The following is a 57,671-nucleotide window of genomic DNA, read 5'->3' as shown; positions in this document are numbered from 1 at the left end:
AAAATCAATTAATCGCACCGATCAGCTCGGCGGCAGAGCGGATCGGCCATGAACTGTGGATTGCCAATGAGCCGGGCATGCGTCAAGAGATGAACCGCCTCTTTGGGCTGATGGACGATAATGGGGTCATGCAGGATGAACGCATATCGCTGCTGCGCGATGCGGCCTCCTTGATCCGCAACCGGCTGCAGCCGCAATTCCCGCACGAAGCGTGGGAATTTCCTTACGAGAGCCAAAGCTATGAACAAGCCTTGGGCTCTTTTGCGGGTTGGCTGGAGGGCCTGCTGAATGAAATCAGGGATAAGCGAAATTGGGGCAAGCGCGGCGTGATCCATCAAGCGATTGAATATATTAAGGCGAACTTTTCGGATTCCGAGCTCCATTTGGAGAAGGTGCTTGCCCCGCTCGGCATTTCCTCCACGCACTTCTATCATATGCTCATGGAAGAGACGGGCATGTCTTATATTGCCTACCTTACGCATATCCGGATGGAGCATGCCAAGGCGCTTTTGGAGCATAGCGATTTGAAAACATACGAGGTTGGCCAGCGCTGCGGCTACCCGGATTATCCTCATTTTACGAAGCGGTTCAAAAGGCAGATTGGCTTGTCGCCGTCGGAGTATCGAAAAAACATGCAGCATTTATGAGAGTTATGAAACCGCTAACATCGATAATGAAAACGACATACACGCGACGAAAATGCCATTTTATTCGAATTCCCGGTTGACTACAATGAATGGGCAAGCACAACTTTTACAAGGGGGATTCATCTTATGAAACGGCAAGCGGCTACACTGATGGCCATTCTGTTAAGCACCGCGCTGACTCTGTCAGCATGCAGCGGCAAGAACACAAACAACGTCGGCAGCACTCCGCAAGCAGGAGAAGGAACGCCAGGGAATACAGCTGCGGCTGGTACGGTAAACGAGTTCGGCTGGGAGCTTCCGGCTAAAACAACGAAGATTCACTTCTATCAGGCTGATCAGGGCAATCCCGACAAAATAAACAAAAAACAAGCAGCCTTTCATACCTATCTGCTGGAGAAGTTTAACGTGGATATCACGAGAAGCTCTTTGGACGTAGATCCGAAGGAAAAGCTGAATTTGATGCTCGTATCCGGCGATTACCCGGAGGTCATCGCCGCCATGGACGATTCCGCGATTTCGCAGTGGAAGGCTCAAGGCAAAATTATGGATTTGGCTCCGCTCGTGGATCAATACGGACCCAATATCAAAAAAGAGCTCGGCGCTCGTTACGAGTCCTACCTTGATGAAGACGGCAAGCTGTGGGGCATTCCACGCGGTTGGGGCTATCTGCCGATTCCGGACTTTACGGCCCATATCCGCTGGGATTGGTACCAGGAGCTCGGCGCTCCCGCCATCGAAACGCCTGAGGATTACTACAACGTGCTTAAGCAGATGGTGGCGAAGCATCCGACTAACGCGAACGGCGAGAAAACGTACGCGCTTTCATGGAATTCCGATGTGAACATCAACAATGCGCTTGGCTTCTGGGGACTGAAGGATGGCTACAAAGAGGATGCCGATAACAATTTGACCCACTGGCTGAATACGGACGAAGGCAAGCAAGCGGTCCTTTATTACAACCGATTTTTCCTTGACGGCATGATGGACCCGGATGCGTTCGTCAACAAGTTCGACGATTGGAGAATTAAATTTTCAAGTGAAAGAATTGCAGGGCATATCGGTCCTTGGTGGCAATCATGGAATGCCGGACATGAAGTATGGCTCAAAACGGATGCTGATTATAAAGAGGACAAGCGTTACGTACAGATTGCTTTTAAAGCGCCGGGTGCGGAGAAGGCTTACCTGTCGCCGAAGGACACGCATGGCTGGAACTACACGGTATTGACGGATAAAGCGCAGTCGCCGGAAGAAATCATTAAATTCCTTGATTTTATGATGACGCCAATGGGCACGCGCTTGCTTGGCTGGGGTATTCCCAATATCGAGGATTCATACTGGAACTATGAAGAGGGCGGCAAATGGTCGTTTAGCGAAACGACGAAGCAGTCGCTTCTTGACGGCAAGCTGGACTTCGAGAAAACGGAAGCCGCCAACGGCAGCAATTCGTTCTGGCTGGCTTATCCTCAGGGTCTGCTCAGCGATGACCAGAAGAGCACGGCTTGGTATGACCAGAACTTCATTCAGGATGACAAATGGAAAAAGCTTATGCATGAAAATGTTGGCGACTCGATCTACGACAGCACAGAGCGCCGCGTGAGCTTTATGAATGACAATCCGCTTACGATTAAAAACCAGCAAATCGAAGAGTTGATCAAAACCGGCTTTGCGAAGGCAGTCATGTCCAAGTCCGAGGCGGAAGCGGTCAAGAACTTCGACGAGCTGCGGGAAAAAGCGGTTAAGATCGGCCTTGCCGATATCGAGAAATACCGCACGGAGCAATATAAAAAGAACATGGCTTTGCTGAAATAAACCGAAGAGCTGGAGGGAAGCCGAATCATGAACTACCTTAGACGCTTTTCCAGAGAGAGACAAATTTGGCTGCTTAGCTTGCCGATTATCCTGTGGGTGCTGCTATTTGCTTATTTTCCCATGTACGGCTTAATCATTGCCTTTCAAAATTATATTCCCGGCCAGACGCTGTTTGGCAATTGGGTCGGCTTCGACAATTTTATCCGCTTCTTTCAAGAGCCTGATTTCTGGATGATTATGCGCAATACGATCGTTATTAGCTTACTGAACCTTTGTATCGGTTTCCCGGCGCCGATCATTCTGGCCTTGCTATTAAATGAGGTAAAGAACCGCGCGTTTAAGAAAACGATACAATCGTTGTCCTACATTCCTTATTTCATCTCTTGGGTTGTGGTAGCCAGCATTCTGTTTACGCTGCTTGGCAGCGACGGCATCATAAACGACCTGCTGCAGCGACTTGGCTTCATTCAGGAGCCAATCCTGTTTCTCGGTGAAGGAAAATATTTTTGGGCTATTATTACCTCGGGCAACCTATGGAAGGAAATCGGCTTTAGCTCCATCATCTATTTATCCGCAATAGCGGGAATCGACCGCGAGCAATATGAAGCGGGAAGAGTCGATGGGCTGGGACGCTTCGGGCTCATATGGCATATTACCCTGCCAGGGATACGGGCGACGATCGTCCTTCTGTTCATCCTGGCGCTCGGCGGCATCCTGAATGCAGGCTTCGAGCAGCAATTGCTTCTGGGTAGCCCAACGACCCGAGATTATCATGAGGTTATTGATACGTATGTCTACCGTTTCGGCGTGCAGCTTGGCAATTACTCCTACGGTACGGCAGTCGGCTTAATGAAAAGCTTAATCGGGCTTACGCTGGTGGTGCTCGCGAACCGGCTGTCGAAACGATTGATGCAAACCTCGATATTCTAGAAAGGAGCCTACAGGATGAACACACGATCCAAACCGGTATCTGAACGCGTTTTTGATGTCTTGAATATTACGGTCTTGCTATTATTTGGCGCAATGGTCGCCTATCCCTTTCTGAATTTGCTGGCCCTTTCCCTAAACGATGGGGCAGATGCCGCACGGGGCGGAATTTATATTTTCCCAAGGAAATTTTCGCTGGATGCCTATGTCCTGCTATCGCAAAACCATAAGCTGCTTGAAGGCTTCGGCTGGTCGGTGCTGCGCGTGATTGTGGGTACCTCCACCGCTTTGTTCGTGACGGGACTGCTTGCTTATATCGTAAGCATCCGGCATTTCTCCGGGCGCAAGTTTATGCGCATCCTGTTCCTCGTTACCATGTATTTTAACGGAGGGCTCATCCCGGTTTACCTGCTGATGGTTAAGCTTGGGCTGACAGACTCCTTTAACGTGTACTGGATTCCTACGCTGATCAGCGCCTATTTCATGCTGCTTATGGCCTCTTATATTTCGGAGCTGCCGGAAGCGCTGTTCGAATCCGCGAGACTGGATGGGGCAACGGAAATTACGATCTATATTAGGCTCGTAATTCCGATGTCGCTCCCCGTGTTCGCCGCCGTATTCATTTATGCCGCGGTGGGGCATTGGAATTCATGGTTCGATGTCATTCTGTATAATTCCAGCGGGCATTTCGATACCCTGCAGGTATACTTGCGGCGTCTGCTTCTGGAGGTTGAAGCTTCCCAGCAAATTATGGACCAGCAATTGATCTACCAGAAATTCAACAGCTTATCTCCGCTGACGCTGCGCGCAGCAACGACGATTTTGGTAACGGTGCCGATTCTGCTTGTCTATCCGTTCCTGCAAAAATACTTTATTGGTGGCCTGACGATCGGCTCTGTGAAAGGATAAACGGTGATGAATATGGCTTCAAGCAAGATAACGTTCCGCTCAAATGATGAGGCGCTGAACGAAGGATTTGAATGGGCGAAGGGACAGGCGCTGGCTTACGCACATGACGGCAGCGATCCCGTTGGCCTTTGGTATGAAGGGGCTTTGCCCGGGAGAGAAGCGTTCTGCATGCGGGATATTTCCCATCAAAGCATGGGCGCTTCCGTGCTGGGCCTGCAGGCACACACACGCAATATGATGCAGCGCTTTGCCGAGAATATCAGCAAGGGCAAAGATTACTGCACCTACTGGGAGATCACGGGCGATAACGAGCCAGCGCCGGTGGATTACGAGAATGACGATGACTTCTGGTACAATCTCCCTGCCAACTTTGACGTGATTGAGGCTTGCTACCGGCAATATTTGTGGACGGGTGACCGCTCCTATCTGGAAGATCCGGTTTTGCAAAACTTCTATCGCTTGTCGGTGACGGAGTACGTGAAGACATGGGATAAAGACGGCGACGGCATTCCGGAGTACTACGCTTCCTATGGACGAAGAGGGCTTGCGAGCTACAACGAGGCTGGGGATTATCCGAAGATCGGGGCCGATTTGATCGCGGTTATGATCGCAGGCTATCAAGCCTATGCCGAACTGGAAAAAAAGCTGGGTAACAACGAGCTTTATGCTGAATACTCGGCCAAGTCGGCACATCTCCGCCAGCAACTTGAACAGCAATGGTGGGATAAAGAAGGCGGCTGCTTCTTCGTTGCCCTGGGACATGATGGCGGCTTCTTCGCGGCAGAGTCCGGCGAGGGGCAATTTCTGCCTCTCTATTACGAAGCGATTGCGGATAAAGAGAAGCGGGAAGGCGCGCTTCGCAAGATGCATAAGCAAGGCGTCTCCAATGTGGAGGGCATGTCCTATTTGCCGGAGACGTATTATCGGTGCGGCGAAGACGGCGAGGGCTTGCGAAGCCTGAAGGCGTTGATGGACCCAGCGCTCGATCGTCGAGAATACCCCGAAGTGTCCTATTCTGCGGTAGGTGCGGTCGTTTCCGAGCTTATGGGCATTTCAGCGGATGGAGGCACAACAGTAGCAACGGTGTCGCGCTTGACCGAGGAGCTGGCTTGGGCGGAAATCTCGCAGGTTCCCGTGCTTGGAAGAATGGTTAGCGTGAAGCATACCGGCACAACGTCTAGCGCATTCACCAGCCTCTCTGGCGAAGCGCTTGTATGGCGGGCGGTGTTCCATAAGACGGCTGAAGCTCCGATTGAGTTGCGTCATAATGGTGAAATAATCGAAAGCGCAAGCGCCTATGATAAGCTTGGCCGTCCGTATGTGTATGCGGAGATTGCGGTTGCGCCTGGAGAGACGCATACCGTCTCGATCTCATAGGGAGCAGTGAATTTAGAGAAATGAGCCTTATGGAATACGGAGGAAGCATGCAGTGCGGCCGATAATCGGCGGCTGTATGCTTTTTTTGCTGATATAAATTTCTTAGGCTAGAGCTACCTCATAAGCAAGCCGCTAGCAGCGGAGAAATTCGAACTTTTCTCGCTCAGCGCGATGCGGCATGAAGGCCTTCACACATCGTTCACAGCTCAATAGCTCTAACGAGTCATGCGCAAAGCAACCTCCATTGATACAATTTGGACAGTTAATCCAAATCGATGGAGGTTGTTTTATCATGTTGTTGAAAAAGAAATTAGTGGGCGCTGCTCTTGCGGCCGTATTAACGTTTGGCGCGGCAGTCCCGGTATTTGCCCATGACGGATGGTCACAGACGAGTGCGCCGATCGTAGCGCCAAATCAAGTATCCTATGTGGAGATGATGTACGGAAACCACTCAAACGAGCATAAAAGCTATCGGATCGACGGGCAATGGGGGAGCACTTCTAAAGTGTTCGTAACGACGCCATCCGGTGTGAAGTCGGATATAACGGGCACTCGCTTCTATGCGGGAGAGCCGGCAACGGCGGAAACGCCAGCCCTTAACAACTATTTTGTAGCATCCTTCAAATCAAGCATTCCAGGCGCTTATATTATTTCGACGGAATCGGATAGCGTGTTCAAAGGTGCGGAAGCTGCAAGCCGCACGCTTCGCAGTGCGAAATCGTTCGTAGCGGTCAGCGACATTCCGGTTATTGAGCGCGTAAGCGCGCTTAAAGGCTTTGCTAAGCAAGTTAGCCCTGACCGTGCAGAGCTCGTGCCTGGATTTAACCCAGCGGCAGTGACGCCGGACGAAGCGGTGTCGATCCAGCTGCTATTGAAAGGCAAACCGCTTGCGGACACGGCTGTCGACGTCATTCGCCGCAGCAATTCGGAAGCGACGGAGCTGAAAACCGATGCGAAAGGCATCGTTACCTTTAAAACGGGGGCTGCCGATTATTACTTGGTTCGTGCCAAGCCCAGCACGACGGAAGCAAAGGAAGGCGAATACAGCACAACGAATTACGAAGCGACTCTGACCTTCACCGTTCAGAATAAATCGATTAAGCTGCCGGGTACGGCATCATCGGTTAAACCGCTCGTCTACGTCAACGGAAGCGTTGCGGCAGCGAGCAGCCTTGCCATTGATCAAGGAACGACAAAGGTAGATGCGGATTTTATCAAGAAAAATGTAGACGCAGCATATCAAGGCAAAGGATTGGTATCCCTCCGCTCGGCAGCTGAAGCGGCAGGCGCTGCCGTTGAATATTTCCCTGCGGTAGGCGGAAATCAAGCTGCGGTTGCGATTTACACGAAATAAGGCTGAACGATGAAACAGGCATTGAAATGCATAATGGTTCTTATGGTGATGTGGGCATGCTTGCCGAGCTTAGTCTCGGCGCATGCCTACATTGCGCAATCGACCCCCTATTCGGATGCGGAGCTGACCGCGGCACCGCCGGCAATCCGACTTACTTTCACGGAAAAGATTGATACGAAGCTCAGCTATGTAACGCTGAAACGAATTGACAACGGTGCCGAGACTGCCGGCGTGTTAAGCGGCGATGCGGACATAACGCTTATTTATACCATTCCTAAGCTGACTGACGGCATTTATGAAGTGAGCTGGCAGGTGCTTTCGCTTGATTCCCACATTACGGACGGCTCTTTCCAATTCGCAGTCGGCACCAAGCTGGAGCATGCGAAGCCTGATGATACGGCCTCGCTGGACGGCGGCGGTAAAGGAAGCACGGATACGGGATCAGGCGATAGTCCGGCAGCAACAGTTAAGCCAGCTTCCACAGTTAAACCGAAGCCTACGGCAAAACCGAAGCCTACGGCAAAACCGAGCAGCACGCCTAAGCCGACAGCTGCAACGCCGCCTTCGGCAGCTGTGCAGGAAACGGATGCCACGACTGCCGTTCCTGTCGATTCGGAATCGGCCGCAAGCAGTCCGGCAGCAACTGAATTGCCAGCTGAGTTAGACGATGGGGATGAAGGGAGCGGGAGTGCGGGGGATGGAAGTGCCAGCACTCCTCCGGAAGATGAGGCGACTGAAGCTAAAGCTGGCGCGGAAAACCCGCCTTTGCAGGAAGCCGCGAGCGGCACCAGTGAGCACGGCGGCAGCAGCCATGCGGAAGCAGGCGAGCATGAGCATAAAGGCGGGCATGGCAGCATGGTCGCGCTGCGTGTGCTTGATATTTTGACAAGCGTGCTTTTGCTTGGCATTTTGTTTTTCCGATATGCAATGTGGCGAGAGGATGAGGCAAAGCCGCCTTTTGGTTTCTCCCTTCACGCCGAGCGGATCATTATTGCTGCGGCAGTTTTTGTCTGGGTCATTACAGGGTTAACGCGGTTATCCATGTTATCCGAGCAATTCGGCGGTGTTTCCCTCTATACGATTGCCAGCGGTTCCATGATCGGCAAAGTTGCGATACTCAGGCCAGCGCTGGCTCTTCTCCTGCTGCTGCTTGCTTTTGCCCCAAGCAAAGAACGAATATGGGCGAATCCCGTTAAGTTTGTTGCGGCGACTGCCCTAATTGCGAGCTTTCCATTAACGGGTCATGCTTACGCCTCATTAGTTGGTGCTTCGACTGCAATCGTGGCGCATGTCTTCCATATGGCGGCTGCGGCGATTTGGTTCGGCGGGCTTGCGGGTTTGTTCGCTTTGACCTTTGAGAAGAGGGCGGGGGAGCGTTTGAACGAAGCGGCTGTGCGTTTCTCCTCGTGGGCGCTGCCAAGCATGCTTCTCGTGCTGTTAAGCGGAATTTGGCTGGCTTCGGCGAGGCTGTCTGCATGGGGGGAGCTGTTCAGCACCGCATATGGCAAGCTGATCGTCGCGAAAACCTGTTTAATGCTGCTTGTGCTTGTTATCGCAGCGCTTCATATGTTTGTATTCATGCCGCGAATCTCTAAGCCGGAAGCAAGGAGGGGACTGCTAATCGGCATCCGGGCGGAGGTGCTGCTTGCGGTTGCATTGTTTGTCGCAGCCGGCTGGCTATCGTCAACCTCGCCGCCTGCGGAGAGTGCTTCGGCGCCGAGTGAGCCGATTTATTGGCATGTGATGGGTGATAAAGCGCATATGAGCATGCGTATTACAGACAATGAGCAGTCGAAAGAACAATCGGCGAGGCTTGATGTTTGGCTTCCCGAAGGCCAGGATGCGCCCGTGTCGGCCAAAGCAGTCGTCTCCGTTGACGGTATTAGCGGTCAACTGCCGATCCCGCTCAAGCTGCAGCCGCAAGTAGAGGAGCTGTTCGAATATCCCGGTTTTACCAAATACACGTACCGGGCAGCTGGGGCATTTATCGAAGCGAACCAGAATAGCTTAATCAAGATAGACATCGAGGATGGAGAAGGCAATAAATTTCATTACGAACGGTCATTCGGAGATGTGCATCAGCATCCTTAAAGGAGCGTTGGCGTAAGGCTTGACTTCATAAGAAGCATCTGCTAATGTCACCTTCAGGGAAAAGGCGGGTGTTAGCATGATCATCGGCATCGGACATGATTTATCTGAAATCGAGCGAATGGCTAAAGTGCTGAAGGGGAGCGCAGGCAAACGGTTTCTGGAACGCGTGCTCTCAGCGGGCGAACGCGATCTTGCAGCTGAATATTCCGGCGAGCGGCTTCATCAATTTACAGCGGGCCGTTTTGCAGCTAAAGAAGCTGTCGTGAAAGCATTTGGCTGCGGGATCGGGAAAGTAATAGGCTTTACGGATATTTCGATATTGCGTGGAAGCTGCGGCAAACCGGAATGCTTTCTTTCTGCTGGGGCGTGGGAACGCCTTGGCTTGGAGCAGGATGCCATGCGAATTCATGTGACGATTACGCATGAGCGGAAGCTGGCATCTGCTTTTGCGGTGGTAGAGAGGATAAGGGAGTAACCTTTTGCCTATACTTGGAATGTAATATACCAAGTCGGCTTGTCGAGAGGGGATCACCTGGCATGAAGGAGCAGCGTCATCAGAAGACGAAACGCCGTTTCAAGACGGGGCAATGGGTCGAGTACGAAGGCCTTTATACGGATGATTGGGGCGGTGACCTGGTACTGATGCAGGGCGATTTGTTTCCCTTGCATCCGCAGATGGGTGAAACGCACTGGACCTATGCGGGCCAGTCAGCCCTTCATTTCATGAATTCTCCCAAAATAAACGGTCACCACATCGGCTATTAGACGATAGCTATTAAAAAGGATACCGGAAGCGGCGCAGCTGCTTCGGTATCCTTATTTTTATTTCTTGCCTGCGAGCCATTCGGATAGACCTGCTATTTCTTCGGCACTCAAGCGTTCCTTAAAGGCTGGCATCGAGCCTTCGCCTTCTTCGATTTGCTGAGCAATATCCGCAGCGCTCATCCGGACTCCAACCTTGCGAAGATCGGTTGCAGGTCCAACTCTGCCTTGAAGTCCGGTGCCATGACAGCTTACGCAGTTGGCTTTGTACACGGAGACGACCTCGCCAGGTCCGTCAAGCGCATTTTTGTCGTCATCTGCTGATTTTTCACTGCTACCGCAGCCTGCTAAGGCGAGTACGAGCATAAAGGGAACAAAATAAGCAAAGGAGGCTTTCGAAATGTGGTGAATCATAAATAATATCATTCCTCTCAAAATTTCATAAATATGGAATTTATGGACTAATCAAGGTGGATTCACAAGACGTCCATATGAATTTGCAACATTAATTCGTATAATAGAGAAGCTAGTTAATAGTAACAATCACGTTTCCTTTATTATATCGCAATTTAAGTTACAGGAGAATTCATGAAACCGACAATAGATAGTATTTTACAAAACCAGCTGCATAAGCTCCAAGCCGAGGTTCTTATTAGCGCATATACAGACAGCATGCCAGGCTGGAACGAGCAGAGGTCAGAGCCGGACTTTTTTCGTTTCTGTTATTGCGAGAAAGGAAAAGCCTGGCTTGATATAGGAGAAGAAAAATATATCATTCAGCCGGGAACTCTTTATTTTTTGCCCGCAGGTACGCTACAATCATTTGGTACGGATGGCGCAGAACCGTTTGGCCGCTATTGGTGCCACTTCCGTCTGGAGCTCGGCGACGTGCAGGTTATCAATTCCTTGCAGCTGCCTCGGTTCATATATGTGGAGGAGAGGCATAAGATTAAGGCGTTGTTTACGAAGCTGGTAGAATGCCAGCAGATGCGCTCGATGACGAGGGAACTTCGGTTGAAGGCAATCTTGCTTGAGCTGCTAGCCATCTATCTGGATCAAAGCCATGCTCAGCGTGAAACGCTGCATGATTCCGGGGTCGAGATCAAGTGGAACGAGGTTCTTGCTTATATCGAAGCTAATTTGCATATGAATATTCAAGTAGAGGAGCTGGCGAAGTTCGCTTTCCTGCATCCGAATTATTTTATAACTTCTTTCAAAAGCATTATGGGCTGCTCGCCGATTCAATATGTCACTAATCGGCGTATTGCGCTTGCGAAGCAGCTGCTGATGGAAACAGATCTTCCAGTGGCGACGGTCGCTAAGCAGGTAGGCATGCAAAACCATTATTTATCGAGGCTGTTCAAAAGATATACAGGCATTACGCCGGTCCAATACAGACGAATCGGCAAGCATAACGGCAGTATTCGATTGAAGTCTGCCAATGCGACAATCGAGGAGGAAAACAGCTAGTGGAACAGAACGATATAAAAACGTTTTTTAGCACGGAGCTGCTTGGGTGGTACCGGCTTATTAAGCGTGATTTGCCATGGCGCATGAACAGGGATCCTTACCGGGTATGGGTATCGGAAATCATGCTGCAGCAGACGCGTGTAGATACCGTTATTCCCTACTATAATCAGTTTATGAGCAGATTTCCAACGGTAACCGCGCTTGCGGAGGCACCCGAGACCGAGGTGCTTAAGAGCTGGGAAGGGCTCGGCTATTATTCAAGGGCAAGGAATTTGCAAGCCGGCGCCAGAGAAGTGAAGGAACGCTACGGCGGAATCGTGCCTGACGATAAAGCTTCCGTTGCCGGCCTGAAAGGCGTAGGTCCTTATACGAGCGGGGCAATCATGAGTATTGCGTTCAATCGACCGGAGCCTGCAGTGGACGGCAATGTCATGCGGGTGCTCTCGCGTTATTTCTGCCTGGAGGACGATATTGCGAAGCCATCCACGCGTGTCGGCATTGAGAAGCTGGCCGTCTCTCTTATTCCCGAAGGGGCGGCGGGAGACTTTAACCAAGCGCTGATGGAGCTAGGCGCACTTGTATGCACGCCAAAGTCGCCAAGCTGCTTGCCTTGTCCTGTCATGGAGCATTGCGCGGCAAGGCTCTCCGGCAGGGAGACGGAATTGCCGATCAAGACGAAAGCGAAGCCGCCTCGTGCGGAATTCAGGACGGCAGCGATTGTGATGGGAAGCGGGGAGCAGGAGGGCAAGATACTCGTACGCCAGCGTCCGGAGACGGGGCTGCTTGCCCAGATGTGGGAGCTGCCTCATCTGCTGCTGCCGCCGGATAAAGCGAAGCTGCTGGCTGATACGGCGCCGAAGGAGCAAGGGGAGCTCGCTGAGATGATCAGCAGAATGCTTGAATCGGATACGAGCATGTTAATACGTCCGCGAAGCTGGTTCACGGATGCCGATCATATTTTCAGCCATATTCATTGGAAGATGCGGTTTTATTTGGCTGATTTAGGCGAGGAAGCAGGGGCGCTTGAAGCTGCCGCTGCGTCGGCAGGCAAGGGGAATGCCCTTGTTGCGGCTGAATCTACAGCTGAATATGCGGCTGATGCGCGCGCGGGACAAGCTGAAGCGTCGAGCATTTATCGCTGGATTGGCAAAGAAGATATGGAAACTTTGCCTTTCCCGAATTTATTTTTGCGGATTTTGAAGCAATTTTGGGCATAAAGGAATATAAGAGGCGGAGGAGAAGCTGATGGGCCAAATGCTTGAGCTGCTGCTGCAGCACAAGATCGTTGCGATACTAAGGGGAATTGAGGACCGACATGCGGATGCGGCCGGACAGGCTTTGATCGACGGCGGCATTCATATGATGGAAATTACGATGAATACGGAAGGCGCGGCGGTGATGATCGATCGTTGGCGTGCCAAATTCGGGACGAAGGCTGCGATTGGAGCGGGCACAGTAACAGACGTGGCGCTGGCTGAGCAGGCGGTTGCGGCAGGCGCGCAGTTTCTTATCTCTCCTAATTTGGACGAAGAAGTAATTGCATACGGCATTGAACGCGGCATCTCCGTTTGGCCGGGCGTCATGACGCCGACAGAGATTGTCAAGGCTTGGAAGGCGGGTGCCGAGGCTGTGAAGATATTCCCTATGGGGACGCTTGGCATCAGCTATTTGCAAGAAATACGCGGTCCGCTGAACACGATCCCGATGATGGCCACAGGCGGGGTAGATCTCCATAATATTGCTGATTATTTCAAAGCAGGAGCCAATGCCGTCGGAATGGGCGGCAAGCTCGTTAATTTGGAATGGATTCGCGAAGGGAAATTCGAGCAGGTCACAGAAAGAGCGCGGCAATTCGTAGAGGCCGTGCGTGAATTGTAGCGTAAAGGAGGCAGCCTTGTGGACGTTGTCTTAATCGTGATAATCGTATTTATACTGGTCATCGCCCTCATGTCCGTACTGGTCTGGCAAATGGGGGCTAAGAGCCAGACGCCGCGTAAGCTTGCGAATGGAGATTCTCCTGAGGTTGGGACGCGGTGGGAGAAGCACTCGTTCATGAGTCACGGCTCTAGGCTGGAAGGCTGGCTGCTGCAGCCGGCTAACGATGCATTGCTTGTAGCTGGACTTGCCCCGCTCGTCGTGATTGCCCATGGCTGGGGCTCTAACCGAACGCGGGTACTCCGCTATACAAGGCCGATCTATGAAGCGGGCTATTCGGTGTTTATGTATGACGCGCGAAGCCACGGAGACAGCGAGTCAATTGCGGCTCCATCAGCGCTTATGTTTCGCGATGACGTGCTGGCTGCCGTGGAAGCGGCAAGGCGCTTGCCCGGTATCGATACGAGGCGGATTGCGGTTATCGGCCATTCGCTTGGCGGCTTCGGAGCGCTTCTTGCGCTAGATCGGGGCTTGCGGGTAAGCTGCGTTATTACCGACTCTATGCCTGTTCGCTTCGAGACGATGATGAAGTCGGAGCTGCGGCGCAAAAAAATACCAATATTTCCGTTAGCCTATCTGATCCCGAGGATATGGCTTATTCGCGCAAAAATATCACTTTCGCAGTTCAAGGAAGCAGACATACCGAATGTTCTTTTGCGCCGAGCGGGAAAGGCCGGAGCTGGACGTACTCCTGTTTTGATGGTTCATGCGGAAGGCGATGATTTCATCAGCTCAGAGGATTTGAAGCATTTAAAGGATGAGCTGCCGGGAGGAATCGTAAGCATCTTGTTTGTAGCGGGTAACGGACATAGCCAATCGGAGCAGGATCCTGCTTTTTGGGAGAGTGTGCTGCCTTTCCTGCAAGAGTCAGTCATCAATGAGAACAAAAAGGAAGCCCGCGGCACGAGGCTGCAGGCTTCAAGAGAGAATATATAATAAAGGGGGGTCATGAATTCATTATATAAGCATAAGATGAAACCAAGCTGAGAGAAACATTACAGTTTCATTACATAGCTGTTAAGCCTAGTTGCTTAAAAAAAGCTTGCGATGCTATGCTTCAGGTATAGGAGCAATTGCCTCGCAATCCGTTTAGGAGGTTCGAATGCAGAGAGTAGGATCCAAACTAGTAGTGGTTGTTGTCATAATCGCTGCCGCATTCTGGCTAGATCTTAAGCTGGATTTGTTTCCCGCAGCGGCCGAGTCGGAAGAGGTGGCGACGATGGACGAGACGAACAAGCTGGAAGTGCTGGAGCTTGAGATCGCAAAACATTTTCAGGCACGATCAGAACGATTCTCGGTTACATATACGGGGGACAAGCAAGAGCTGTCTGATCAGATGACGGATGTCATACGTTTAGCGCTCAAACATGATGACTACTCCGCCTATATTCTTGAATCCTATATCTATACGATTCGAAGCTGGGGAAATAAATCGACAATCGCTCTCGAAGCAAGGTACCGCGAGACGCTCGAGCAGACCGCTGTCGTCGATCGAGAAGTAGCAAAGGCGCTGCAAACCATTATTGAGCCCGGCATGAATGACCATGAGAAAATAAAAGCTATCCATGATTGGATTGTGAGCCATGTGGAGTATGACCAATCGTTGTCCCATTACACAGCCTATCAAGCGGTTACAATAGGCGAAGCCGTATGCCAGGGCTATTCGCTGCTAGGCTATAAGATGCTTAAAGCGGCCGGGCTGACGGCGCTAATCGCTGAGGGCACGGTGAATACGGGAGAGCATGCGTGGAATATGGTGATGCTTGACAATGTATGGTACCATCTGGACTTTACATGGGATGACCCGGTTGGCATTAAAGCAGCGGACAAAGACGCTCTAACAAAAACGGCTAATCCTGAACAGTCCACAATTAGATACAATTATTATTTGCGGACAGACGAAGAGCTGAGGGCTGATCACCAATGGACGAAGCCGTACCCGTCCGCATCGGCATCATATGCAGATACGATAAGTGAGCTGGAGCAGCAAGGCCATTCCAGTGAACGCAGCCGCTTCGCTAAGCTGAAGCTGGCACTTGGCCTTCACTGGCTGGATCCTGAGTATACGGTATCTAGCGAGGATCAGCTTGCGCAGGTCATTCGAACGGCATTGGATACGAAGTCAGCCAGCGTGGCATTCCGTTATGAGCAAGGGGACCAATTTCCGGCGGCGCTAAAGGCAGCGTTCGAGCTAATCAACATAGCCGTAGGCTATCGTGCAAGTTATGAGCCCTATGCGGGAGACAAGTCGCTGCTGGTTCGCTTGCAGCTGGAATACAGCAAATAATGGCATCAGCGCAAAAACCTTCAACACCACTATAAAAGTGGGGCTGGAGGTTTTTTGAATTTCTATATGATGTGGAAAGTAAGAGGGAGCATTATCTGCTTATAACGTCTTCTAGGTCAGCCCAGTGGTTAGTTTGCAAGAGTATCTTATAAATTTAATCTACGTTCGTGCCAATGAACGCAGCGGAGCCGTACCAGATCGCGATATCCTTTTGCACGTTCAATGTTGAAGATGCCTCACGCATGTTCATGCGACTAGTGATAAGATCAGCAATCAGCTCCATGAGCCGTTCCGTAAAAACGGGAATACGCTTGGAAGCGAGCAGAACCTTATAAAAATTCGAGTTTTCCGCGATATGCTCAAGCAATTTGACGATGATTTGCATGCTAAATCCGGTTTGGTTATGAGCGTCCTTCAAGATGGCCTGCATTTCGTTAATCATGTCTTCAGCCAGGCTGTCAATCATATCTGGAATATCTCGATAATGAAGATAGAAGGTAACGCGATTAATCGTCGCTCGCTCCGCGATGCGATTCACGGTTATTTTCTCAAGCTCAAGCTCGTGAAGCAATTCAATAAATGCGTCTCTTATTAATTGGCGTGTACGAAGTACGCGCGAGTCTGTTCGTTGTGATTTTGTTGACAAGAGCAAGCACGTCCTTTCTATTCCAATGCGCTATGCGACAGATTCTGCGTAATTTGTAGATTATGTAATAGATAGACGACAAAGAAGTTGAAATCGTCAACTAATAAACATTTTTATAAAAGCTGTAGCTTGTGAACAATAGGATATGTGATTATAATTCTATTTACATCTAGTTCACTATACCACACACTGTAAATTAGTTGTAATTTGAATGCGAAAGGAATACGTAAAATGAGTAAAACGGCAACATTTGATAGTAGTACGATTAAGAAAGGCCCGCTTTTGTTTGTCATGATTTTGGGAGCATTCATTGCTATTCTGAATCAAACGATTATGAGCGTTGCTTTACCGGAGCTCATGGTTGAATTTGATATTTCAGCATCTACTGGTCAATGGCTGACCACCGGCTATATGCTGGTCAATGGCGTTCTGATTCCGATAACAGCGTTCCTCATGCAGCGATTTACGACACGTGAGCTGTTTCAAACATCCATGATTATTTTCCTCATTGGCAGCATTGTTTCAGCCTTTGCACCCGGGTTTGAAGTTTTGTTGACTGGCCGCTTGATTCAAGCAGCGGGGGCCGGGATTCTAATGCCGCTTCTCATGAATGTTATTCTGACTATCTATCCGCCTGAAAAGCGTGGAGCTGCTATGGGAATGGTGGGGCTGTCCATCATTTTTGCTCCTGCTGTTGGTCCTGCAATAGCTGGCTATATTTTGGAGCATTATTCATGGCGAGCTCTTTTCTATGGCATCATTCCTTTTGCCGTTCTTGTTATTGTGGTTGCTTTCGTATATTTAAAAAATGTTTCCGAACGTACCTATCCCAAAATCGATGCGTGGGGCGCTGTACTCTCAACAATCGGATTTGGTTTCCTTCTTTACGGATTCAGTAGTGCTGGCGCCAAGGGTTGGTCGAGCACGGAAGTTGTCCTGTCTATTGTAGTAGGCGTAGTGGCATTAATCCTGTTCACATGGCGACAACTGGTTATTAAAAGTCCGCTTCTTGATCTTAGGGCTTTCAAACACAACATGTTTACACTGACAACGTTAATCAACATTGCAGTTACGATGGTCATGTATGCTGATATGATGCTGCTTCCCTTGTATTTGCAAAACGCTCGTGGATACACGGCGTTGGAGTCCGGAATACTCATGCTCCCAGGCGCACTGTTAATGGGCTTGATGATGCCCGTGGCTGGGAAGCTGTTCGATAAGTTCGGAGCGAAATGGCTGTCTATTATCGGTATGGCCATTACAATTGTAACGACACTGGGATTCATTAATCTAACAGATTCTACGAGTTACACGTACCTAGTCCTCATGTCAACAGGAAGACGCTTAGGGATGGCGCTTTTCTTAATGCCAATCACAACGGCGGGCCTCAATCAATTGCCTTCAAGACTGAATGCGCATGGTACCGCTATTTCCAATACGATCAAGCAAGTGGCAGGCGGCGTAGGGACGGCATTGCTAGTCACGGTTATGACGACCAGAACCGAATCTCATCTCGTTGATCAAATGACGGCAAACGGAGTAGCGACAGCTTCTAAGGAACTTATAAAAGAGGCGTCAATTCAAGGAATCAACGATTCGTATTTAGTTATCGTCGGTATCGGAGTTGTTGGCCTGCTGCTTTCCTTCTTCATTAAGCGAGTAGGACAGGCAGAAGAAGAAACGGGAACAAAGGAAGTTCTTGTGAAACCGAAACCCGTTAGTGCAACTTAGGAAATATACGGGCAAGGTTATGCAGGAACACTTTTCATAAAATGGTTGAGCGCTCAAAAATGCATATTGAAGCATGAATGAAAGGCTGGAGAAGGATCTCCAGCCTTTTTTCTTCCCATTACATGCAATTCCAGCGATGCTATGTTTTTGAGTCGGTTATCCTGTTCATTCATAACAAGCAAGAGTCGCTTGCATTTCATTGATGTTGCTTGATTAGGTCGAATAGGATTCCATGGGACAGCCCGTCGTAAATATGTTTTCTTTTCATGCATAGGAGAACGGGTGTGCAAGCTGTGACATTCACAGCTTGCACACCCGTTTGATGTTCTATTCAAAAATGGGGGTTGATAGTTTTGCTTGGTTTGTTATTCGGCATTGTTTCTCGCTGCCGTCATTTGCTGCCAAACGGAGCCGGCAGCCTCCTCGCCGCGCTCGATCCGCTCAAGCGCCATTTGGGCTTGGAGCTGAATTTCGAATTCACTGTCCTTTGCTGCCTCGCGGAGCGCCTCGACAGCCGATTCGTCTCCAGCCTCGTACAGGAACCTCGCAGCCCGCCAGCGGACGAGCTTGTTTTTATCGCGCAGCGATTCAATCATCGGCAGCGTTGCTGCGGGATCGCCAATGTCCGATAGCGTATCGCCGGCGGTTCGCCTTACGGAAGTAGACGAGTCTCGGAGCGCAATGAACAGGTACGGGAGTGCTTCCGGAGCACGCAAATCGCCAAGATAAATGACGGCGAGCCTTCTGATCGATGTGTTCTCGTCCTTGATCGCTTCTGCGAGCAGAGGCAAGCCTTCGATTGCGGATATATATCTGTCCAGCGCGGCATAGCGTACCTGCCAGTCGGGAGATGCGAACTGAGCAGTGGCTTCCTCTAGCGTAAGCGGTGCGGGTCTAACGACAGCTGGCGCGGCGCCGTCCTCAATCCCTGATTGGCCTTGCTCGATCGCGGCTTGTACGAGCGTCTCTAGCCGCTCAGCCGAATAAGAGGCTTCAAGCTCTCGGACGATCTCTGCAGCGATCTCGTCAGGTTCGCCGTAGCGTACGCCGAATTCCTCCAGCTTGCGCTCCCGAATCATGCCTGAGCCGGCAGCGCGGCTTACGGCTTCGCCGAACTGGGCAGGCAAAGCAGAGCGTGCTTCCGTGTCGCCCATTCGTACGCGTACCTGCATCGGGATGCCCCGGTACATTTGGACGAGAACCTGTGCTTCGCCGTAGCTTGTAGCAGGTCCCTTAACGCCTGCCTGCTCTCCATCAGCGGCATCCTTCTGGAGCAGCTGGCCAGCCGCCGCAAGTATGGCCGCCCAATCCGCTCCCGGCTTGCGGTCCAGCGCGATAAAGTCAGCGGTACGGAATAAGCTGCGTACGCCATTGATTTGAAGCAGTTGCTGCAGCAGGCCCGGTGCTTCGCCTGCCTCGCTCGCCTTATACGTAAATCTGCGGCCGCGCGGAAGCGTCTCGTCCACGTTCAGCTTCATGGAATTCGGACTTGGCGTGGGCTCTATGGAAATCAATTTCATAAGGAAACCTCCTGAAAGGGTGATGGATTGGTCAATCGTTTCCAGCAATCGAGTAACATTTGCTGCGTCGAAAGCGTAGTCTTATGTGTAAAACCTATATAACCAAGTGTAACTGATTTTAGAAATGGATGCGAACGTTGAACGCATTCGGGTCGGAATTTTTATGCGGCAGGAGGCTTTACGTATAAATAACATATTTGCATTGTAAGCTGTCGCCTTGGTATCTTATAAAAACAAAACAATTTGCGGGGAGGGATGAACGGTTGAGGTTAAAACGATTTGCAAACATAGATCCGATTGAACAGCACACATCGTTGAAGCAATTCAAAAGATGGCGTCAAGAGCGCATTCGCAGGCTGAGAATGAAGGATTATTCATTCACCGTTCCGAATGTCGAGCCTGACATCGCATATTTGGAAGATAACCGAAAATGGCCTTCCCTCACTTGGGTGGGGCATTCGACCTTTTTCATACAGCTAGGCGGTTTGAATATTATGACGGACCCGGTCTGGTCCACCCAGATGGCTTTTCAAAAAAGGCTCTCGCCGCCGGGTATTCCAATCGACGATGTTCCGCCTGTCGATGTTGTCCTTATTTCGCATTCCCATTACGATCATTTGAATATCAATTCGCTCAGAAGGCTGATTGGAGGCAGGCAGCTGCTGGTTCCGGCAGGTCTAGGGGCTAAACTACGTAAAAAAGGTTTTATCCGCGTCCATGAGCTGCACTGGTGGGAATCCGTTATGATTAGCGGCGTCAAATTCACCTTTGTGCCATCCCAGCATTCCACGCGGCGCAGTCCCTGGGATACGAACAGCTCGCACTGGGGAGGCTTTGTCATTGAGCGTCCTGCGTCGCGCAGCGGCAAGCTTGCAAGCAGGCCTGCAGGCAGCGACGCTTCGATTGTGAAGGTCTCCTCGGCAAATGCTGAGGCCCGCGCTGAGACGGCCAGCGCAGCCCAGGAGGCTGATCGCTTGCACCCGTTCTTCAGCGGAGTGGCAGAGCAGGAGAGGCCTCAAGTGGCGGATTTCCCGACGATTTATTTCGCGGGAGACAGCGGCTACTTCCAAGGCTTCAAGGAAATTGGCAAAAGGTTTCCGATTGACGTAGCCTTGCTGCCGATCGGCGCCTATGAGCCTGAATGGTTTATGGCACCGCAGCATATTACGCCTGAGCAGGCGCTCCAAGCTTTCGATGATTTGTCTGCCAAATGGTTCGTGCCGATGCATTTCGGCGCGTTCAAGCTAGCCGATGATACGCCGCGCGAAGCGTTGGACCGGCTGGAAGCCGAACGCAGGAGCCGAAGCATCCCGGATGAGCGCATCGTTATTTTGCCGCTTGGCGAGACATGGCGATTGTCTGGGAAATAACAAACGCGAACAAATGCACGCCAAATTCGCGCAATGACGGCGGTAGAGAGACGGGTTATACTGTTCTAGAGCATAGATTGGCAATTGATGGCGAGAAAAGGTATGCTTGCATGCCCGAGGCAGAGCTTACGAAGCAAGGTTGCAAGCAAACCTAAGCTAATGCTTACGATGTGAGGTTTGCTAGCAAACCTATGCTAAAGCTTATAAAGTGAGGTTTGCAAGCAAACCTAAGCTAATGCTTACGATGTGAGGTTTGCAAGCAAACCTAAGCTAATGCTTACGATGTGAGGTTTGCAAGCAAACCTAAGCTAATGCTTACGATGTGAGGTTTGCAAGCAAACCTATAAGGAGGAGCAACAAATGAGTCAAGCAAACATACGCCTTGGCATTATCGGGGCAGGCGCGATCGGCAGCGTTCACATGCAGACTTTCAAAATGGTAGAAGGCATCGATGTCGTGGCAGTAACGGACGTTTACCTTCCCCTCGCCGAGCAAAGGGCTTCTGAGCACGGAATCGAGACTGTGCATGCTAGTCCGCAAGCGCTGCTTGAGGACCCGTCGATTGATGCCGTCGTCATTGGCGTGCCGAACAACTACCATGCTGCGCTTGCGATTGAAGCGCTTAAGCACGGCAAGCATGTTCTATTGGAGAAGCCGATGGCAATCAATTCGGATGCTGCGCGCGAGATCGTTGAAGAAGTGGAGAAATCAGGAAAAATTCTCATGATGTCGCATCAAATGCGCTGGAGCGGTCTAAGCCGGGCACTTAAGCAGCATATCGACAATGGAGATGTTGGACAAGTATACAACGCGAAAGCGGGCTGGTTCCGTAAAAAAGGCATTCCGGGCTGGGGATCATGGTTTACGCGCAAGGATCAGTCCGGAGGCGGGCCGCTTATCGATATTGGCGTTCATATGCTGGATTTATCCCTGTATCTAATGGGTAATCCGAAGCCTGTATCCGTGTACGGATCAACCTATGCAGAGTTCGGACCTAAGCGCGAGGGCATTGGCAACTGGGGAACGCCGAATTGGGACGGATACTATGATGTTGAGGATCTTGCTTCCGCACTGATCAAGCTCGATAACGGCGCAACCCTGTCATTGGAAGTCAGTTGGGCTGCACATGCGGCATTTCTTTCGGAGGAGCCTTTCATTCACCTTATGGGAACGCAAGGCGGCGTCGCGATCGTAGGTAAATACGGCAAGTACGTAACGCATGCTGAAACGGGCGTTGCCGAAAGCGATATTGAACCTCTGGACGGCGAAGAGGATCGGATTCTGATGAGCCGCCACTTCGTAGAATGTATCCGGGAGGGCAAACAGCCGATTACATCCGCTCTTTCCGGTTATACCAATAACCGTATTCTAGACGCGATTTACGAATCATCCCGTACGGGCAACGAAGTCAAGCTGAACTGGGACTAAACCAGCGACATTGCGCCTTAAGACGATGATTGCTATGCGTTAGCCCTCGTAGAAGCTTGCTGTCCGCAGAAAGCTTCTACGAGGGCTTTTTACGCATGCAGCCTCTTAGAAATAACATTTAACAACAAGCGAACCCTGTGAAAAGGCCGTGACAAAGGCAAAAGAGGGTTCGGTTTCCGAGCATACTGTGGTATAATGGTTCGATATAAACTGATTTTGTAGTGAAGGACGGGATTAAACGAATGATTAGTACAAGTGGCATAACGCTCCGTTACGGGAAGCGGGCGCTTTTTGAAGATGTAAGCATTAAGTTTACGCCAGGCAACTGTTACGGCTTGATTGGCGCGAATGGCGCCGGCAAATCGACTTTTCTCAAAATATTATCCGGTGAAGTAGAGCAATCGCACGGAGAAGTGCATATAACGCCGGGCGAACGGCTTGCCGTTCTGAAGCAGAACCATTACGAGTACGATGAGTCAGTCGTTCTTGAGACGGTTATGATGGGGCATAAGCGTTTGTATGAAGTCATGAAGGAGAAGGACGCGCTGTATGCGAAAGCGGACTTCACGGATGAGGACGGCATGCGCGCAGGCGAGCTGGAAGCTGATTTTGCAGACATGAACGGTTGGGAAGCTGAATCGGAAGCGGCTGAGATGCTGAATGGCCTTGGCATCACACCTGATCTGCATGACAAGAAAATGGCAGAGCTTAGCGGTAACGAGAAGGTACGCGTATTGCTTGCTCAAGCTTTGTTCGGCGCACCGAACATTCTATTGCTCGATGAGCCTACCAACCACTTGGACATCGAGTCCATTCGCTGGCTTGAGGATTTCCTTGCCGACTATGAAGGCACTGTTGTCGTTGTCAGCCATGACAGGCATTTCCTGAATACGGTATGTACGCACATTGCGGACATTGACTTCGGCAAAATCCAAATGTACGTCGGCAACTACGACTTCTGGTACGAGTCGAGCCAGCTTGCTTTGCAGCTGATGCGCGGCGAGAACAAGAAGAAGGAAGACAAAATCAAAGAGCTTCAAGCGTTTATTCAGCGCTTTAGCGCGAACAAATCGAAAGCGAAGCAGGCAACTTCAAGACAGAAGCTGCTTGAGAAGATCTCGCTTGACGATATTCGTCCGTCGAATCGCAAATATCCGTTCATCCTCTTCAAAGGCGAGCGCGAGGCAGGCAAGCAACTGCTGCTTGTAGACGGTTTGACCAAAACGATTGACGGCGAGAAAGTAATCGACAATCTTACTATTGCACTTAACAAAGGTGATAAGGTAGCATTTGTTGGACCGAACAGCTTGCCTAAAACGCTGCTTTTCCAACTGCTTGTTGGCGAAGTAGAAGCGGATGCAGGCAGCTACTCATGGGGCGTAACGACTTCACAGGCTTATTTCCCTAAAGACAACTCCCCTTATTTCGACGGCGTTGATCTAAACTTGGTGGAATGGCTTCGCCAGTATTCAAAGGATCCGGATGAGACGTTCATTCGCGGCTTCCTTGGACGTATGCTGTTCTCCGGCGACGATGCGATGAAGAAAGCTAGCGTGTTGTCCGGGGGCGAGAAGGTTCGCTGCATGCTGTCTAAGATGATGCTTGAGGGCGCTAACGTGTTTATTCTCGATGAGCCAACCAATCACTTGGATCTCGAATCGATCACAGCGCTTAATAATGGCTTGACGGATACAGATTGCACGATTCTCTTCACCTCGCATGACCATCAGTTCGTACAAACGATCGCTAACCGAATCGTTGAAATTACGCCAAATGGCGTAATCGATCGGATGATGACCTATGACGAGTATCTGGAGAGCGCGGAAGTAAAAGCGCTTCGCGAACGCATGTACGCGGTATAAGCTGCTATAGTTAAGAGAGCTTGCCTGTGAGGTTCACCTCACGGGCGAGCTCTCTTTTTTGAAATATAGGAAAGTATATGATTTCGCCATCCTTTCTCTATATTTCTCGGTATGAAACGCGCTGCGCCGCCAAAGGACGGCGACAGCCGTTTCACCTTGGTTCAGAAAACATAGATAATAGCGATAGTTGGTCTAGTGTTGCCATGAGCTATGGCGAAGTTTGCGGCGTGATGCAGAACTTTCTATTATCCGCTTGGGAGGATGGTATCGACATGACTTGGTCTTCAAGTGAGGTCATCCAAGATCATCATTTTGGAAGCGGCGGGCAATAGGAGTGAAGGTCCATCAATCGTTGAATGAAGAAGAGAGCGGCTTCCGTATGAAGCGCGCTCTCTTTTGTTAAGCGGACAAGCCCATGTAAATTTTTGTTGCAAAGCGGGATTTTTGGGACTATACTATCGTTGAAAAGGTTTTCAGAAAAGGTTTTCAGAAAAGGTTTTCAGAAAGCCCTTCCATGAATGTGTGCGGATAGATTGAGAATGTGTTTGTTTACTCCAAACCATCCTAATGAGCAAGAAGGACGTGCAACTATGAAATCGACCATACGAGATGTAGCGAAGTATGCCAATGTATCGATTAGTACGGTATCGAGAGTCATGAATGCACCTGATACTGTGGTCGAAGAAAAGCGTGTGAAAGTATTGGAAGCGATCGAGGTGCTGCAGTATCAGCCAAACGGGTTCGCTCGCGGCCTAATATACAAAAAGTCCGATACGCTAGGTGTGATGATACCGGATATCGAGAACCCCTATTATGCAGGACTCATTCGGGGAATGCAGGACGCTGCTGTCATGCTCAACCATAGCTTGATGATATGCAATACAGACCGAGATAAGAAGCGGACAATCGCATACGTTCAGACGTTTTTTGAGAAGCAGGTTGACGGCATCATATTCACTAGCGACTCGCTGCACGAGGAGTACTACGAGGAAATGCAGCGTTATCGTCTGCCTTTCGTGCTGGCTTCCACGAATGCGCCTGAATATGACATCCCCTCCGTTGATATTGACGATGAGCAGGGTGCATATGAAGCGGTAAAGCATTTAATCGAATTGGGACATCGCCGCATTGGCATGATCAGCTTCCCGCTCGGGCATACGATCTCCGGTGAACCGCGTTATGCCGGATACAAGAAAGCGCTGCTAGAGTTTGGAATTGTCCATAATACGGATGAAATTGAGTTTGCTGAGCATCGATTCGAGCATGCATACGAGGCGTCTGAACGGCTTTTCGCCCGTTGTTCTGAGCTTACGGCTATATTTGCCGCATCAGATGAATTCGCAATGGGGGTCATTTCTTATTTGCGGGATCATGGGAAATCAGTGCCTGACCGAATGTCCGTCATCGGCTTTGACAACATTCGCATGGCGCAGATGTTTATTCCCAAGCTGACAACGATTGATCAACCGACCTATGATATCGGCTATCGCTCAGTAGAGAAGCTGCATGAACTGATTACGAACGGCGAGGTTGCCGTTTTGAGAGAAAAGCTACCTCATCAGCTTGTGATAAGAGAATCGACTAGAATGATTTAATACAATAAGTGCTTAATCGTTAAAAGGCTGTTAGCAGCTTTCGAAGCGAGCACTGCCCGGAAATCATGAAAAGCTTTTCAAGCATAATGAAAACGATTGCTTTTCAGAATACCTAACGCAGCTGGAATAATGGGCATAAAAAAAGTCTGAATTGGCATTTTAAAGGAGGTGAGGCAAGCGACGAAAGAATAGCGTTTTTTGATGTTTCGAAAAGGCCATGAAGGTTTAAGGTAATTACTGGATTGTTTAAATAAGAAAGGATGAGGTCTATGTACGCGAAAAACACAAAGAAAGCATTGACTGCCTTTATTCTGTTGATCGTACTTGCCATGGCAATAACGGCTTGCGGAGGGAAAAACAATGTAAATAACGGGGCAAATACGCCAACGGAAAAGCCAGATGCAACTGCTGATGATGGGAATACAGATACGAATGGCGGAGACAGTGCACTTGCCCAAGCGATGAACGGTGATTTCAAAGGCAAAAAAGTAACGATGTTCGGTCCGTTTACGGATGCTGATGAAGTGAAATTCACGGAAAGCATCAAAGCGTTTGAAGAGAAAACGGGAATTGATATTGCATATGAAGGCTCAAAAGAGTTCGAAGCGACAATTTCTGTCCGTGTAAACGGCGGCAATGCGCCAGATATTGCAGACTTTCCTCAACCAGGCCTATTGAAGGGATTTGTAGAGGCAGGCAAAGTCGTTGACGTGAAATCATTTTTGAACGATGACTATTTAAAGAAGCAGTACAATCAAAGCTGGCTGGATATGGCTACGATGAAAGGCTCTAGCGGCGACGTTATGGCAGGCGTATGGGCGCGGAGCAGCGTGAAGAGCTTGGTATGGTATAACAAAAAAGCTTTTGCAGACGCGGGCTATACGGTTCCAAAAACATGGGCAGAGCTTATGACGCTGACGGATCAAATCGCAAAAGACGGCGATCCTGCCTGGAGTATTGGCATTGAGAGCGGTACTGCGACAGGCTGGCCTGCAACAGACTGGATGGAAGATATTATGCTCCGTACAACCACACCGGAAAACTATGATAAATGGTTAACCGGCGAGCTTCCGTTCACCGATCCGATTGTGAAAAATGCCGCGGAAAAAATGGCTGAAATTTGGTTCAATGAAGATTATGTCTACGGCGGCCGGAAGTCGATCGCTACGACTTCTTTCGGTGATGCGGTTAAACCGCTCTTCGACAACCCGCCAAAGGCGTGGCTTCACCGTCAAGCCGGCTTCATTACAAGCTTCTTCCCAGAAGGCTTGACGGCTGATGATTATGATTGGTTCCCACTGCCTGCAATTGATGAGCAGTACGGCCAGCCTGCTTTAATTTCTGGCGATATCTACGCTATGTTCAATGACCGTCCAGAGGTTCGCGCAGTGCTTGAGTTTTTCACTACTGGCGAATCCCTCAAAACGTGGATTCAAACAGGAGGCGTAACGGCGCCGATGAACGACGCAGATGCTTCATGGTATCCGAATGATCAAGAACGCAGAATGGCTGAGTTTATAAAAACAGCGGATACGATCCGTTTCGATGGCTCCGACTTGATGCCGGGTTCAGTTGGCGCAGGCACGTTCTGGAAAGGGATGACTGACTGGGTAAGCGGAACAGTTGATCTCGACACGGCATTGAAAGAAATTCAAGCAGGCTATAAAAAATAAATCGTATGTGATACAGCGGGGAGGCGCTCGCTGAAAAGCGAGTGCCTTAACCAATCAATAAATTTATTGAAAGGTTTGCTACGCAAACCCAAGCTATTGCTTACGAAGTCAGGTTTGCTTCGCAAACCTTGGAGGAGGACTCATATGGAACTGCAAGCTCGAAAAGGCAATGCTCTGCGTTTGCTCTTGATATCGGTATTGGTGCCAGCCTTGAATATTGCCATTCACTGGGGCATCTTTTTATTCTTCCGCGACTCCAGCCTTCCGCCTGTATTCAATGCGGTGCTGGCTGTTCTTTGGGGGGCGCTAGGCATCTATTCCATTTACTACTCCTTCAACTGGGTAGTAGAGCAATATCCCGATCAATGGAAGCGAAGAATATTGCCTTTTGTATTTGTTGGTCCGGCGGTGCTGCTGCTAGGCTGGCTGCTCGTTTTTCCAACTCTTAGGACTTTATATTTAAGCTTTTTTGATGCCGGGTCGGTTAACTTTGTTGGATTCGCCAACTATGTTGCCGTATTTACAGATCGGCTTCTCCTAATGGCTCTTCGCAACAATCTGCTATGGGTATTTTTCGGCACGCTGGCATGCGTAAGCTTAGGCTTGCTCATAGCCATATTGGCTGACCGCAGCAGCTTCGAGAAGCTGGCTAAAGGATTGATCTTTATGCCTATGGCGATCTCGTTTGTCGCTGCAGGCGTAATCTGGAAATTCATTTATTACTATCAGCCCGGTACGGAGCAGATTGGCCTTTTGAATGCCATTGTCGTGAAGTTCGGCGGCGAGCCGCAGGCATGGCTCAGTATGATACAGCCGTGGAACAATCTGTTTCTGATCGCGATCCTCATTTGGATGCAAACGGGTTTTGCCATGGTTATTTTCTCGGCTGCGATTAAGAGCATCCCGGAGGATACGCTGGAAGCAGCAAGGATGGACGGCGCAGGCGAGGTTCGAATTTTCTTCAAAATCATGATTCCGTACATCTCGGGAACACTGCTGTCCGTGACGACTACGATTATTGTTTTTACACTCAAAATATTCGATGTGGTAATGATTATGACCGGCGGACAATATGAAACAGATGTCGTTGCCACACAGTTTTACCGCCAGCTCTTCATGTATCAAAATGCCGGCTACGGCTCAACTTTAGCTATCGTATTGCTAATCGCGGTTATTCCGGTTATTATCGTCAACCTGCGTCAGTTCCGTAGAGAGGGGGGATTCTAGAATGAGCAAAAACAAAAAAATTCGCAAGTCCAAATGGCTCGTGAATACGGTGCTCGCCATCATCTGCCTCATATGGACGATTCCGACGCTCGGCCTGCTGGTATCCTCGTTCCGGCCGGCAGCGGATATACTGTCGACAGGCTGGTGGAACATACTGCCCCATCGCGATTGGCAAACCTCGGAGCAGCTTCAGCTTCCGAAGGAAACAGATTTGCGGGAGCCGATCAAAGTCAATGGAGCGACCTATACGGATGATCAATTGCGTGCCGGCGTGGAGGTAAACGGTGAAAGGCTGATTTGGGAAAATCGGCGTGCAAGACTGCTGAATGTACAGGATAAGCATTGGACGATTATTTCCAGCTTCACGACTCAAAACTACGAGACGGTGCTCGGCGGGAAAAGCTATTCGATTACGATGCCGGACGGGACGACGAAAACAGAGAAGGGCAGCGGCATGTCGCGTTCCTTCTGGAATACGATTGCGGTAACGGTACCGGCAACGGTCATTCCGATCTTTATTGCTTCCTTTGCGGCGTATGCCTTTGCCTGGCTTCGCTTCCCAGGTCGAAAAACGCTGTTCGTCATTGTAATCGCACTGCTTGTCGTACCGCTGCAGGTGGCGCTAATCCCGATTCTGCGCGATTACACATCTCTAGGCCTAAACGGAACCTATTTCGGTATATGGCTTGCGCATACAGCGTTCGGTTTGCCGCTTATTACTTATTTCATGTACACATCCATCAGCCAGCTGCCGAAGGATTTGTTCGAATCGGCATTTATGGATGGAGCTACAAATTTCACGATTTTCAGCAAGCTGATTCTGCCGTTGTCGGTTCCAGCGCTTGCATCTATTAGTATTTTCCAGTTTTTGTGGGTATGGAACGATTATTTAGTATCGCTTATATTCCTTGGCAGCCAGCCGGAAGTGCAGGTGCTGTCCATGAATATTGCGAACATGGTCGGCTCAAGAGGCAATGATTGGCATCTGCTGACAGCTGCCGCATTCGTTTCGATGCTGATGCCTTTGGCTGTATTTTTCGCCTTGCAGAAGTATTTCGTTCGGGGTATGCTTGGCGGCTCGATTAAAGGCTAGGCTAATAAGTTTGTTGTACGATACGAGTGGCGCAGCGCCTCGGCCGAATGCCGAGCATGCGCCATTTGTTTTTGGCTCACGCCAATTGATAAATAAAGGAGTGATCATCATGCAGTCAAATGAGGCTTGGTGGAAGGAATCCGTCGTGTACCAGGTATACTGGCGCAGCTTCCGCGATACGAATGGGGATGGCATTGGCGACTTAAGGGGAGTCATTGAGAAGCTGGACTATATTCAGTCGCTTGGCGTGACGATGGTATGGGTTAACCCGTTTAATGAGTCACCTGACAAAGATAACGGCTATGACGTTTCTGATTATTATGCAGTCATGGACAAAGCGGGCACGATGGCGGATTTTGAGTTGCTGGTAGCAGAGACGCATGCGCGGGGCATGAAGCTGATGATGGATGTTGTAGTGAACCATACTTCGGATCAGCATGCTTGGTTCAAAGAATCACGCTCTTCGGCTAGCAATCCGAAACGGGATTGGTATATTTGGCATGATGGCTATCAAGGCAGGCCGCCAACGAATTGGCGCTCTTACTTCAATCCATCATGCTGGGAGCTTGATGAAGCATCGAATCAATATTATATGCATTCCTTTGCGGTTGAGCAGCCCGATTTGAATTGGGCGAATCGAGAAATGAGGCAAGAGATTTACAAGATGCTGCGATTTTGGCTGGACAAGGGCGTGGATGGTCTGCGGCTTGACGCTCTCGCGCTGCTGGCTAAGCCAACGATATTTGCCGATGTAGAAAATCCGCGGGACATTCGATATTTGACGCATAACGCGGGGCTTCATCAGTATTTGCAGGAAATGAACCATGAGGTGTTCAAGCATTACGATATGATGACAGTTGGAGAAATTGCATTTGCAACACCGGAGACAGGGCCGCTATTCGTCGATGAGGAGCGCCAGGAGCTCAATACGTTGTTTCATTTCGAGGTGGCGGACGAAATGCCGGAGTGGGACATGCTGCGCTTCAAGCGCATCCAGAGGCTTTGGGCAGAAGCGTTGGACGGGCGCGGCTTTGGCTCACAGTTTTTGAACAATCATGATCATACGAGGCAAGTATCCAGGTATGGCAACGATACTGACTACCGAGTGGAGTCGGCCAAGCTGCTCGGCACCATGATCCATACGCTGCCAGGCATTCCGTACATTTATCAAGGTGAAGAGATCGGAATGACAGGGGTCAGATTCGAGACAATCGGTGATTACAAGGACATCGCCATGATTAATAGATATGTAGAGGAAGTCGGAAAAGGCGGCGATCCTGCGGTCGTATTCCGTGATTTGCAGCCGCTTAGCCGAGATAATTCAAGGACGCCCATGCAATGGAATGACGGGCCGTATGCTGGCTTTGGAGAAGCGGAGCCATGGCTCCAAATCAACCCCAATTACGAGAAAATAAATGTTGAGCAAGCTGAGAAGGATCCGGACTCGGTATTGGCTTATTATCGAAAGCTTATCGCTTTGCGCAAAGCAAACCTAATTATGGTGTATGGCGACTTCACTGATATAAGCGATGATGATCCGCATTTGTATGTCTATGTGCGCGAGCTGGAAGGGACGGAGTGGCTTGTGCTGCTCAACCACAGCGCGGAGCACCGTACATTTGCATTCACAGAATCGTGTTTTGGCAACAATGGTTTAAGTTTGAAGCTTAAGCTTGGCAGCTACGGCCAGACTGAGGTCTATTGGAGCAGCGAGATGCCCGAAATGGAGCTTAAGCCTTACGAGGCACGAATTTATGAGGTTATTTGAAACGGATGAGCGGCTCGTTTTATTCCTGAAACGATGCGCCAACAGTACCGGTACCACTGAAGAAAGCTGTTTTTGAAAATTGAGATAGAAATAAAAGCGCTTTAGACCTCCGTCTAGAGTGCTTTTATTTGTAAGCCTCCGTTTTGGCAGCGGCTCTAATTGTTGCATGCATGCATAAAAGTACGCACCTGGTAAACACTGTTTCTCTAGACCCACATGGGTTCGTTCAGGTATGATACCGATAGGTTGTCGGAGTGCTTTACAAATACATACGTTTTACGTTTGGGAGGGTATTGAAACTGAATCAGTATGAGGAGATTAAACAGGGCGAAAAAGGTGCCTGGGTTAGCATTGGGGCCTACTTGGCTTTATCTGCGCTAAAACTCGGTGCGGGCTACTGGTTTGTGTCGGGAGCTCTCGTTGCAGACGGCTTCAACAATCTAACGGACATCGTGGCATCTGCTGCTGTATTGATCGGACTTCGAATATCTCAGAAGCCGCCAGACAAGGATCATCCGTACGGACATTTCCGTGCTGAGACGATTGCTGCGCTTATTGCTTCCTTTATCATGGCGACGGTAGGCATTCAGGTACTGATCGGCGCTGTGAAGTCATTGTTCAACTCGGAGCACCAAATTCCGAACTTAAATTCTGCTTGGGTCGCGTTATTCGCGGCTGTCTGTATGGGCGGCGTATATATTTATAATCGAAGGCTGGCCCTTCGTATTAATAACCAGGCGCTGCTTGCTGCGGCTAAGGACAATTTGTCGGACGCGCTTGTCAGTATCGGCGCAGCAATTGGCATTATTGGGGCTCAGTTCGGCCTCCCTTGGCTTGACCCGGTTGCGGCTTTGGCAGTGGGGGTCATCATCTGCAAAACGGCTTGGGAAATCTTTTATAGCTCGACGCATGCACTGACAGACGGCTTTGACGAGAATGAGCTTTCTTCGCTTCGCACAACGATTGCCAAGACAAAAGGCGTCAAGGCCATTAAGGATATTAAGGCTAGAGTTCATGGAAGCCATGTGCTCGTTGATGTCATCGTTCAGGTTGACCCGGAGCTTTCTCTAATCGAAAGCCACCAGATTAGCGACGAGATTGAGCATCGAATGGGTAGAAAGCATAACATTATGAGTGTCCATGTTCATGTGGAGCCTCAGGAGGATGTCGAAAATTCCGAAATAATGTCGACTGAAAAGCACTGAAATAAGCGGTAATTGTTACCAATTGAGGTTGCTATGTTGTTTAGTGGTTCCTATGGCTCAATTTCATGATCTACCCAAAAGACCCAATATTATGAGAAAAAATTGATTTAATTGTCTTGAAATAGCTGCGAATGTTAAAAGCAATAGGTGAAAAGGCGGTTCCTTATAGGAATCGTCTTTTTTGTATTATTTTACAGCGGATGTATACGTCTTCCTGCCCAATTAATAGCCTGATAAATAGGTGTATTGGTCGATACTTGTCTACCCGAAACGAAACTACAATGGGATCAGAACCCGTTATATTTTCACTGTTTTCACACCAAGGGAGGCGTATAGTTTGCAATACACGATGAAACAAAGGATGGCAACAGCAACATTAACGGCAGCTTTATTATTCAGTTCAATTTCGGTTCCGGCAGCGCTTGCCGCACAGGCAGGAGAGGTTCAGTCCGGCGTAAATATGCGGTCCGCTCCCTCCACATCAGGCTCGATTATTCGAAACCTAAAGAAAGGCGAACAAGTGACGATAGTCGAGAAGATCAATTCCTATTGGTATAAAATAACCGATTCCTCAGGCAGATCGGGATACATATCGACGTCTTCCCAATATATTGAGCTGCAAAGCTCAGCACCGGAGCAAACGGGCAATGCAACCGTGAAAGCGTCGGTTTCCTTCCGCAAGTCGGCATCCACGTCAGGCGAACGCATCCGATATTTGAAGAAAGGCGAGATAGTGACGATCGTTGCAAAAACGAACAGCTATTGGTATGAGGTTCGGGACGGCAATGGCGTTAGGGGATTTGTGAGCACGCAAGCTGCATACCTAAGCGTCTCGGGTACTATTCCGGATGGAGGGACAGGCAATGGCGGGAATGGCGGAGGCCCAGTAACCGCACCGGATGACACGAAGGACGAGTCGGTTGAGAAAATGATCGCTGCGGGTATGAAGTATTTGGGTACGCCATATGAATACGGTTCAGACCGCAACACGACGACGACCTTCGACTGTTCTGACTTTGTTAGGCAATCGTTTCTAGATGGGCTAGGGATTAGGCTGCCGGCAGATTCTAGGCAGCAAGCCCAGTACGTCAAAGATAAAGGAACAGCCAATACGAATTGGAGAGCGCTTGAGCGGGGGGATTTGGTTTTCTTCATGTCCTATAAAGGGACTAAGGCTTCCTCGTACAACGGAATCGACAAGTCCTCGCAGACGATCACGCATGATGGCATTTATTTAGGCGACGGAAAGGTATTGCATACGTACTCCAATGAAGGCGGAGGCGTTACAATTAGCAATATCGAAGGAACGCACTGGGAATACCGTCTCGTGTTTGGCGGAAGCGCGTTATAATCAAGCGAAAAGGCCGATCAGACTTGTCTGATCGGCCTTTTATTATATAAGAACTTATATGTTTTGTCATATAAATATGCTTATATATCTCCGCGAAACGATTGCTTTTTGCCGCAGAGGACGGCAAAAGCAGTTTACGCTTTTGTGATTATATTTCATAGCATTTAAGAATCGATTTGGATGGTTGTACCTTCAGCTTGTTTCATTGGTTCTTGCGCCGAAGGCTGCGCTTGTTGCTGCGCTAAAGCCTTTTTTTTGTTGCGCTTCTTGCGAATGATCAAATATACAACGACGATGGGAACGGCTCCAATGAAAATATACAAGGAAACGTCCTTTACCATACCTTCTGCAGATTGACCGTAAAAATAAAACAGGAGGCCGACAATATAAAACTTCAGGCCCCGTCCAATTGCCGCATACCCGATTAATCTCCAGATTGGAAAGTTCAAGCAGCCTGACAGAATCGTAAATACTTTGAATGGAATAGGCGTGAAAGAACCAATGAGAATGGCGGCTTCACCGTTCTTCTGAAATTTTTCAGTGGCAGCGTCGATCCATTCCTTTTTCAAAAACTTATATAGGACTGATTTGCCCATCACCTTGCCTAGATAATACCCTACAGGTGTACCTAAGAGACAAGCAACATAGCCCACGGTAGCCAGCCATAAGGCTGTACTTGGGTTGAGTAGACTCAATGAAACTTGAAGAAAAAACGCGGGAATGGGGAAAATAACAGCGTCAAGAAATGCATGAATAAATAGTCCCAGAGGCCCGAATTTCTCTAAAAAGTCGACAACTGCTTGAAACATTACCAGGCTCCCTTTCCATCAACTAACTGCACATAAAGCCTGCTTATCGAGATATTCTAGAATAAAAACTCCCATATTTGCTAATATATGCTGCAGCTTGTTGAAAAAGCGCTTAAGCGCTTGATATTTTAATTATAGCACAATTAATCCGGTTAAGAAGATGATAGTTGTCATGTGTTCATTTCTGATGTTGCTTCCTTAGAACGAATACGTATGGCTCGCTTAAAGGTTTCAATCACCTTTAATAAACCTCCTATTTGATTATTAAGGTTTGTACCTTATGTATTCAGATACATGAATTGATTCTCAATTCATACAAGAACAAATAAACGCCGTATATTTACGGGATGATCCCATAGATATACGGCGTTTATTAAGTACCCGAAAGGGTGCGCTATGCAATTGAGGAAGTTGCAATTATCGTGAAGCAATAGGTTGCTCAATGCGATGTGAGGCATGATTGCTGATGTGATGCTATTCCCGCGTCTGACGGCGGGAAACGCCGCTTTGCTGAGCGGCTTGAATCACCCTTTTGCGAACCTCTTCAACAACGCGTGTATTGAAGACGCTAGGAACAATATACATCGGACTTAGCTCTTCATCGCTTATAACAGATGCGATAGCTTCTGCAGCCGCAAGCTTCATCTCCTCATTGATCGTCGTAGCCCGGCTGTCAAGTGCCCCGCGGAAGATGCCAGGAAAGCAAAGAACATTGTTGATCTGGTTGGGATAGTCCGAGCGGCCAGTGGCAAATACCGCAACAATGTCCTCAGCAAGCTCTGGTCTAATCTCGGGCTCAGGATTAGCCATTGCGAAAACAATGGGGTCTTTAGCCATCGTCTCAATATGAGCGCGAGTCAGTATACCACCAGCCGAAACGCCGATAAAAACATCAGCGCCGATCAAAGCTTCTGCCAGTCCTCCGCTTTGGCGCTCCGGGTTCGTATTGTCCGCATACCACTGCCATACCTGGTTTTCATAAGTCTTGTCGGCTGTCAGGATGCCTTCGCGATCAACGCCAACGATATGTTCAGCGCCGCCTGCGAGCAGCATTTTGGTGCATGCAGTGCCGGCAGCCCCGATGCCGCAAATGACGATTCGCGTATCGCGTATGCTCCGGCCAGTCAGCTTCAGAGCATTAAGCAAGCTTGCGTATAGGACGACAGCCGTGCCGTGCTGGTCATCGTGAAACACGGGGATATCAAGCTCATCCCGAAGTCTTTGCTCGATCTCGAAGCAGCGCGGTGCGGATATATCCTCCAGATTAATGCCGCCGAAAGCGGGCGCCAGGTTTTTGATAGTAGCGATAATCGCTTCGGTATCTTGCGTGTCGAGGCAGATTGGGAAAGCATCAACATCGGCAAATTGCTTGAAAAGCATGGCCTTTCCTTCCATGACCGGCATGGCAGCGTAAGGTCCGATATTGCCTAATCCAAGAACGGCGCTTCCGTCGGACACGACTGCCACCATGTTTCTTTTGACCGTGAGCGTAAAAGCCTTGGAGGGCTCTTCAAATATAGCCTGGCAAACCCTTGCCACGTCAGGCGTGTAAACCCTTGACAGGTCGTCTCGGTTTTGAATAGGGGTTTTGGGCTGGATCGTTATTTTTCCGCCTAAATGAAGCAGAAAAGTGCGGTCTGAAATGTGTACGAGCCGAATGCCGGGAATTGCCTTTAACGCGGACGTGAGCCGTTCGGCAGCGCCGTTTTCCGTAATTTTCACGGTTAAATCACGCAAGCTTTTATTTTTATCCGTATGTATGACGTCGATTGCGATGATGTCTCCCTTAGCTTGCTCAATCGCGGTAGCGGCCCGTCCAAATTGTGCGATATTAGTATCAATTTCAACCCTCAAAATAATCGTTTTGCCGTCGGTCATCTGTGATCCCATAATAAACAGCTCCCTTCATCCATTATACTATTTGAATAAGTACACACTATTTATGCTTCATAATCTCCCCAAAAAAAGAAAGCCGTCACTGCATTAGTCGCAGGACGGCGTTCGGACAACTCATTGGGTCGTATTGTAGGTTTCGCTTAGTTAGTAGACCTTCTCTGAATTGGCCGGAGGCATAAGGCTCGTGGATGAGCGAAAACCATCGATCGACGGTATCGTTCGAATCGAGCATTTCACCAAAACCGTTGCTAATGAAGTATTCGCAGTTTTCTTCTTCTTGGCCGGGAATCGGCTCGTAGAAGAGCATCGGAATTCCTTTGCTCATGCCTTCCGTACAGGTCATGCCGCCTGGCTTCGTAATGAGCAGATCAGACACGTCCATCAGTTTATTGACCTCTCGGGTAAAGCTGAGGATGCGAATATTCGGATGCCGGAAGAGAGGATCGGACAGCATCTTTTCTTTCATCTTCTCATTGGAGCCAACGCAGTAAATCAATTGGGTGGTTTCGCGCCACTTGGTCATGTATTCGAGGGCGTTGTCCTCATACATGATTCCCCAGCCGCCGCCCATGATAAGAACCGTCGGCATATTTTTCAACTGAAACTGCTCGCGTACTTCTTCTTTATCGTATGTATGCCAGAAATTCGGATGAACGGGAATGCCTGTTACTTCTATGCGATTCTCCGTGATCCCTTTGTCAATTAGCCTCTCCTTGACGAGAGGCGAGGAAACCAAATATCGGTTGACCTCTTTGTTCACCCAAGAGCCATGCGCATCATAATCAGTAATTAACGTGTACAGCGGCATGTCCAACCCAAGGCGCTTAAGTCTTGCTACAACCGCATTGGGTCCCGGATGCGTGCAAATGATCAGATCCGGCTTCAATTGGGAGATGACTTGCGATGTCTGGGTATAAAACATGCGATGGAGCGCAAGCTGTGTAAGTCGATTGAACGATTTTTTATAGTTGCTGCGGTACATAAGACCGACCATCTTGGGCTGTTTGCTAACTGTTTTGCGATATGCGGATATTATCCATGGACCAAGCACCGGATTAAGAAATTTTCCAAGCTCGATGACGCGGGTCTGAATCCCCGGACTTAACTGCTTTAGTCCGACAGCGAGCGCATAGGCAGCTTGAGTATGACCGGAGCCAAAGCCTTCAGAGAGCAGGAGCACTCTTTTCTTACGCATTCATTCCACCTACTTTTCTAATTCCATATTACGATGCAAGTGCAACTAACACAAGTTTTATCCTTAAGGGTTGCTAATAAAGCTTTGGATAATTTATCCTAGAATGACGAAGTGCATGTGATAAGCTTATGCTTCCCTGTCCTTAACTATATTTACATATATTTTACAAGCGATAATAAAACAATAAGCGAGGTTAATCAAAATGGACATGACGAATCAAAATGACAAGGGCATAAAAATAGGAGAATATGTAAAAGCAGAAGTTCGATCCGGTCAGTATGTGGGAGAACTCATCGAAATAAATGGACCCCGCGCCTTAGTCAAGGTGCTCGCCGTACTGAAGCATCCGGAGCAGGGGGATTTGCACAATCCTTATAATCCAGATGTTCCTATGTTCCATGAGCGGCGTGCCCTTAGCTATACAGAAAAAACAACGGTGCTGCTGCGTGATGTGTTGCCCTATGCGGGCTCCGTGCCGGAATATGGAGCATCATTGAAAGCTGCTGCTGAGGCAGAGGTTGCTGCGCTTGACCGTCTGCATCGCTGGGCGGCAAAGGCACTCGAACAAATGCAGCAGCTTCAGAAGGAATACAAATAGACAAACTGCTATTTATTAATGAAGACCGTTTTTAAGGTGCCGCGATAGATGACCTGGAACTGAAGTCCTGCGGACAAAGCTGCAAGCGGCACATACAAGGTTGGCGACTTGCCGAAGTTATCTATGAAGGCAGGAGGCGCTTCTAGCGACCGGGCAGTGCCATTAACCATAATGGCTGCGGAGCCGGCAGCGATATCGACGGTTCGATTCGCGAGCTTAATCGAAGCCGTGCGCTTCGAGGCATTCCATTTCACGCTCGCCCCCATTGCTTCCGCTACGCTGCGAAGCGGCAAATAGGTATAGTTCTTTACGATGCGGGAGCCGCTCGTGCCAAGCAGCTCTTCGCCATCAATTACAATATGAATAGGCTGCTCCTGCCCCGCAGCCTTCACCTCGCGATAATCACCCCAAATGGCCTTGGAGAATGCTTTCCCCATAGCCGCATAGCCTGCACCGCTTGGATGTATATCACCATCTTCAATAGATGTGTAGCGGAGCTCGTTATCTACGAAAGCTGCTGCGGCATTTGCAACCTTTACTTGATAGCCGTCTTTTGTCAGCCGTTGGACGATAAGGTTAAGACGCTCTCGCAGCTGCTTGACGCTTGCTTCAAGGAACAAACGGTCGGCTTCTGGGTATAATGGAAAAACAAGTGCGCCGAGTCTTATAGGTTTAGGGATGGGCAAATATTGATCGGCTATGACGATTTGGGCTTTGGGCTGAAGACGGAGCATTAGCCGCAGCGCCGATTCGAGCTCGGTTTCATATCCGCTTAGCGCTGACGATAAGCTCACTGCTGCATCAGCAGGATCAGCTCCCTTCTCGAGCTTCTCTAATACGGCATACATGTCGTTGCCGCCAATGGTTAGCAGAATTAAGTCCGCTTTAGTCAATGCAGATCGCAGCAATGGAGATTCAGCGAATAGACGCTCAGTACGGGGGTCAGGAAGTGCTTTCTGAATATCATCGCCATTGATATCAGACCCTTTGACAATTGCATCCATCCAACGCTTAAGGCCAGCGGTTCTAAGGCCTAGTAAGCCGTAGTTTGAATATTCGGCGCGGTAACCGTGAAATAAGGCTTGCTCGTAAACATGCTCTACATAGCCGTATGGAATGGACTGCTCGGTGAAGCCATGCTCATAGCCGGCAGTCAAGGAGTCTCCGACAGCGACGATTCGGTAGGTATTGGTTGTGGCGGGAGCCGCCATGCTCGATGGGGAGGCAGACTCTGCACGTACGGTAGGGCCAATCAGAGGCTGAAAGACAAACGTACTTACAATTAATAATGCAATAATAACGGACGCTGCAGGCTGTATGGCCACTTTCCTTAACTTGCTATACAACAGGAACACTTCCTTCTGATAAAATATAAGGAAATAGAAGCAGCGAACTATGCTATGCTTGTATTTCGCGGTGAATCGGCCACAGCATTGCTTAATAAAGGCAATATTCCTTTGCTCTTGTAGTAAAATAGTGCAAATAATTATGAAAATATTAAATTGATTCCGCTATGGCCTAATGTTAAAATAATATAATAATCGCAATGTCGCGGTATAGGCCCGGTATATGGTCAATTAACCGGATGCGCTCTTTTTGTCGGAGCAGCAGCCGTTTAGCTTATGAGTGGAAAGGAGCAGGCCGATGCGCCTCGCTGACTACCATTCTATGATAGAACAAGCGAAAAATGAAGCGTAATGCGTATTCATCGATGCTTATTTTCAACACGTTCACGCTTACCCAAAAATCTTCTCATAGAAAGGTTGCACACAATGAAAGAACATATTTTGGGATTGCCGCCGAAGCAGGGGCTCTATGATCCGCAGTTTGAGAAAGATGCATGCGGCATGGGCTTTGTGGCCAACATCAAGGGAATCAAATCACACAAGGTCATCCGCCAAGCGCTGATGCTGCTCGAGAACATGGAGCATCGCGGCGGTCAAGGCAGCGAACCGAATACAGGAGATGGAGCGGGTATATTGCTTCAAATTCCGCATGCCTTTTTTGCAGCTGAATTAAAGAAGCAAGAAATCGTGCTGCCTGTCGAAGGGCAATACGCCGTAGGCATGATTTTCATGCCCCAGGATGAAGCTGCTCGCAGCGCAATTGAGCGTGAAGTGGAATCGATTGTTCTGGAAGAGAACCAAACGGTAATCGGATGGCGTACGGTTCCAACGGATGATAAGAAGCTAGGTGAATCAGCGTTGGCTGTTAAGCCATATGTTCGTCAGCTATTTATTGGCATGAACGATAGCTTGAAGGACAACATGGCGTTCGAACGCAAACTCTATGTGATTCGTAAGCGTTCAGAGCTTGCGATTCGCTACGCCGGCAAAGAAGGCGGCAATATGTTTTATTTCTCGAGCTTGTCCTCGAGAAAGATCGTTTATAAAGGGATGCTTACAACGGAACAGGTTCGCTCATTCTACACAGAGCTGAACGATGAGTCGGTTGTATCGGCAATGGCGCTCGTGCACTCCCGTTTCAGCACAAACACGTTCCCAAGCTGGGAGCGCGCGCATCCATTCCATTATATGATTCACAATGGCGAGATCAATACGCTTCGCGGTAACGTGAACTGGATGCATGCCCGTCAAACGTTGTTTGCGACGGAGCTGTTCGGTGACGATATCGAGAAAATTAAGCCGGTCATTAACCCTGACGGCTCTGATACGGCTATGTTCGACAATACGCTTGAATTCCTGTTCTTGTCGGGCCGTTCAATGGCGCATGCCGCGATGATGATGGTTCCGGAACCATGGTCCAACCATGAGAACATGAGCGACGAGCGCAAAGCGTTCTATGAATACCACAGTACGTTGATGGAGCCATGGGACGGACCGGCAGCGCTTGGTTTTACGGACGGCGTGAAAATCGGTGCGGTGCTCGACCGTAATGGTCTGCGTCCTGCACGTTATTACGTAACGAAAGATGATCATATTATTCTAGGCTCTGAAGCGGGAACCGTTGAAATTCCGCCTGAAGATATTCTGTACAAAGACCGTTTGCGTCCAGGGCGCATGCTGTTAGTTGATACAGAGAAAGGCCGTATCATTTCCGATGAGGAAGTGAAAGCGGAGATCGAGACAGAGCATCCATACCGCGAATGGTTGAATGAGCATCTCGTCGATCTTGAGGATCTGCCGGAAGCGCCAGAGCTTCCAGAGCCGAATCACGCAACGGTCCAAATGAGACAGCAAGCTTTCGGCTATACGTTTGAGGATGTGCGGAAAGTGCTTGAGCCTATGGCTGGCAGCGGCGCAGAGCCGATTGCTTCGATGGGCTATGATGCGCCTCTTGCTGTATTGTCTGAGCGCCCGCAGCGCCTGTACAACTACTTCAAGCAATTGTTCGCGCAGGTGACAAACCCGCCGATCGATGCTATCCGCGAGGAGATCATTACGGCAACGGGTACGACAATCGGGCCTGAACGCAACTTGCTTAACCCGGAGCCGGAGAGCTGCCGCCATATCAAGTTGGATACGCCTATTTTGTCCAATGAGCAATTCGCTAAGCTGCGCCATGTGCGTCGTCCCGGCTTCCGTTCCATCACGCTCCCGATCTTCTTCCCTGCAAGCGAAGGGGAAACGGGCTTGCGCGCCGCGCTTACACAAATGTGCGAAGCTGCTGACCGCGTAATTGCTAAGGGACATAACCTGTTAATTTTATCCGATCGCGGTGTTGACAAAGACAATGCTGCAATTCCTGCTTTGCTTGCGGTATCCGCTTTGCATCACCATTTGATCCGTCAAGGTACGCGTACGAAGGTAGCTATTCTGCTTGAGTCTGGCGAGCCGCGCGAAGTGCATCACTTTGCATTGTTGCTCGGTTACGGCGTAAGCGCAGTTAACCCGTACCTTGCTTTCGAAACGCTGGACGATATGATCCGCCAAGGCATGCTGCGTGGCGTGTCACATGAAAAAGCAGTGAAAAACTTCATCAAAGCCGCCACTAAAGGCGTTATTAAAATATTGTCCAAAATGGGTATCTCGACGATCCAATCCTACCGCGGCGCTCAAATTTTTGAAGCACTCGGCTTGAAAGAGGATGTTATCAACGAGTACTTCACATGGACGCCTTCGCGTATCGGCGGTATCGGTCTTGACGTGATTGCTGAAGAGACATTGAAGCATCACAACCGTGCATTCTCAGAACAAGAGGGAAGCGAGAAGGAGCTTGATTCGGGCGGCGATTACCAATGGCGTAAAGACGGCGAGGACCACTTGTTCACGCCGCAGACGATCCATACGCTTCAGATGGCTTCGCGTGCGAATGATTACAAGCTGTACAAGAAATTCTCAACGCTCGTTCAGGGCGAGGACAAGAAACATTTGACGCTGCGTTCCTTGCTTAAATTCAAGGATGGACGTCAAGCGATTCCGTTAGACGAGGTTGAATCAATCGAATCGATCGTGAAACGCTTCAAAACCGGCGCAATGTCGTTTGGTTCAATCAGTAAAGAAGCGCATGAAAGCCTTGCTATCGCGATGAACCGTCTTGGCGGCAAATCGAATACGGGCGAGGGCGGGGAAGATCCGGCGCGCTTTATCCCTGATGCGAATGGAGATTCCAGACGCAGTGCAATTAAACAAGTAGCTTCGGGACGTTTCGGCGTAACGAGCAACTACTTGGTAAATGCCGATGAGATTCAAATTAAAATGGCCCAAGGCGCAAAGCCTGGTGAAGGCGGACAGCTGCCTGGTCTTAAAGTCTATCCTTGGGTAGCTGAGGTTCGCGGTTCAACCCCAGGCGTAGGACTCATTTCACCGCCGCCGCATCATGATATTTACTCTATTGAGGATTTGGCGGAGCTCGTTCATGATTTGAAAAATGCCAACCCGCGCGCACGCATTAACGTTAAGCTCGTTTCCGGTGTTGGTGTAGGCACGATCGCGACTGGTGTTGCGAAAGGCCGCGCGGATGTTATCATGGTCAGCGGCTATGATGGCGGTACAGGCGCATCTCCAATGGGTTCTATCCGCCACGCGGGTCTGCCATGGGAGCTTGGTCTAGCTGAAACGCATCAAACGCTCATGCTCAACAAACTGCGTGACCGTGTCGTGCTTGAGACAGATGGCAAAATGATGAATGGCCGAGATGTTGCTATTGCAGTATTGCTTGGCGCGGAAGAGTACGGCTTCTCTACGGCACCGCTCATCGTGCTTGGCTGCATTATGATGCGTGTGTGCCAGCTGGATACTTGTCCTGTTGGCGTAGCAACGCAAAACCCTGAGCTTCGCAAGAAATTCATGGGTGACCCAAGTCATGTGGTAAACTACCTGCGCTTCATAGCTGAAGAGCTGCGTGAGATTATGGCTGACCTAGGTTTCCGTACCATTCAAGAAATGGTCGGACGCGTTGATATTCTTGAAACGAAGCAGCTTCGCGAGCATTACAAAGCGAAGGGCATCGATCTTTCAGGCTTGCTGTACGAAGCGGATCTTCCGCAGGATGCAGTTCGTTACAACATTCAAGAGCAGAACCATGGCCTTGAGCTATCGCTTGATATGCAGCAGCTAGTTCCTCTTGCGCAAGCAGCGCTTGAGAACGGTGAACGCGTACGCGGCACCTTCCCGATCTTGAACACGAACCGGGTTGTCGGTACGATACTAGGCAGTGAGGTTACTCGCCGCTACGGTGCAGCTGGGCTACCTGAAGATACGATTTCTTATCACTTTGTTGGAACGGCCGGACAGAGCTTTGGCGCATTCGTACCGAAAGGCATCACGCTATCGATCGAAGGCGATTCGAATGACTACGTCGGCAAAGGCCTCTCTGGCGGTAAAATTATCGTTGCACCATCTCCGAAGGCAACTTTCGTGGCTGAGGAGAATGTCATTATCGGCAACACTGCGCTATATGGCGCGACTAGCGGTCAAGCGTATATCCGCGGTGCAGCAGGTGAACGGTTCGCTGTTCGTAACAGTGGAGCGAATGTCGTTGTTGAGGGCGTAGGCGATCATGGCTGCGAATATATGACAGGCGGACGTGTCGTTATCCTTGGCAACACAGGCCGCAACTTCGCAGCTGGCATGTCTGGCGGCGTTGCATACATCTACGACGAGAAAGGCGATTTCTACAATCATTGCAATCTTGAGATGGTATTGCTGGAGCGCCTTGAAGACTCGGTCGATGTAGCAGAGCTGCGGGGCTTGGTTGAATCACATGTGCAATATACGGAAAGCGCAATTGGATCACGTTTGCTTAATGATTGGGATGCTTCATTGTCGAAATTCGTCAAAGTTATTCCAAAGGATTACAAACGTATGCTTGAGCAAATTCGTAAGGTTGAGGATACCGGGTTAGTAGGGGAAGAAGCCTTGCTTGCTGCTTTCGAAGCGAATAAAAGAGAGCTTGCGCGCGCAGGCGGGAAATAATATATTTAGGCATCGTAACTGAATGATTGAAATAAGGGACTGTCCCTGAAGTAGCAATAACTACTTCAGGCGACAGTCCCTTTTGTTTTTCGACAAAATGCCACCAAATTAGAAAAAAGATGCGTCCATTAACTGACAAATTCCATCCGGCGAGTCGGGTATAATGATGTTAACATTTGTATCATTACTACTTTTCTATTAGGAGTTTATTTTTATGAGTAGAGTGGAAGTCAAGATGACAACAGAAGAAGCAGTCATTCCGTCACCCTTCATTGTTCTTGAAATAGATGACATATTCGAGCAGATCGGGATATGCAAGGCTAAGTGGCCTGCAGTGGTTGAAGGCACTAGCTCTCCAACCGTTCTGCACGTACAAAGTTAATAAACCATTTTGTTTCCTCAGCAGTAAGTACCCGGCCATCGATGGTCAGTTGATATTTATTCAGCAGATCATCATCGGAAAGCTCGAGTTGATCGACAAAATTCCGCACGCCATCGCTTAATTGCTGGCCTCGGATGGATGTCCGGCCAATCAAATAGTCGACCGTAACATGATATAGATTTGCGAACTTCAATAATGTTTCAGAGTCGGGCTCTCTTCGGTTTTTCTCATAATGCGATAATGCAGCGCGTGAAATGCCTAGCGCGACAGAGGTATGCAATTGCGTCCATTTCCGCTCAGTTCTGAGTTCCGCAAGTCGATTGCCGATATTCATCCAATGCCTCCTGTAATGAAAAGACTTCTGTCTATCTATTCTAATACGGATGTGAGAATTATGCATACATTTGCGAAAATTCATGAGGAAAAAGAATCAAATTATCTACTAGGTACGATGGAGGAATGGCAAATGGCGACGAATGCAAACGGTACCTCGCGCGCCCACATCAGGCTTCGCTTCACGGAAGGCGTGAAGGCAGAGTTAAGATTGGTAAGCAAAGACGGTCAGCAGTTGACTCCCTCGACGACTACCGTTCTTCTGCTTAATTTAAGTCAAAACGGCTTGTGCTTTCTGTCTGGTCTGCATTTGCCCGTTCAGCATAATTATTTTGTGGAATTTCGGATGACGATCTCAAATGTGCAAATTATTGTGAGAGGTCGAATCGTATGGAATGCCAAACAGGATAATCAATATGCACATGGCGTATTGTTCGAATGCTCGAATACGCTACGTTCTTTGATCATAGGGGTAATGAATCAGGAAATATTGGAGAGACAGCCACAGCAGCAAAAAATCCATTATTTATATAGTCGGCTACTGAATACGAAAAAGCTGCATTACAGCGGATAGGTCATTACTAGTAATGAGACGAGGACCTGTAAGAAGGGGGTTTATGCTTTGAAGATCATTTTGTTATCCGGCGGGTCTGGCAAAAGGCTATGGCCGTTATCAAACAGCAGCCGGGCCAAGCAGTATTTGTCGGTACTAGAAGGTCCAGATGGGGCGATGGAGTCCATGCTGCAGCGAATATGGCGACAGTTAGATGAAGCAGATTTGCAGGAGCATACGCGGATATCGACCTGTCGCGAGCAGCTTGAGCTGCTGCAGAGGCAGCTTGGTTCAGAAGCACCGGTCATTCTTGAGTCCGAGCAACGGGACACATATCCAGCCGTGGCATTAGCTTCTGCCTATTTGTATTCGATCGCAGGCGTATCTTTAAGTGAAACGGTCATTGTAATGCCGGTTGATGCATTTGTGGAAAGTGATTTCTTTTCTTGCATCAGAGGACTCCCGAAGCTGGAGAGAGAGAGTCGCTCGGAATTGCTTATGGTCGGGACCAAGCCTTGCTGCGCATCTGAGCAATATGGATATATCATTCCGGAATCGAGCCGACTGAGCGAGGAAGAAGGCTCGTATGAGCAGGCAGTAAAGCTATTCAAGGAAAAGCCATATGAAGCTGAAGCGTCAGCATTGATTAAAGCTGGTGCGCTATGGAATACCGGCATCTATGCTTTTAAGCTTGATTTTATGATCACGATGCTTATGAATCGCGGTCTGCCAATCCATTACGATGAGTTATACAAGCAATATTATAAGCTGCCTAAAGCGAGCTTCGAGGCTGAGGTTACGCAAAAAACAGAATTGCGCTCTGTTATTCGTTATGATGGGCAATGGAAAGATCTAGGGACTTGGAAAACCTTATCCCAGGAAATTGCCTTTGAGAGGATGGGGGCTGGAGACATCTCGCATGACAGCGGCCAGTCGCAGCTTTTTAATGAACTAGAAATACCGATCTCAATTGTTGGTTTGAACAATATCATAGTGGCTGCAAGCCCTGATGGGATCCTGGTTGCCAATAAAGACGCCGATTCGATACTGAATGCAAAGCTTCAGTCCATGAACGAGAAGCCTAAATACGAGGAACGGCGCTGGGGGCATTCTAAGGTAGTAGATTCCGTAATACTTGCTTCAGGACTACATAGCATGACCAAACGGCTATTTATTGCAGCTGGAAATAATATGAGCTATCAGATGCATTTCAAACGCAAGGAAGCATGGACGGTTTTATCAGGAGAAGGGATTCTAATTCTTGATGAAATGTATAGGCATATTGGACCGGGGGATACGATAACGATTCCAGAGCGAGCCCGTCATAGCGTTCGTGCCATCGTAAATATGGAGTTGATCGAAGTCCAAACAGGCGAGCAGATCGCGGATGACGACATTATTAGGCTCGGTATCACTTGGGATGAGATTACTAGTCAAATTAATATGGTATAGGAGACTAGAGTATGATGGTTCGGAATGAGCTGGCTGTCATTGTTGCGAAGGTCATGGCTAGCAGAGGATTTATCGATATTACGTGCTACGGAGATGCGATGTATCCCCTCGTTCAGGATGGGAACGTGTCCACATTCGTGAAAGTACGTGAGAAGGATCTGCAGATTGGCGATGTGTGCTTATTTGTAAACAAAGAAGGACAGCTTTTGCTATATCGAATCATTGACTTGGATGACGAACAGCACCCAGCAATTTATACATTCCGAGGAGATACCTATGATGTGCCTGAGCTACCCGTATACTACTCACAAATCATTGGAAAGCTAAAGGCCGTACATAGGGACGGCAGAGCAATTTATGTACATCATTGGCGCTCACGATTGATTGAGGCTGCAGTACTCCAAATCCCTTATTGGACAAAAATATCAAGGTGGGCTGCCCATAGACGTTATGATCGAACGTCTGCAATTGGAAATGAACATTAATCTAAAAAAAGTTGATACAATCATTACGAAAGAGAGAGGGAGCGATCTATCGGATGATATGTTCAAAGGACCGTTTTTATTGTGTTAGTTGCAGGGAGATGCTTACAAATCCTGAAGCGGACATTTTATTCCGAACAGGTTTTTTCCGAGTGGTACATCCAATGGGTTATTGCTTAGCATGCAGCGTGGAGCAGGATAAGCTGGATGCTATAGTAGGAACGGCGGGTAAGACCAGTAACTATGACTATAAAATGTTCCTTCGCGCAGATGCGAAAGTTGCCGAACATGTTATACAGCCCTATCGAACGAATGATAATTCAAGCCTCCATTCCGCAGCTCAGCTGTAGGATGGAGGTGTATTTTTTTGTAAACTTCCAATTGTTTCCTTAATCGTTTATAATGAATAAGATTTGGATTTTTGAAGGAGGAGCACAGATATGGAGCAGCCTATTGTTAAATTGCATAACGTAACAAAAAAAATTGGCAAAAGAACGATCATTGATCGATTGACGCTTGACTTGCCGCTTGGGGAAGTATTTGGTTTTCTTGGGCCCAATGGTTCAGGCAAAACGACAACGATTCGTATGATGGTGGGTTTGATGTCGCTCACTGACGGAGAAATTACGATTGGCGGGCACAGCATAACCAAAGAATACGAGAAAGCGATTCGTCATGTTGGGGCAATCGTAGAAAATCCTGAAATGTATAAATATTTAAGCGGATATGATAATTTGATTCATTACGCACGCATGATTCCAGGCATTACCGAGCATCGTGTACACGAGGTCGTTAAGCTGGTTGGACTAGAAGGCCGAATTCGCGATAAAGTTAGAACATACTCACTTGGCATGCGTCAACGCCTAGGCGTAGCTCAGGCGATCTTACATAAGCCGCAGCTTCTCATCTTGGATGAGCCGACGAATGGCTTGGACCCAGCAGGTATTCGCGAGCTTCGTGATTACTTGCGCTTGTTGTCCAAGGAAGAAGGCATCGCAGTATTCGTATCGAGTCATTTGCTCTCCGAGATGGAGCTGATGTGCGACCGTGTTGCCATCATTCAGAACGGGAAGCTGATTGATGTAAGGACGATTAGAGGCGAGCACGCGGCTAAGGCAAGCAATCGGGTCGTCATTGAGATTGATCAACCGCAAGCAGCAATTAACGTATTGCAAGCTGCGGGTTTAGCAGGCGAGCTGGAGGGGACCAATGCGATTGCGGTAGAAGCGGATCGTGAGAGTACAGCGGCAATCAATGCATCGCTCGTCGCTGCTGGTATTAAAGTATACGGTATTCGGGCACAAGTCAAAACACTAGAGGATCAATTCCTCGAAGTGACTGGAGGGGAACGAATTGGGTAATTTTTTGCCGCTGATTCAGAATGAGAATATGAAAATTTACCGTCGTCCTCGTACGTGGGTAATGGTAGGGATTCTGGTTCTGTTAGTATTAACGATATCGATTCTATGGCTTATATTCGGTGAAAGAAGCAACACCTCGATGTGGGATGTAGCCTTTATGGAATCATCCATTTTGTTCTTGCTCGTAACGATCTTTACAGTTGTTATCGCAGCAGGGGGAGTTGCAGAAGAATTTACGAGCGGGACGATAAAATTGCTGCTGATCCGTCCGTGGTCACGTTCCAAAATACTATTATCTAAATATATATCGATTATGATATTTGCGCTTTTGCTTGCAATCATCTTGTTTGGCAGCACGCTGCTCGTGAACTGGATTTGTTTTGGAATAAATGCAGGTCCAGATGCCGAAACAACATTTGTAGGGATGGATGGCGGCAACCCGTTTTCCTATATGCTGAAGTACTACGGTTTAACGTTGGTTTCACTAGTCGTGACAGTAACTTTGGCTTTTATGCTGTCCACCATATTCCGCAGCAGCGGACTTGCTATCGGATTTGCGCTTTTCCTGTTGCTTGGGGTGAATAGCTTTGTTGGACTAATTGCAATGCTGGATTATACGTGGATCGATTATTTGTTGTTTATCCACTTGAATCTGACCCAGTATTTAGATGGAAATCCGATGAGAGAAGGCATGACTTTAGGGTATTCCTTAACCGTGCTAGGCGTTTATTATGTCGTATTCATCGCGTTGACCTGGTATATTTTTAACAAAAGGGACGTTGCTTCATAGGAGTAGATGATTCGATGTATTGAGGGGCTGTCCCCGAAATATATTGTGAGATTCAGCTACCGCTTTGTTCGTAAGATAGAATAAGCAAAAACCTTCAGCTCCACGCTCGAGTGGTGTTGAAGGTTTTTTTGTGCATGATATAAGTCTGGTCTATTGGTGTCATTATCGTCAATGCACACGAAAAAAAACGGCTCGCTGCGCACATAGCATACAGGCGAGCCGTTTTCTCGAGATAAAACATTACTTTGCGGAGGCTAATTCAAGCTGTGAAAGAGCTTGTTCGATAGCCGGCGTGAATGCGAAGGAGCGTCCCTGCTGCTGTTCGGGCGGCAATTCAGCCAACTGATCAATTCTTCTTTGTATTTCATGGGAAAGATCGGTTACACGTTGCGAATATTTTCCTGCATTCAGCTCATTCTTTTCGGTTAATGCCGTTTCGTAAGCTTTGACGTAGGACGTGATTGCAGCTTCATACAAATTGATGTCCCAAGGGAATTTTTTCAGTCCTTCATCTATGACATTCAATGATTCGTCAAACGAACCTTTTGTTTGAAACAACCGGTACTGAGACATGAGCAGAACACGATTATAGGGATCATTCTCTCTTCCGAGATGGACAGTTTGAATAGCATCCTCTAATAGATCAGCATTGCTCGTCTGAGCATAGGCTTGTTCGAGCCAATTCACTTTCGTCAGTGCAAACGCGGAATGGGAAGGCGATGCATTAATTGCCTCGTCCAGCATGGGAAGCAGGTCGTCTAGAGACGTCTGCTGCTGAACGGCAAGCGCATATGTCTTATCGTATTTATTAACCGCACTGGATTCACGAGCGGCGATAATGATCGCAAATAGGGATAGTATCGCTAATAGAGATGGTATTGCAAGCTTGAACCAGCCTCGGTCCGTTAATGTTTTTAAGCTTACTCGTTCAAACGTAAGCTTGCTTCCGTAAGGTGCAAGCATGGAACCTAAGCAGATAAAGACAACCGCACCGATAAAGACATAGCTCATATCGAAATCTATCGCACTGTGCATAAGCAGGCCTAATGAAAAGATGAAAAAGATAAAATGACTGCCGCGCAGCTCAGGATGGCGAATGAATTTTCTAATGTATAAGCCGTATACAAGTACTAGAAAAGCAATTAATGCAATTAGTCCTAACCAGCCGCTTTCTACTAGTACTTGAACGAAGAAGCTATGGGCTTGCCGGCTCCAATAAGGGTTGTTCTGATATTGCTCGTACATCGCCTGCCAAGCGCCGCCGCCACCGCCAAACAGCGGGTAATCTTCGGCTACATGAAGACCGTCTTTGTAAAAGGTTAGTCGTTCAAGTACGCTATGCTGCTGAAGGTTAATGTTCTCAAAGCGGGTAGCAATTTTGTCAGGTAGCAAGCCGCGAATGGCACTGCTGCCAAGCAAACTTCCGGCAACTATAGCTGCCAGTATAATGGCAATAACAGGCACGGCTGCGAAGGACCATTTGCGCGTGGCCACCTTGGCCAGCTTTGCCTCCATCCAACCGCCTACTTTGGCATGATAAAGTATAATTAAAGCAGTTGTCACAATCATTCCGAGCAGTAGAAGTCCCCAGTTCTGTAACGGCAAGGAGCTGAACAAGGAAATAGGACTTTCCGCTTTCGTTTCTGTTGGCTGCACAAGTTTAGCGATTGCATCGGCATTCGTTGTGAGCTTGCCTAATATGGCCATAGAGACAATTACGGATAGAACCATGAATATAAGATATGCGATTTGTTTCGTAAAACGAAGAAATGGAAGCAATACCAATATCATAACAGGGATAACAACGATTGCCCCGCGTGAATAAGTAAACATGAAGGAAATCCAGATTGGAACAAGCATAGCCGCATGTATAATTCGTGCAGAAGGACGAATACAGTGTACCGCATAATAAAGGCTAACTAGAAATAATGCGAGGAGGAAGCCCGCATACGTATTCGAATATTGAAAAACCGAGGATAGACGGTAGCCGTCATGGGCTAGCCAAAGCGCGTCCCTGTTGTACATTTGACCAAATAAGTTGAAAATACCAAGCAAGACAATCAAGTAGGAAGAAAGCATGAGCGCATATTCGATCGTTTTTCGAGATTGCTTAGACTCCGCCAAATAAAGGCTGGATATAAATAAAGCTGCGAGCAAGAAAAAGACTAATGTCATGAACTTTGCATAATAGCTGGATACGGCTTGAAAGGAAGACAGCCAATAAATGAGCGGCAAAATCATGACGCCAATCGACAAAAACCCCCTATAGCTATGATGCTGGGCTTTCCGGTAAACGTAGGCGGCTGCGGCAATCAGCAGCACATATCCGAAAATAGCAGCAGCATAAATGGGCTTCTCAAAAGCTAGTTCATAACCATTAAACAAACCTTTCTCGTAAGGGAAAATGACCAAAAATAAGGCGATACCAATCGTTCCAATCCAACGCAACAGCGTAACATCAGCGGCTGTCGCAGACATATTGGCTTTTTCATTCTTTCGTGCGCTCATTCGTAAGTACTCCTCATCCTTGTTATATGTATAGAGATATCGATTGCTTCTGTTTGTATTTTAACAAATAGGGGGGGAGATTGCTAGAATGGCAGGGATCTAATTTGTATGTTGTTTACAGATTTGTAGGTATTGGGATTTGTCGAATGCGGCGACGTTTCGTAAAAATTCTACAATTTGTTTGGTTTTGGAAGGAGAATGAGGTATGAAAATGGGAGGAACTTTGGTAAGATAACGAAGGTGAACAATCAGGAGAAGTCTCTTTGATTATTGATAAATGAAGTCTAACTTATCAAAAAGTAGTTTTTTAAAAATAAAAATAGATAGAATGAGGTAAAGAAATGGTTAATACAAAGAAATTCATGTTACGTCATTTGTGGAATCAAAAAAGTCTAATCAATCAATTCATTAAAAGAGAAGTTATTGGCAGATACAGAGGTTCGTATCTTGGTATTGTATGGTCATTTATTAATCCATTGATGATGTTGCTTATTTATACTTATTTTTTTAGTGTGGTATTCAAAGCTAAGTGGGGCGGCGGAGCAGGCGAGAGCCAGGTTGAGTTTGCTTTGATTTTATTTTGTGGTCTAATTACCTTTAATTTATTTTCAGATGTAATTACTCGTTCTCCAAGCATCGTTATCAATAATCCAAACTACGTAAAAAAGGTCGTATTCCCACTTGAGATATTTCCAATTACTATATTAGGCTCGGCATTAGTCCATTTTTTAATAAGTCTATTTATTCTTACTTCAGGTTTAATACTCTTGATGGGTATTTTTAACTGGACAATCATATTTGTACCGATTGTTTTATTGCCGCTACTATTTATGTCTTTAGGTTTAAGTTGGTTTTTCGCTTCATTAGGCGTTTTTATTCGTGATATAGGCCAGTTTTTAGGAATAGCTGTACAAGCGTTAATGTTTCTAAGTCCAATTTTTTATCCAATTTCAATTATTCCTGAGAAGTTTCGTTTTTTCTATTATATAAATCCGATTAGCTACGTTGTAGAGGATATGAGAAAAGTTATTATATTAGGCCAATTGCCTGATTGGTCATGGTTATTTATTGGAACAATAATTGGAGTCCTTTTGTCATGGTTGGGATATGCTTGGTTTCAAAAAACGAAAGGCGGTTTTGCAGATGTCCTTTGATGCACCTATTATCTCATTAAAGCATGTGAGTAAATCGTTTAAAATGTATGAAAAACCTATAGATCGATTGAAACAGTCCATTTTGAGAAAGAAAACATATAAAGAATTTTGGTCTCTAAAGAACATTTCGATGTCTTTGCACAAAGGGCAAACTATTGGGATTATTGGGAAAAATGGATCTGGAAAGAGTACATTATTACAAATCATAGCTCAAACGTTACAACCAACTGACGGGGAGGTTGTTATAAATGGTAGAATCGCTGCTTTGCTTGAACTTGGCAGCGGGTTTAACCCGGAATTTACTGGTAGAGAAAATGTTATTATGAACGGAGCTATTAATGGCTTTAGCCCAACCGAAATTAAAAATAGAATGGATTCAATTGAAGAATTTGCTGATATTGGGGAGTTTATTGATCAGCCCGTGAAGACGTATTCATCAGGGATGTTCGTAAGACTGGCGTTTTCTTGTGCCATTCATGTTAATCCAGATATTCTGATTGTTGACGAAGCTTTAGCTGTAGGTGATATGCAGTTTCAACTGAAATGTATTGAAAAGATGAAAGCATTTAAGAATGAAGGGAAAACTATTTTATTCGTAAGCCATGATGGCTACTCTATACGTAATTTTTGTGATGAAGCGATTTGGATGATAGATGGTCAAATTCATCAACGCGGGGACGCAAACACAGTAACAAAAAATTACGAGGATTTTATGAAATTTGGTCTTGATACGGAAACAAAGGATGACACTATAGAGCCTGAGAAAAATGCTTCAACCCATGTTATCTCAATAGACAAAGTTGAGTTCAAAAATGAGATTGGCGAAATAAAGAAAGATTTTGAGTTTGATGAGGATGTATATGTTGAAATGTCGTATCGTCAATTTAAGGAGCAGGAGTTCTTAGTAGGTGGCATCGCTTTGTTTGATCGGCAAGGTACTTATATATGCGGCTTAAATACGAAACTCGATGGATATGAATTGCCGAATGTTCCTGGAAAATACAAATTAATATTGAAATATGAAAAGATAAAACTGTTACCTGGGACTTATTCGGTCGATGTTGGCTTTTTTGAGAGCTCAGGTTTAGTAAGATTGGATTATAAGGCACGATATGAGTCTTTCCGGGTTAGCTCTAACAAATATTTTGCTGAAGGAATTACATTCATTGATCATAAATGGGATTTCGAAAGGTAGACGATGGTATGAAATACGACTTTAATATTGATATGACATCGGATAATTCTTTATCGTTGATCCTCAGGGAAATTAAACCATATACGACCGTATTGGAATTTGGACCGGCTAAGGGTTATATGACTGCTTATCTAAAATATGAGCTTAATTGTAAGGTGATCGGTGTGGAAATAGATGCAGAAGCAGCTAAAATTGCGGAATCATTTGTTGAAAGAATGATTGTATGCGATGCAGAGACCTTAGAATGGAAGAATGAGATTCCTGTTGGGGTTGAGTTTGATCATATTATATTTGCTGATGTGTTGGAACATTTGAAATATCCTGAAATTGTATTAAAGGAAGCAAGTGCTTATCTGAAACCAAATGGAACTATCTTAACGTCTATTCCTAATATCGGACATTCAGCAGTCATTATTGAATTATTAAAAGGTAAGTTTGAATACCGTTCTTTAGGGCTCCTTGATAACACACATTTGAGGTTTTTTACAAGGCAGAGTGTCAAGGAACTAATGAGTAAAGCAGATTTGAAGCCGCTTAAATGGAAAACCACAAATATGTCGCCTGAACATACTGAGCTAAAACAGGATTATACAAGTTTGCCAGTTGAAGTGAGTGATTTTTTGATTGCAAGACAAGATGCGCATGTTTATCAGTTTATTACGGTTTCGGGTAAAATAAGTGAATATGATTCGATCGAAGAGGTAGTTGAAAATACATCATACGTTTTTGCAGAATACGCTCAATTATTCTGGGCAAAAGATAAAAAGTTCAATGAAGACTCTTCTTTGAAAGTATCGATAAATCCAATGGATAAGAGTTTGAAATTATATCAGTTTAACGTTACAGACGAATTCTTGCATCATCCATTGAGATTTGATCCAACAAATTTCGAAGGATTAATTGAGATTGATCATATCATTTTATCAGATGAAAATGGGAATGTTATTAATAGATGGATCGGACAGAATGTAGCATCAATAGTTACATGCATGCACGACATAGAATATATCTCAAATGAAGAAAAGTGTGTATTGAGCGCTTATGGGAGCGATCCGCAGTTGCTTCTTCATTTTGATCTAATGCAAACAGAAGAAGAATACCAAGTTAGTATTCATATGAAGATACAAAGAGATTCGGAAGGGTTTTTATCGCAATATGCCCAGTACATGACTAGTTTTAAAAAAGAAATTTCAAACATACAAAACGAAATTTTAATTACAAAAATCGAAAAAAATGAACTAATCAATTCTTTAGAGGAATTGAAAGTTAATCAAGATGTGTTAATTACCAAGCTAATACAACTAGAGAACGATTTAGACATTTCTGGGAACGAGATCGATTTATTGAAAACTGAGTTGAGAACGTTAGAAAATGAGAAAAGTATTTTGTTAAATTCTCGATCGTGGAAGCTAACTAAACCTCTACGATGGTTAACAAATATAATAAGAGGAGTGTCGGAACGGAAATGAATGAAGTTGTATTAACAAAGAATACAATGGAAGCTTTGGATATTATCATCGTAACGTACAATTCAGAAAAATGGATAGATAAGTGTCTAGATAGCATTACTAAAACAAACTTCCCGCTTGATAAGATTCATATTACCTTTGTAGATAATAATTCTTCTGATCTAACGAAAAGTTTAATTGAAAAGTATTCTAAGTCTCATTATTTTGGTGGTTTTTATTTTCATTTTTTGAATGATAACCTAGGTTTTGGCGCCGCAAATAATTATGGTGTGAATAAAACAAAACAAAAATTTGTGTTTTTTCTTAATGTAGACACTGAAGTTGAAGAAAACGCAATACATGAACTTATGTTAAATGCATCGAATAGCAGTGAAGATGTTGCTTTATGGGAATGCCGACAATTCCCTTATGAGCATCCTAAAAATTATAATCCTATTTCAATGGAACTGACTTGGGCAAGTGGTGCGGCTTGTATGGTTCTTAGAGAAGTATTTATAAGTGTAGGTATGTTCGATGAAAAAATATTTATGTATGCAGAAGATGTAGACTTAAGCTGGAGATTAAGAGCACATGGTTATAAACTTGTTTATGTACCTAAAAGTATTATTCATCATTATACTTACGAAAGTGCAGGTCAAGTAAAACCTAACCAGTTTTATAACAGTACTTATAATAATCTAATGTTAAGATATAAATTTGGAACCGTTCGAGATATTGTTAAAGGTTATGCGCTCTATTATAGTTTGTTTTTTAATAGAGTACCTTTTGCTGGGCATAGAAAAAATGTACTTAAAAAACTGGTGAAAAGTTTTACTGATGGTCAACGCTATAGATCGTGGAAAAGAATCAATTCACAATTATCATTCCAACCATCGTTCCACCTGTGGGATTATGAAATTGTTAGGGATGGCGCTTTCTATGTAAATCAACTCCCACATAGAAGCCCGCTTGTATCAATATTGATAAGAACATGCGGAAGACCAGCGATGCTAAGGGAGACATTAGAAAGTGTAAGAAATCAAACATATTCCAACTTGGAAGTTGTAATTGTTGAGGATGGACCAGATGTTTCTAGGGAAT

General features: G+C 47.5%; 46 protein-coding genes (2 of these 46 running past the window's edge). 37 read left to right on the top strand and 9 right to left on the bottom strand.

Annotated elements, in window-relative coordinates:
• From FHS16_RS04745 to FHS16_RS04705, 9 genes are all read left to right on the top strand, one after another.
• A protein-coding gene (locus tag FHS16_RS04745) for a response regulator transcription factor (protein WP_183559353.1) crosses the window boundary here: on the top strand, positions 1 to 647 show its 3' portion. Its footprint begins 400 nt before the window's first position; 647 of the gene's 1,047 nt are visible here — the last part of the coding sequence; the start codon falls outside the window, past its left edge; it ends in the stop codon at positions 645 to 647.
• A gap of 126 nt (positions 648 to 773) precedes the next feature.
• Positions 774 to 2,456 carry a type 2 periplasmic-binding domain-containing protein gene (locus FHS16_RS04740; protein WP_183559351.1) on the top strand — a complete coding sequence of 561 codons (1,683 nt, stop codon included), beginning with the start codon at positions 774 to 776 and terminating at the stop codon, positions 2,454 to 2,456.
• 27 nt (positions 2,457 to 2,483) lie between these two features.
• Entirely contained in the window at positions 2,484 to 3,386 is a 903-nt protein-coding gene (locus FHS16_RS04735; protein WP_183559349.1) for an ABC transporter permease, read from the top strand.
• A 15-nt stretch (positions 3,387 to 3,401) separates the two neighbouring features.
• Positions 3,402 to 4,292, top strand: coding sequence for a carbohydrate ABC transporter permease (locus FHS16_RS04730; protein ID WP_183559347.1), 891 nt, complete (start codon positions 3,402 to 3,404; stop codon positions 4,290 to 4,292).
• A gap of 6 nt (positions 4,293 to 4,298) precedes the next feature.
• The gene (locus tag FHS16_RS04725; protein ID WP_183559345.1) at positions 4,299 to 5,669 is read left to right on the top strand and encodes an MGH1-like glycoside hydrolase domain-containing protein; all 1,371 of its coding nucleotides are present in this window, start codon (positions 4,299 to 4,301) and stop codon (positions 5,667 to 5,669) included.
• Between the two features lie 292 nt (positions 5,670 to 5,961).
• Positions 5,962 to 7,023, top strand: coding sequence for a DUF4198 domain-containing protein (locus tag FHS16_RS04720; protein WP_183559343.1), 1,062 nt, complete (start codon positions 5,962 to 5,964; stop codon positions 7,021 to 7,023).
• Between the two features lie 9 nt (positions 7,024 to 7,032).
• Positions 7,033 to 9,114 carry a CopD family protein gene (locus tag FHS16_RS04715; RefSeq protein WP_183559341.1) on the top strand — a complete coding sequence of 694 codons (2,082 nt, stop codon included), beginning with the start codon at positions 7,033 to 7,035 and terminating at the stop codon, positions 9,112 to 9,114.
• A 76-nt stretch (positions 9,115 to 9,190) separates the two neighbouring features.
• Positions 9,191 to 9,589 (top strand): holo-ACP synthase, encoded by a 399-nt coding sequence (acpS, locus tag FHS16_RS04710; RefSeq protein WP_183559339.1) that lies wholly within the window; start codon positions 9,191 to 9,193, stop codon positions 9,587 to 9,589.
• Between the two features lie 62 nt (positions 9,590 to 9,651).
• Complete coding sequence (locus tag FHS16_RS04705) at positions 9,652 to 9,879, top strand: hypothetical protein (protein WP_183559337.1); 228 nt, start codon at positions 9,652 to 9,654, stop codon at positions 9,877 to 9,879.
• 57 nt (positions 9,880 to 9,936) lie between these two features.
• Here FHS16_RS04705 and FHS16_RS04700 read toward each other — a convergent pair whose 3' ends face one another.
• The gene (locus FHS16_RS04700; protein WP_183559335.1) at positions 9,937 to 10,290 is read right to left on the bottom strand and encodes a c-type cytochrome; all 354 of its coding nucleotides are present in this window, start codon (positions 10,288 to 10,290) and stop codon (positions 9,937 to 9,939) included.
• A 174-nt stretch (positions 10,291 to 10,464) separates the two neighbouring features.
• On the opposite strand from FHS16_RS04700, the gene FHS16_RS04695 reads away from it, so the two are divergent.
• The 5 genes from FHS16_RS04695 (at position 10,465) to FHS16_RS04675 (ending at position 15,568) form a co-directional block, all read left to right on the top strand.
• Entirely contained in the window at positions 10,465 to 11,346 is an 882-nt protein-coding gene (locus tag FHS16_RS04695; RefSeq protein ID WP_183559333.1) for a helix-turn-helix transcriptional regulator, read from the top strand.
• Positions 11,346 to 12,563, top strand: coding sequence for an A/G-specific adenine glycosylase (mutY, locus tag FHS16_RS04690; protein WP_183559331.1), 1,218 nt, complete (start codon positions 11,346 to 11,348; stop codon positions 12,561 to 12,563). The genes FHS16_RS04695 and mutY overlap by 1 nt, the downstream gene beginning before the upstream one ends.
• Positions 12,564 to 12,591: 28 nt before the next feature.
• Entirely contained in the window at positions 12,592 to 13,224 is a 633-nt protein-coding gene (locus FHS16_RS04685; RefSeq protein ID WP_183559329.1) for a bifunctional 4-hydroxy-2-oxoglutarate aldolase/2-dehydro-3-deoxy-phosphogluconate aldolase, read from the top strand.
• Between the two features lie 18 nt (positions 13,225 to 13,242).
• Positions 13,243 to 14,217, top strand: coding sequence for an alpha/beta hydrolase (locus tag FHS16_RS04680; protein WP_183559327.1), 975 nt, complete (start codon positions 13,243 to 13,245; stop codon positions 14,215 to 14,217).
• Between the two features lie 166 nt (positions 14,218 to 14,383).
• Positions 14,384 to 15,568, top strand: coding sequence for a transglutaminase domain-containing protein (locus FHS16_RS04675; RefSeq protein WP_183559325.1), 1,185 nt, complete (start codon positions 14,384 to 14,386; stop codon positions 15,566 to 15,568).
• A gap of 154 nt (positions 15,569 to 15,722) precedes the next feature.
• Here FHS16_RS04675 and FHS16_RS04670 read toward each other — a convergent pair whose 3' ends face one another.
• Positions 15,723 to 16,214: a TetR/AcrR family transcriptional regulator gene (locus tag FHS16_RS04670; RefSeq protein WP_246431591.1), complete on the bottom strand. Its 492-nt coding sequence runs from the start codon at positions 16,212 to 16,214 to the stop codon at positions 15,723 to 15,725.
• A gap of 231 nt (positions 16,215 to 16,445) precedes the next feature.
• On the opposite strand from FHS16_RS04670, the gene FHS16_RS04665 reads away from it, so the two are divergent.
• Positions 16,446 to 17,945, top strand: a complete 1,500-nt coding sequence (locus FHS16_RS04665; RefSeq protein WP_183559321.1) for a DHA2 family efflux MFS transporter permease subunit — start codon at positions 16,446 to 16,448, stop codon at positions 17,943 to 17,945.
• A 365-nt stretch (positions 17,946 to 18,310) separates the two neighbouring features.
• On the opposite strand, the gene FHS16_RS04660 is transcribed toward FHS16_RS04665, so the two are convergent.
• The gene (locus tag FHS16_RS04660) at positions 18,311 to 19,465 is read right to left on the bottom strand and encodes a virulence factor (protein ID WP_183559319.1); all 1,155 of its coding nucleotides are present in this window, start codon (positions 19,463 to 19,465) and stop codon (positions 18,311 to 18,313) included.
• A gap of 263 nt (positions 19,466 to 19,728) precedes the next feature.
• Here FHS16_RS04660 and FHS16_RS04655 point away from each other — a divergent pair, with 263 nt between their 5' ends.
• The 10 genes from FHS16_RS04655 to FHS16_RS04610 all read left to right on the top strand — a co-directional run bounded on the left by FHS16_RS04655 (position 19,729) and on the right by FHS16_RS04610 (position 34,037).
• A complete protein-coding gene (locus FHS16_RS04655) occupies positions 19,729 to 20,835 on the top strand; it encodes an MBL fold metallo-hydrolase (RefSeq protein WP_183559317.1) in 1,107 nt (368 codons plus the stop codon).
• Positions 20,836 to 21,195: 360 nt separating this feature from the next.
• Entirely contained in the window at positions 21,196 to 22,263 is a 1,068-nt protein-coding gene (locus FHS16_RS04650; RefSeq protein WP_183559315.1) for a Gfo/Idh/MocA family protein, read from the top strand.
• A 242-nt stretch (positions 22,264 to 22,505) separates the two neighbouring features.
• Positions 22,506 to 24,125 carry an ABC-F family ATP-binding cassette domain-containing protein gene (locus tag FHS16_RS04645; protein WP_183559312.1) on the top strand — a complete coding sequence of 540 codons (1,620 nt, stop codon included), beginning with the start codon at positions 22,506 to 22,508 and terminating at the stop codon, positions 24,123 to 24,125.
• Positions 24,126 to 24,715: 590 nt separating this feature from the next.
• Entirely contained in the window at positions 24,716 to 25,720 is a 1,005-nt protein-coding gene (locus FHS16_RS04640) for a LacI family DNA-binding transcriptional regulator (protein ID WP_183559310.1), read from the top strand.
• 269 nt (positions 25,721 to 25,989) lie between these two features.
• The gene (locus FHS16_RS04635; protein ID WP_183559308.1) at positions 25,990 to 27,393 is read left to right on the top strand and encodes an ABC transporter substrate-binding protein; all 1,404 of its coding nucleotides are present in this window, start codon (positions 25,990 to 25,992) and stop codon (positions 27,391 to 27,393) included.
• 144 nt (positions 27,394 to 27,537) lie between these two features.
• Positions 27,538 to 28,620, top strand: coding sequence for a carbohydrate ABC transporter permease (locus FHS16_RS04630; RefSeq protein ID WP_183559306.1), 1,083 nt, complete (start codon positions 27,538 to 27,540; stop codon positions 28,618 to 28,620).
• A gap of 1 nt (position 28,621) precedes the next feature.
• A complete protein-coding gene (locus FHS16_RS04625) occupies positions 28,622 to 29,713 on the top strand; it encodes a carbohydrate ABC transporter permease (RefSeq protein WP_183559304.1) in 1,092 nt (363 codons plus the stop codon).
• Positions 29,714 to 29,822: 109 nt separating this feature from the next.
• The gene (locus FHS16_RS04620) at positions 29,823 to 31,481 is read left to right on the top strand and encodes a glycoside hydrolase family 13 protein (RefSeq protein WP_183559302.1); all 1,659 of its coding nucleotides are present in this window, start codon (positions 29,823 to 29,825) and stop codon (positions 31,479 to 31,481) included.
• Positions 31,482 to 31,780: 299 nt separating this feature from the next.
• Positions 31,781 to 32,686, top strand: a complete 906-nt coding sequence (locus FHS16_RS04615; protein ID WP_183559719.1) for a cation diffusion facilitator family transporter — start codon at positions 31,781 to 31,783, stop codon at positions 32,684 to 32,686.
• 337 nt (positions 32,687 to 33,023) lie between these two features.
• Entirely contained in the window at positions 33,024 to 34,037 is a 1,014-nt protein-coding gene (locus FHS16_RS04610; protein WP_312890774.1) for a C40 family peptidase, read from the top strand.
• 164 nt (positions 34,038 to 34,201) lie between these two features.
• Here the strand turns inward: FHS16_RS04610 and FHS16_RS04605 are convergent, their stop codons facing one another.
• The 3 genes from FHS16_RS04605 to FHS16_RS04595 form a co-directional block, all read right to left on the bottom strand.
• The gene (locus FHS16_RS04605) at positions 34,202 to 34,846 is read right to left on the bottom strand and encodes a YqaA family protein (RefSeq protein WP_183559300.1); all 645 of its coding nucleotides are present in this window, start codon (positions 34,844 to 34,846) and stop codon (positions 34,202 to 34,204) included.
• A gap of 474 nt (positions 34,847 to 35,320) precedes the next feature.
• Positions 35,321 to 36,736, bottom strand: a complete 1,416-nt coding sequence (locus FHS16_RS04600) for an NAD-dependent malic enzyme (RefSeq protein ID WP_183559298.1) — start codon at positions 36,734 to 36,736, stop codon at positions 35,321 to 35,323.
• A gap of 85 nt (positions 36,737 to 36,821) precedes the next feature.
• Complete coding sequence (locus FHS16_RS04595; RefSeq protein ID WP_183559296.1) at positions 36,822 to 37,937, bottom strand: MGDG synthase family glycosyltransferase; 1,116 nt, start codon at positions 37,935 to 37,937, stop codon at positions 36,822 to 36,824.
• Positions 37,938 to 38,139: 202 nt separating this feature from the next.
• Between FHS16_RS04595 and kapB the strand changes: the two genes are divergently transcribed.
• Positions 38,140 to 38,535 carry a kinase-associated lipoprotein KapB gene (gene kapB, locus FHS16_RS04590; protein WP_312890773.1) on the top strand — a complete coding sequence of 132 codons (396 nt, stop codon included), beginning with the start codon at positions 38,140 to 38,142 and terminating at the stop codon, positions 38,533 to 38,535.
• A gap of 8 nt (positions 38,536 to 38,543) precedes the next feature.
• Here the strand turns inward: kapB and FHS16_RS04585 are convergent, their stop codons facing one another.
• Positions 38,544 to 39,881 (bottom strand): stalk domain-containing protein, encoded by a 1,338-nt coding sequence (locus tag FHS16_RS04585; RefSeq protein WP_183559293.1) that lies wholly within the window; start codon positions 39,879 to 39,881, stop codon positions 38,544 to 38,546.
• Between the two features lie 426 nt (positions 39,882 to 40,307).
• On the opposite strand from FHS16_RS04585, the gene gltB reads away from it, so the two are divergent.
• Positions 40,308 to 44,912: a glutamate synthase large subunit gene (gene gltB, locus FHS16_RS04580; protein ID WP_183559291.1), complete on the top strand. Its 4,605-nt coding sequence runs from the start codon at positions 40,308 to 40,310 to the stop codon at positions 44,910 to 44,912.
• 347 nt (positions 44,913 to 45,259) lie between these two features.
• Here gltB and FHS16_RS04575 read toward each other — a convergent pair whose 3' ends face one another.
• Positions 45,260 to 45,628 (bottom strand): helix-turn-helix domain-containing protein, encoded by a 369-nt coding sequence (locus FHS16_RS04575; protein ID WP_183559288.1) that lies wholly within the window; start codon positions 45,626 to 45,628, stop codon positions 45,260 to 45,262.
• Positions 45,629 to 45,760: 132 nt separating this feature from the next.
• On the opposite strand from FHS16_RS04575, the gene FHS16_RS04570 reads away from it, so the two are divergent.
• The 6 genes from FHS16_RS04570 to FHS16_RS04545 all read left to right on the top strand — a co-directional run bounded on the left by FHS16_RS04570 (position 45,761) and on the right by FHS16_RS04545 (position 50,265).
• Positions 45,761 to 46,201: a PilZ domain-containing protein gene (locus FHS16_RS04570; protein ID WP_183559286.1), complete on the top strand. Its 441-nt coding sequence runs from the start codon at positions 45,761 to 45,763 to the stop codon at positions 46,199 to 46,201.
• Between the two features lie 48 nt (positions 46,202 to 46,249).
• Positions 46,250 to 47,632 (top strand): sugar phosphate nucleotidyltransferase, encoded by a 1,383-nt coding sequence (locus tag FHS16_RS04565; protein ID WP_183559284.1) that lies wholly within the window; start codon positions 46,250 to 46,252, stop codon positions 47,630 to 47,632.
• An 11-nt stretch (positions 47,633 to 47,643) separates the two neighbouring features.
• The gene (locus tag FHS16_RS04560) at positions 47,644 to 48,117 is read left to right on the top strand and encodes a S24/S26 family peptidase (protein WP_183559282.1); all 474 of its coding nucleotides are present in this window, start codon (positions 47,644 to 47,646) and stop codon (positions 48,115 to 48,117) included.
• 161 nt (positions 48,118 to 48,278) lie between these two features.
• A complete protein-coding gene (locus tag FHS16_RS04555) occupies positions 48,279 to 48,464 on the top strand; it encodes a hypothetical protein (RefSeq protein ID WP_183559280.1) in 186 nt (61 codons plus the stop codon).
• Positions 48,465 to 48,554: 90 nt separating this feature from the next.
• On the top strand, positions 48,555 to 49,475 hold the full coding sequence (locus FHS16_RS04550) for an ABC transporter ATP-binding protein (protein WP_183559278.1): 921 nt from the start codon (positions 48,555 to 48,557) through the stop codon (positions 49,473 to 49,475).
• Positions 49,468 to 50,265 (top strand): ABC transporter permease, encoded by a 798-nt coding sequence (locus tag FHS16_RS04545; RefSeq protein WP_183559276.1) that lies wholly within the window; start codon positions 49,468 to 49,470, stop codon positions 50,263 to 50,265. The genes FHS16_RS04550 and FHS16_RS04545 overlap by 8 nt, the downstream gene beginning before the upstream one ends.
• 240 nt (positions 50,266 to 50,505) lie before the next feature.
• Here FHS16_RS04545 and FHS16_RS04540 read toward each other — a convergent pair whose 3' ends face one another.
• Complete coding sequence (locus tag FHS16_RS04540; protein WP_183559274.1) at positions 50,506 to 52,773, bottom strand: O-antigen ligase family protein; 2,268 nt, start codon at positions 52,771 to 52,773, stop codon at positions 50,506 to 50,508.
• A 341-nt stretch (positions 52,774 to 53,114) separates the two neighbouring features.
• Between FHS16_RS04540 and FHS16_RS04535 the strand changes: the two genes are divergently transcribed.
• The 4 genes in view from FHS16_RS04535 to FHS16_RS04520 are tightly spaced (at most 8 nt apart) and all read left to right on the top strand, a layout consistent with a single transcriptional unit that may run on beyond the window.
• Positions 53,115 to 53,927, top strand: coding sequence for an ABC transporter permease (locus FHS16_RS04535; protein ID WP_183559272.1), 813 nt, complete (start codon positions 53,115 to 53,117; stop codon positions 53,925 to 53,927).
• On the top strand, positions 53,917 to 55,122 hold the full coding sequence (locus FHS16_RS04530; protein WP_183559270.1) for an ABC transporter ATP-binding protein: 1,206 nt from the start codon (positions 53,917 to 53,919) through the stop codon (positions 55,120 to 55,122). The genes FHS16_RS04535 and FHS16_RS04530 overlap by 11 nt, the downstream gene beginning before the upstream one ends.
• An 8-nt stretch (positions 55,123 to 55,130) precedes the next feature.
• Positions 55,131 to 56,591 (top strand): class I SAM-dependent methyltransferase, encoded by a 1,461-nt coding sequence (locus FHS16_RS04525; protein ID WP_183559268.1) that lies wholly within the window; start codon positions 55,131 to 55,133, stop codon positions 56,589 to 56,591.
• Positions 56,588 to 57,671: the 5' portion of a glycosyltransferase family 2 protein gene (locus tag FHS16_RS04520; RefSeq protein ID WP_183559266.1), read on the top strand. 731 nt of this gene lie beyond the right edge of the window; 1,084 of the gene's 1,815 nt are visible here — the first part of the coding sequence; it begins with the start codon at positions 56,588 to 56,590; its stop codon lies off the right edge, out of view. The genes FHS16_RS04525 and FHS16_RS04520 overlap by 4 nt, the downstream gene beginning before the upstream one ends.

This window comes from Paenibacillus endophyticus (assembly GCF_014192395.1).
GTDB classification, from domain to species: Bacteria; Bacillota; Bacilli; order Paenibacillales; family Paenibacillaceae; genus Pristimantibacillus; species Pristimantibacillus endophyticus.
This window is presented reverse-complemented; position numbering and strand designations above follow the sequence as displayed.

What these genes read in the sequence shown, in the direction of transcription:
- FHS16_RS04740 (WP_183559351.1), top strand. Translation starts at nt 774, where the DNA reads ATGAAACGGCAAGCGGCTACACTGATGGCCATTCTGTTAAGCACCGCG.
- FHS16_RS04735 (WP_183559349.1), top strand. Translation starts at nt 2,484, where the DNA reads ATGAACTACCTTAGACGCTTTTCCAGAGAGAGACAAATTTGGCTGCTT.
- FHS16_RS04730 (WP_183559347.1), top strand. Translation starts at nt 3,402, where the DNA reads ATGAACACACGATCCAAACCGGTATCTGAACGCGTTTTTGATGTCTTG.
- FHS16_RS04725 (WP_183559345.1), top strand. Translation starts at nt 4,299, where the DNA reads ATGAATATGGCTTCAAGCAAGATAACGTTCCGCTCAAATGATGAGGCG.
- FHS16_RS04720 (WP_183559343.1), top strand. Translation starts at nt 5,962, where the DNA reads ATGTTGTTGAAAAAGAAATTAGTGGGCGCTGCTCTTGCGGCCGTATTA.
- FHS16_RS04715 (WP_183559341.1), top strand. Translation starts at nt 7,033, where the DNA reads ATGAAACAGGCATTGAAATGCATAATGGTTCTTATGGTGATGTGGGCA.
- acpS (WP_183559339.1), top strand. Translation starts at nt 9,191, where the DNA reads ATGATCATCGGCATCGGACATGATTTATCTGAAATCGAGCGAATGGCT.
- FHS16_RS04705 (WP_183559337.1), top strand. Translation starts at nt 9,652, where the DNA reads ATGAAGGAGCAGCGTCATCAGAAGACGAAACGCCGTTTCAAGACGGGG.
- FHS16_RS04700 (WP_183559335.1), bottom strand. Translation starts at nt 10,290, where the DNA reads ATGATTCACCACATTTCGAAAGCCTCCTTTGCTTATTTTGTTCCCTTT.
- FHS16_RS04695 (WP_183559333.1), top strand. Translation starts at nt 10,465, where the DNA reads ATGAAACCGACAATAGATAGTATTTTACAAAACCAGCTGCATAAGCTC.
- FHS16_RS04685 (WP_183559329.1), top strand. Translation starts at nt 12,592, where the DNA reads ATGGGCCAAATGCTTGAGCTGCTGCTGCAGCACAAGATCGTTGCGATA.
- FHS16_RS04675 (WP_183559325.1), top strand. Translation starts at nt 14,384, where the DNA reads ATGCAGAGAGTAGGATCCAAACTAGTAGTGGTTGTTGTCATAATCGCT.
- FHS16_RS04665 (WP_183559321.1), top strand. Translation starts at nt 16,446, where the DNA reads ATGAGTAAAACGGCAACATTTGATAGTAGTACGATTAAGAAAGGCCCG.
- FHS16_RS04660 (WP_183559319.1), bottom strand. Translation starts at nt 19,465, where the DNA reads ATGAAATTGATTTCCATAGAGCCCACGCCAAGTCCGAATTCCATGAAG.
- FHS16_RS04650 (WP_183559315.1), top strand. Translation starts at nt 21,196, where the DNA reads ATGAGTCAAGCAAACATACGCCTTGGCATTATCGGGGCAGGCGCGATC.
- FHS16_RS04645 (WP_183559312.1), top strand. Translation starts at nt 22,506, where the DNA reads ATGATTAGTACAAGTGGCATAACGCTCCGTTACGGGAAGCGGGCGCTT.
- FHS16_RS04640 (WP_183559310.1), top strand. Translation starts at nt 24,716, where the DNA reads ATGAAATCGACCATACGAGATGTAGCGAAGTATGCCAATGTATCGATT.
- FHS16_RS04635 (WP_183559308.1), top strand. Translation starts at nt 25,990, where the DNA reads ATGTACGCGAAAAACACAAAGAAAGCATTGACTGCCTTTATTCTGTTG.
- FHS16_RS04630 (WP_183559306.1), top strand. Translation starts at nt 27,538, where the DNA reads ATGGAACTGCAAGCTCGAAAAGGCAATGCTCTGCGTTTGCTCTTGATA.
- FHS16_RS04625 (WP_183559304.1), top strand. Translation starts at nt 28,622, where the DNA reads ATGAGCAAAAACAAAAAAATTCGCAAGTCCAAATGGCTCGTGAATACG.
- FHS16_RS04620 (WP_183559302.1), top strand. Translation starts at nt 29,823, where the DNA reads ATGCAGTCAAATGAGGCTTGGTGGAAGGAATCCGTCGTGTACCAGGTA.
- FHS16_RS04605 (WP_183559300.1), bottom strand. Translation starts at nt 34,846, where the DNA reads ATGTTTCAAGCAGTTGTCGACTTTTTAGAGAAATTCGGGCCTCTGGGA.
- FHS16_RS04600 (WP_183559298.1), bottom strand. Translation starts at nt 36,736, where the DNA reads ATGGGATCACAGATGACCGACGGCAAAACGATTATTTTGAGGGTTGAA.
- FHS16_RS04595 (WP_183559296.1), bottom strand. Translation starts at nt 37,937, where the DNA reads ATGCGTAAGAAAAGAGTGCTCCTGCTCTCTGAAGGCTTTGGCTCCGGT.
- kapB (WP_312890773.1), top strand. Translation starts at nt 38,140, where the DNA reads ATGGACATGACGAATCAAAATGACAAGGGCATAAAAATAGGAGAATAT.
- gltB (WP_183559291.1), top strand. Translation starts at nt 40,308, where the DNA reads ATGAAAGAACATATTTTGGGATTGCCGCCGAAGCAGGGGCTCTATGAT.
- FHS16_RS04575 (WP_183559288.1), bottom strand. Translation starts at nt 45,628, where the DNA reads ATGAATATCGGCAATCGACTTGCGGAACTCAGAACTGAGCGGAAATGG.
- FHS16_RS04570 (WP_183559286.1), top strand. Translation starts at nt 45,761, where the DNA reads ATGGCGACGAATGCAAACGGTACCTCGCGCGCCCACATCAGGCTTCGC.
- FHS16_RS04560 (WP_183559282.1), top strand. Translation starts at nt 47,644, where the DNA reads ATGATGGTTCGGAATGAGCTGGCTGTCATTGTTGCGAAGGTCATGGCT.
- FHS16_RS04555 (WP_183559280.1), top strand. Translation starts at nt 48,279, where the DNA reads ATGGGTTATTGCTTAGCATGCAGCGTGGAGCAGGATAAGCTGGATGCT.
- FHS16_RS04550 (WP_183559278.1), top strand. Translation starts at nt 48,555, where the DNA reads ATGGAGCAGCCTATTGTTAAATTGCATAACGTAACAAAAAAAATTGGC.
- FHS16_RS04540 (WP_183559274.1), bottom strand. Translation starts at nt 52,773, where the DNA reads ATGAGCGCACGAAAGAATGAAAAAGCCAATATGTCTGCGACAGCCGCT.
- FHS16_RS04535 (WP_183559272.1), top strand. Translation starts at nt 53,115, where the DNA reads ATGGTTAATACAAAGAAATTCATGTTACGTCATTTGTGGAATCAAAAA.
- FHS16_RS04530 (WP_183559270.1), top strand. Translation starts at nt 53,917, where the DNA reads ATGTCCTTTGATGCACCTATTATCTCATTAAAGCATGTGAGTAAATCG.
- FHS16_RS04525 (WP_183559268.1), top strand. Translation starts at nt 55,131, where the DNA reads ATGAAATACGACTTTAATATTGATATGACATCGGATAATTCTTTATCG.